The organism is Mucilaginibacter sp. McL0603 (genome assembly GCF_049992945.1).
Classification (GTDB): Bacteria; Bacteroidota; Bacteroidia; order Sphingobacteriales; family Sphingobacteriaceae; genus Mucilaginibacter.
Window position 1 is genome coordinate 4,319,754 of the sequence record NZ_CP188251.1, and the last position, 57,671, is coordinate 4,377,424.

Below are 57,671 nucleotides of genomic sequence, written 5' to 3' on the forward strand. Positions count from 1 at the left end.
ATCCAAAAGCGGCAATCTTGGTTACCGTGGATAAAAAAGCCGCAACCGGTGAAGGTGCTCCCTGGTAAATATCCGGCACCCAAAAATGCATAGGTACAAACGATAATTTAAACCCTATTCCGGCTAATACCAATGTCAACGCTAAAGTAACGGCCAGCGGGTTAACATGCATCAAACCGGGTATCAGGTTGCCACCAATCAAATCAAGCGTGCCTCCGAAACCATATAACAAGGATATACCATACAGCATAATTGCTGATGACGCAGCGCCGAAAAGCACATATTTTAATCCGGCTTCGCTGCTCAGTCCATTTCCTGCGCGATAAGCAACCATCAGGTAAGATGCAATGGAAAGCATTTCGACAGAAAGATAGATGGATAGAAGATTGACCGACATCACCATTAAATGCATACCAAAAACTGCTGCAATGGATATGGAATACAAATCGGATAATCCCTTTTTATGAGATTTAAGATCATCGTCCCATCCAAAATACAATAATAGTGGGATCCCTAAAACATCAATCATCAGTTTAAATAACCATGACGTTTTATGCAGCAACAGCATGTGGCTGAAAAACAAATGTGGGTCAGTTTGTATTAACTTGAACTGGTCAAGGTCTTTAAATACTACCAGCAATAGACCAACACAGGCAACTGTTTTGCATAACCATCCTGAAGTTTTACCGAACAAAAGATCTGTTACCAGTATCAACAGAAACAAAGCGGATAAGTAAATTTCGGGCATAAAGTATTTGATGCCGTCAAAAACTTGATTCAATTGTTCGGGTAAAAATGGTAACAGATCGTTCATTATTTGCTATAATACTACTAGTGATTGGTTTTTAGGATATTTTACCAAATATTTTAATTCTATTTTCTTGTCGTTTTGTGGTTTGAGAGAGAAGCTCCACTCAATCTTTCCTGTCTCTTTATCTAGTTGGCCGCCTGATAATTCTTGTGTTTCCACATCAATTGAAGAATTTTTAGAAACAGGTACCTGATCTTCTACCAATAAATTAACAAGCTGATTTTTGCGATTCTTTATTTCTATCTTCCAGTCACGGGTCTCTTTCTTGTCAGATCCTAGACCCCGTCTTTCAGTAAACTCTTTTGCGGGTTTACGGGTCACAACAATACTTTTATCAACGCCTAATGATAGCCCAAGTGTATCAGCCATGGAGCTTGTATTGATAAAAGATTTTCCGATGTAAGTACCTTCAAAATAAATATTAGCCTGGCCAGACAAGAAATTATACTTATTCCAATCAATAATCCTGGCGGTTAGAAACACATCTATTGATATTTTAGGCACAACAGCATATTGATAGGTGGCATCGATATCAAAACTCTTAATTTCTACCAGGTACTGTTTTCCATCTGTCGGGATAGAATATGGGTTATCGATATTGAATTCTACGTTGGTTTGATTTTCTTTTTGGTTTACCGATAACGGAATTGTTGATGCTGTTATGGCCGGTTCATTAAGCTGTTTATCGGAATTTTCATCGTCAACATCCTTTTTGCGCTCAATTCCATACCCCACAACTACTACTTCGTTTAATGAAGCACTTGGAGCATATGTTGGAGCAAAAGTTAAATAATATGGATTTAATTCGGGCTTGATACTATTGACAGCCGGGTTACCTGTTGACAAGGTAAGTTTGACATTTTTCCAATCTTCGCCACTCTGTTGGATTACATTAGCTTTATAGGATATAGTGATGGGGCTATTTACATTTTTAGCACGGATGTCATAAATAGGAGCCCATCTTGCGTTGCGAACAAGATAACTTAGAGAAAACTCTGATTGTAAATTAGTTTTTGAAGAAACGGTTACCAAAATATTACTTGTAGCAATACCGCTGTTTCTGTTTATTTCATTTAATTGCTGGTTGTATTTTTGCAACTCGGCATTTAATACCGCCACCTCATTATTAATGTCTTGTTCCTTTTTCCTGATCTCAGTCAGTTTGCCGGTTTGAAAATCCAAAGCTTGCTTCAGCTTAATGACATCCAGATTCACATTTTGAGGGCTTAATGTCAGGTTTTTTCGCAATGTACTGATTTCCTCCTCGTAGATGGAAATGTAACCATTTTTTAAGTCGATCTGGTCTTTTATGATTTTTTGTTGTGATATCAGATCTTCTACCTGTTTCTGTTTACCGGGAGCATTGAAATAATTCATCTCGTGTTCTACAGAAAGTATGGTAAACTCCCCGTCGGCATGCACCTGTATACTTTGCGCATCAATACCCGGAGAGATATTCTCAAAAACTAATGTTGATGTACCTGAACTCACATTTACCATTGCTGTGCGCGTTACCTGTGCCCCGTTCAAAAACACTATAACTTTTTGAACTTTTGATGCGATCTTTTGATCTTCTGCCTTTGCTGCTATTGTTATAAAAAAAACAACTGCTGCCATTAATAATTTTCTAAACATGATTTTTTAGTTAAGTAATACAATCTTTGGTACGATGCATCCTGTTAACAGGAGCATTTAAACTAAGGATGCATTACTGTATGGGTTTTCCATAAACCTCAACTAAAAAATATTTATCTAATTCCTAAAGAATGAACTAATGCCAACACTGAATCATTGATCTTATCAAAAACCAGTGAAGGCATTACTCCTAAAACCAGTGTTAAAAACGCCAATGGCAATAAGGTAACCGTTTCCCTCATATTTAGGTCTACTAGCGCCGTCTTCCAGACATCGCCCCCCTTTAAGGATAATGATCCGAAGAACATTCGCTGTAATGTCCATAAAAAATAGGCGGCACTGAGTAAGATACCTATTGATCCACAAATGGCCATCCAGTAAGGCAAAGCACCGTTTATCGAAGGAGATTCAAATGCTCCCACTAATGCGAAAGCCTCCCCAATAAATGCTGAAAAACCCGGCAATCCCAATGAGGCAAAAAATGCGATCATGATAAAGGTGGTATACCGAGGCATCAATGTTCCCAAGCCTCTGAAATTATAAATATCCCTGTCGTGCACCCGATTATAAACCACCCCGGCTAAGAAGAACAACATGGTAGCTAAAAATCCATGACTTACCATTTGCATTACCGAACCGCTGATGCCTTCGGCAGTTAATGATGCTACCCCCAATAATACAAAGCCCATATGTGATACGGATGAATAGGCAATCATTCGTTTCAAATCGCGTTGAGCAAGCGCATTTAATGCACCATACAGTATGGAAATTACACCCAACAATCCGAGCCAGAAAGCGCCGGATACAGCTATATCAGGGAATATACCCAGGCATATCCGGATAATACCGTACCCTCCTATTTTCAATAATATTCCGGCAAGAATAATAGAAACCGGCGTTGGTGCTTCAACGTGTGCGTCCGGCAGCCAGGTATGTAAGGGCACCACCGGCACCTTTATCGCGAAAGCAATGAACAGCACCACAAAGCCAACTGTACGTGCAGGCATACCTAACAATGTTTTATGCCCAAGCACTGCAAATACCGAATTCGCATCATAGTTGGCAGGGTTCATCATTTGGATGATATTAAAAGTATGATTGCCTGTAGCAGGATCTTTTACCGATAAATAAAGACCGATCATCACGAGCAGCATAAACACTGAACCGAATAGCGTATACAAGAAGAATTTGATAGCAGCGTATTCCCGTCTTGCTCCGCCCCACATACCGATAAGGAAATATAACGGCAATAACATCAGCTCGTAAAAAATATAGAACAGGAAGAAATCCAGTGCACAGAAAACTCCTATTACTGCAGTGTTGAGCAATAAGAAAAGGCTAAAAAAGCCCTTAAGATTACTTTTTATTTCCCATGAAGCCAGGGCAGCAATCACCATTACAAAAGAGCTCATAACCACTAAAGCAATGGATATACCGTCGATCCCAACAAAGTAATCGATCTGCATTTTGCCTAAAGTACCGAGGTCGAGATTTATCCAGGGGAGCTTTTGCATAAACTGAAACCCGCCTTCATTATTGATCCCGGCATATTCAGCACCTGTTTTAAAGTGGAGATACATCCATATGCTGATACATAATTGTATCAGGGTAGCTAATAGTGTGATATACTTAAAGCTTGCGCGCCATGCCGATGGCAGTAGTATGATCAGTAAACCAAACAGCAGAGGTGTAAATATCAGGAGTGATAATATATTCATTATTTGAGATGTGAGATATGAGATGTGAATCCTGAGATATGAGATGTGAGATATGAGATATGAGATATTTGTATATCACCACACTTTATACTTAAAAAGAACAATGCACAATCCTTTTTGAATCTCACATCTAAAATCTCATATCTCATATCTATAATCATATCTAACTAAACAAGTATTTTAAATAAAAATATAGCCAGTAAAATTGCCAGCATACTAAACAGGTAATATTGTACTTTTCCGCCTTGAAAATTACGGGCAAAATTACCGATCCCCAATACAATCGATGCTATTGCATGCAATATACCATCAACGATATGCCTGTCGGTCCAGTCTGCAATTTTTGAACAAAATATACCGGTTCGTTGCAGCAAATGTATAAAACCATCAATGATATTTTTATCAAACCATTGGGCAGCTTTGCTTAAAGCCATAACCGGGGCAATAATAAAGCGGTTATAAAATTGGTCAATATACCATTCGTGATAGGAGAATTTGAACAGCCAGCCGCTTTCGGGTAATGGTAATGCCTTTTGATTTACATAAATCGAGTATGCCCAGTATATAACCAATATGCTAAAAATATTTAATCCTGCCGGGATAATGGTATGGTACATATTTACCCTATCGAGTCCAGTAATTGTTTGAAAGCCGTTGAGCAGCCACGCATGTTCATATAAAACCGGATTAAGCGAAAATATCGGAAACAAACAACAGATTGCCAAAAAAACAAGAGATATACGGTATTGCCAACTACCATCACCGATGTGCAATTTGATATGAGGATTGATCTCGGCCAGCTTAAATTCACCAAAAAATACTTTAACTATCAGTCTGGCTACATAAAACGCGGTTAACCAACTGGTGATCAAAGCTCCTATCGGTATCAATTTATAAATCCAGCTTTTACCTTCAGACCATTCAAAGGCTTGTATCAGGATACCATCTTTTGATAAATACCCGGAAGTCAGCGGCAAGCCAACTAATGCGATGCCTCCTATTAAACAAGCAATAAAGGTAAGCGGCATTTTCTTCCTCAAACCACCCATATACAGGATATTTTGCGGATCGATATGCAGTTTATATTCGTCTTTAATATGTTGCACCTCGTGGATAACGATGCCTGCTACCAAAAACAACAGACATTTAAAGAAAGCATGAGTAGCTAAATGGAACAGTGACGATGCATACGCACCAATCCCCATTGCCATCACCATAAAACCCAATTGAGATATGGTAGAATAAGCCAGGATACGTTTAAGGTCATTTTGAGTGAGGGCAATAGTTGCCGCCATAAAGGCTGTGAAGGCACCAATAACGGCAAGTACATTCAATTCGCTTTCTGTAAATATTGGATAAACTCTACCCAATAAAAATACGCCGGCAGCCACCATAGTAGCTGCATGGATCAGGGCTGATACAGATGTCGGTCCCTCCATAGCATCAGGCAACCAGGTGTGTAAAGGAAATTGTGCCGATTTAGCTGCGACTGCCAAAAATATACCACCACATGCCACATATTGCCAGCCACCGGGTAATTGAAACGGAATTGATCTGACCAGCGCATTTTCGCCAAAAAGCTGATCAATATCAAAAGTCCGGAATACGACATAGATAATAATAATGGCCGTCAACAAACCGATATCACCTATCCGATTCATGATAAAGGCCTTTTTGTTGGCTATTATGGCTTTAGGTCGGGTAAACCAGAAACCAATGAGCAGGTAAGAAGAAAAGCCTACTAACTCCCAGAACACATAAAATAAAATGAGGTTATCCACCACTACCAGCGCCAGCATACTGAAACAGAAAAAGCTGAGATAAGTAAAGTAGCGCTTATAGTTCTCATCCTCTTTCATGTAAGCTGTCGAGTAAATATGTACCGGCAAAGCGATAAGCGATACCAGTAACAGCATTAGTACCGAAAGATTATTCAGTAAAATGCCGCCGTATAATTTTGTGCTGCCTATGGTAAACCAAAGTTGTTGTTGATGCACCTGGTGCTGGTTCCATACTTTTGAAAACACGAATACTGAAAGTACACAACTCCCCAAAATGGCATTGGTAGATACCCAACCAGCCACCTTATTATTTTTACCCGGAATAAAAAAATTAAAGACAAAGGCAAGCAAAGGCAACACCACTGCAGCAAGTGCGAAGCGTGCGGTTAGGGCATCTATTGCTTGTAAAAAGTCTTCCAATGCTATTGTTTAGTATTTATAATTACCAGTGTCGCGCTTCCGTCTGTGGATTGTTTTTTGTTAAATCCTACTTCTTTAATCTTTTTAGATGGGATTTCATAAAGTGTTTTGATTATATCATTTCGCTTTCCTTTTAGCTGAACACCATCAAGTACATAAATAAAATCCTCATCATTATTTTGATGGGTATCCAAATAGGATTTATATTTCTTTGAAAAGGTGCCGAATTTTTTTTGGTATTGAGTAATAGCGGAGGATTTAGTTATAATCAAAATTACACTGTCTATCTCTTTTTCAGAATGCAATGCAGCAATTGACGGCCCTTTTATAACATCCTTTGTTAATATATCTTCGTTGTTTATTTTATCTTTTGACACGGGGATTCCGTTCACTATATAAACGACCTTATCATTTAAAGTATCATTTTTAGTTTGGGCCAGCGTGTTTTCTGACAGAAACAAGAAAAATAAAACAGTGAGCATGCATAAAATAACCTTGTCACCTGGAGCCTGTCGATGGATTTGCCCGTAAAAGCCATGCACACTATACTTCGACAAGCTCAGCACGACATTCTTTATATTTTTATTGTGTTTGAACGTGCTCATTTCAATCCCTTAATTCATCAATCTTTCCGGGATCGATCGTTTTATATTTCTTGTAAACATTTAATATGATTGCCAAAGCTACGGCTGTTGTCGCTGCTGCAAGTACGATGGCAAATAAGGCAAAAAGTTGTCCACCGTTATTGAAGCGGTCGTATTTGCCAAATGCTACCAGGTTTAATATGGCTGCATTCAGCATTAATTCAATACCGATTAATATTTGTATGGCATTTCTTTTTGTAAGGATGATGTATATGCCTGTGCAAAATAATCCGGCGCTTACCAGGAGGAAATCAGATAAAGATATCATGTTTTATTCTCCTTTCGTGATAAATGGGCAGCGCCTACTAATGCCATCATCAATAAAATAGATATCGCCTCAAATGGCAGCAAATAAGTGGTCATCAGGTTGATGCCAATATTATTCACGGTATTGTCGGTTGGGGTAAATGTGTTTTTCCCGGCAACGGCTTCTTTTACCCATTGTAAATTATTGATGTCACTTTTAAACAGGATATTGATCAGCACGATAAAAAACAATACTGCAAGCAATAGTGCAGGCAGTTTGCTTATACTGATAAAATTGCTGCTCTGTTGCTGCAAGTTGGCCAATGTCTCTTTGCCGGACAGCATAAAGGCAAACAGGATCAGTACTAAAATCCCCCCTACGTAAATTACGATCTGGGTAATGGCAATGAAATCAGCCAAAGCCAGTACATACAAACCGGCCAAAGTTAACAGCGTCACAAAAAACATAAAAACACTGCGCACCAGGTTTTTGCTGGCTGCCACAAATACTGCCGAAGCAAGCGTCATAAATCCCATCAGGTAAAACAATGCCTTTAAGGTCATGCTCCGCCCTCCTTTTTTTGCATAGCGGCTAACTTGGCAGCCTGGCGCTCGGCTAATTGTTTATCGAGCAAAGCGCGTTTTTCCGCAGCATCTTCAGGTGTCATATCCGAGAATTCATAGGTAAGGTCTTTTATCTCGAATACACTTTTATCATATTGGTTGGTCATGATGATGCACTCCGTTGGGCATACAATGGTACACAAACCACAGTACATACACTTGGCCATATCAATATCAAACTTAGCGGCATAAAGCCGTTTAGTTGTCCCATCAGACGTTTGACCGATGGCTTCCGTCGCTTTTATAGCCTCAATATCAATACAATCAACCGGGCATATTTTGGCGCAAAGATCACAAACTATGCAGTCATCAATCTCTACCTCTAACTGGTAACGGCCTACTTCCGGAATAGGCAACTCCTGCTTAGGATATTGTATGGTGTTTGTCCCTTCCAGGTTTTTAAAGTAGTTATCGTTACTTACCGGCGTTATTTTCCTTTTAGAATTCGACGCAAAAAGGTGCCCGATGGTAAGGGTTAAACCTTTCCATGCAGTAGTAAGTCCGTTTATTGCGTTTTTTATCACTGATTATATAAATTCTAAACTCTAAATCCTAAACACTAATCTCTGTCTGAACTACTGATCTTTTATACTATTATTTTAAATCCGAAATCGAACATCCGAAATCCGAAATAAAACCTCACATCCCCCACAACCGCCACACTCCTGATATCAGCATACATAAAAATGCTAACGGGGTTAATACTTTCCAACATAGGTTCATTAATTGATCTACCCTTAATCTTGGTAAAGTCCAGCGTATCCACATTTGAACGCCTACCAATGCTAACACTTTAACCACCGTCCATATTATACCCCAGGCTGTGCCTGTTGTCCAGTCGGCTAACCGGACTGAACCTATATTGGGCAATGGTGTGTTCCATGCACCCAAAAACAATATCACCCCAACCATTGATACCAGGAACATCATGGAATACTCAGCCAAGAAAACGAAGGCAAACCGCATGCCGGTAAATTCGGTATGAAAGCCTGCAACCAGTTCTGATTCAGCCTCGGGTATATCAAAAGGTGCCCGGTTACTTTCTGCTAATGACGCGATAAAATAGATCACAAAAGCAATAATTAAATGCGGTGCCCTGAAAATATTCCAGGCCAGTATACCTCCATTATGCGATACATCCCATATACCTAAAAAGCTTGCCTTTTCTGTTGATAGTATCCCCTGCTGAGCCGAAATAGTTTGCAAATTTAACGATTGCGCGATCATCACTACTGAAATAATAGCAAAACCGGCAGGTATCTCGTAAGATATGATCTGCGCAGCAGACCGCATTGCACCTAATATAGAGAACTTATTATTTGATCCCCAACCCGCCATTAGAATACCCAGAGTTTCTATTGAAAGGATCGCAAAAATATAATACAAACCCAAATTAAGATTGGATGGTGCTATGCCCGGTGCCCAGGGTATTGCTGCAAAACCCATATACACCGCAATAAAAATAATTGCCGGGGCAAGCATAAAAAGCAACTTATCTGCAGCCGCAGGTATGATCAGCTCCTTAATCAGCAGTTTTAGCATATCGGCAAAAGTCTGAAGCAAGCCAAACTTTCCGGTCTCAGTTGGGCCAAGCCGATCCTGTATAAATGCCGACACTTTACGCTCAGCATACACACCAAATAGTGCAAAGAAGCCTGAAAAAGCAAACAGGCCAACAGCGATGATGAAATATTTAATGTAAAAGTTCAAGGATCAGTTTGCTTTAACTGCAAACTTAACAAATGCCCGGAAATATTTAATTAATACTGTCTAATAAATCAGATTAAGTTTATAGACAATGTATAATAATATTACTCCGAATTACTTTAGAGGGATATATTTTGACCTCACCTGTTCGCCAAAAAAGATCGAAGCATGATGATCAAAATCTGCAGTATCATCTGATGTAGTGAAGAATTGTTGGGTACCGCCCCTGGTAAATTTATGTTCCATTTCAGGATGGCGTTCCAGGTAATCTTTCAAACTTTTTGCAACGATATCGCCTTGCGGTACAACTTTAATATGAGCAGGAAGATAAGCACTGATCTTTTCCTGTAATAAAGGATAATGTGTACAGGCCAACAATATCGTATCGATCTGATCGGACTGGGCTAACACCTGGTCAAGATATTTTTTCACAAAATAATCTGCTCCGGGCTGGTTAGACTCGCCATTCTCAATAAGCGGTACCCAAAGCGGACAAGCCTGTTGATGAACTTTTACATCCGGGAAAAAGTTATTGATCTCGATAAGGTATGACTCTGATTGAACGGTACCTTTTGTTCCCAGCACGCCTATCTGTTTTGTTTGGGTATAATTTCCTATCACTTCTGCTGTAGGGCGGATAACTCCAAGTACCCTTTTTGAAGGATCTTCATTTTTAAGATCCTGTTGCTGAATTGTCCTGAGGGCTTTTGACGATGCTGTATTACAGGCCAGGATTACCAAGGGACATCCCATTTCAAAAAGCAGCTGTACACACTCCCATGTATACTCATGAATAGTTTTAAATGACCGGTTGCCATAAGGCGCCCTTGCATTATCACCTAAATAAATATAATCATAACCGGGAAGCTGATCGGCAATTGACCTGAAAACGGTTAACCCGCCATAGCCCGAATCGAAAATACCTATAGGTTGTTTATTTAACACTTTGTAAAAATAAAAAAAGCGCCCGTAATCAGGACGCTTTTAAATATGAATCTATTATCGATTTCTTATTTTAATCCCAGTTTGACTTTAGCTTCAGCCATCAGGTCATCACCTGTAGGTGATACAACCAGGTCAGTTTGTGATGAATTGATCACATAAGTATAACCTTTTTCTTTAGCTACCTGTGCTACTGCAGCACGTGCTTTCTCGATAATAGGTTTACCTAATTCATTTCTTTTGGCTTCAACTTGCTGCTGAGCAGTAGTCTGATAATCCTGGAAACGTTTTTGAAGATCCGCTAATTCACCTTCTTTGGATGTACGAATAGCATCTGTCATAGTTGAACGTTGTGCCTGGTAAGCCTGGCCTTTTGACTGCAATTCGTTATTCATTGTAGTTAACTGATCAATGAATTGTTTGTTATATGCCGTAATACTGGCTATAGCAGTTTTAGTCTCTGGCATCTGATCAACCAATTGGTCTAATGCGATGTAACCAATTTTGGTTTGAGCTTTAGCCATATTTCCCGCAAATACGATACATGCCACAACTAAAGCAACTTTAAATACTTTTTTCATTTTTTCTTTTTGTGTTTAATAATAGTTCAATTTTATTTTTAAGCTTTTCAAATATATTATTTGTTTTCAATGATTATGAGACTATTATGAGCGCTCTTTCATTTTTGCTAATCAGCGTAGGCTCACAATAGCTTTACCTGGCAAATACCCCGGGTTTAAGGCCAAGTTTTGTTATTACATCCGCACTTTTATCATATCGCGGGTTAGCATATAGCATAATCACCTCACTGTTTTTGTCAAATATCATGTCAAGATCATCGCTTTCGGCAACTGATTGTATTGCCTTGGTAAGCCGTTCCTGTATGGGTTTTATCAAAGACGTGCTCTTTTTTGAAAGTTCGCCATCCGGACCAAATTTCTGACGTTGAAAGTCCTTAACACCTTTTTCCTTATCGGAAATTTCAACTTCCCTGCGTTTCTTCATATCCGCTGTCATTAAAACCTGGTCAGCCTCATATGATTTATACAATCGTTCAAGCTCCTGAGACTTACCGTCCACTTCTTTCTGCCATTGATCTGATAACGCTGCCAACTGTTTTTGAGCAGCCGCATATTCAGGCATATGTTTTAATATATAGTCTGAATCGACAAATGCGAAACGCTGAGCAAATGTACTTGTAAACGCTGTAAACGTAAGAAACAATAATAAAATTATTTTCTTCATTCAAATTAATTAAATCCGCCGTTCAAGCTCTGTGAAATTGAAAACGAGAATTGTCCTTTATTTGCACCTGGATTGCCAGGTATCTTATCAAAGCCATAACCATAATCCAATCCGAGCAATCCAAAAATAGGTAAAAATACTCGTGCTCCAATACCTGCCGAACGCCTGATATTAAAAGGATTAAATTGATCGAAGCTATTCCAAACATTACCTCCCTCAGCAAAAGCCAACACAAATATTGTTGCCGATTGACTGGCAATAACGGGGTGACGAACCTCAAGCGTAAACTTGTCGTATATCGGACTACCCGGATTGTTATTTGCATTGTAATTTGATCCTTCCGGAACAATAGAGAAGTTTTGATAACCTCTTAAACCAATGATATCACTACCCTGTAAAAACTGGTAACTCTGCATACCATCACCGCCTAATTTAAACCTTTCAAACGGAGATGGAGGAACGATGGAATTATATTCACCCAGGTAACCAAACCTAACCTGCGACATCAAAACCAGCTTACCAACAATTTTCTGAAACCATTGTGCATCGAATTTAAACTTGTAGTATTCTACAAAATGATACTTTTCTTCCGGAGTTGCTATTTTGTAGTTGATATTATTAAATAATGAGTACGGCGGTGTTCCTTGTAACGTAAGTTTGATGTTTGACCCCTGTGTAGGGAATATCGGTGCATCAAGAGAGTTACGGGTTATTTCCTGCGTTAATTTAATATTATACGACGTTCCGTTCTGGAATATGTAACCAGGATAATTATCCAGATTATAGTGGTCAAAGTTTAATGAATAGTTTAACTGGAAATAGTTATCAGGCCAGTTTAAACGTTTACCTAATGTAACACCAATACCATTTATGCGCAAATTATTATAATTCGGATCGGTTTTAGCATAATACTGACCGGTAGAGCTTAGCTGTGTATATGCCGATAATGCAAAGAAGATAGGCTTTTTACCACCTAGCCATGGTTCTGAGAATGTAAAGGAATAGTTTTGATAGGTACGACCGCTTGATTGGCCTCTCAAACTCAATTTCTGCCCGTCGCCTTTTGGCAATGGTTTATAAGCTTTAAAGTTGAAAATATTCTTTAACGAGAAGTTATTGAATGTTAAGCCCAGCGTACCAACTATTTGTCCGCCACCAAAACCACCTGAAAGTTCGATCTGGTCTGATGGTTTTTCAACCACATTATAGATAATATCAACAGTACCATCAGCAGGATTGATATTGGTTGGCTTTGGCTCGGTTTTTTGCTCGTCAAAGTTACCTAACTGTGCTATGTCACGTGTGCTGCGAATCAGCAATTCCTTATTAAATTTCTGTCCCGGTTTTGTTCTGATCTCACGCATTACCACTTTATCGTTGGTAACATCATTACCTTTAAGAAGCACACGGTTAATGGTATACTGAGGCCCTTCATATATCCTTATATCCAGATCAACGGTGTCATTATAAATTTTTGTCTGAACGGGGTCAGCATTGTATGTCAGGTAACCACCATCCAGGTAAAGGGTAGAAACGTCGTCGTTATTAGGCGTAGGACCAGATAATCTTTTACTTAGTTCCTCTTCGCTGAAAACATCGCCCTTTTTAACACGCAGCAACTTGCTTAAAAGCGCTGTAGGGTAACGTGCATTGCCAGACCATGTGATATTTCCGAAATAGTACTTATGGCCTTCATACACCTTTATTTTAACATTTACAGTTTTCTCATCATTTTTCCAGACAGAATCACTTACTATCTGGGCATCACGATAACCTTTATCCTGCATTTGGGTAACCAGGTTTGTTTTATCCTCTTCGTACTTATCGTTCTTGAATTTTTTCGATCCGAATAGATTATACCATTTTCGCTCGCGGGTTTTTTTCAGGTATTTTTTAAGTTTCTTACTTGAGAATGCTGTGTTACCTTCAAATATGACCTTATTGATCATTACTTTCTGCTTCTTGTCAACTGCAACATCCAATATGACACTATTGGCATCTCCCGGATCTTTCCTTTGTTTAATGGTAACCGTCGTATTCAAAAAGCCTTTTTCATTAAAGTGTTTTTTTATGATAGCGGTTGTAGTACTTAGTAAGTTTTCATTTACAATTTTTGAGTTTTTATCACTCAATTTCTTTTGCAGATCTTCTATCTCACCTTTTCTTATACCTGTTATATGCATCCTCGATAAGCGCGGCCGTTCCACTACGGCAATTTCAAGGTAAATTGTATCCAGGTTGATCTTAGTGATATTTAACTGTACATCATCAAAAAGTCCCTGATCATACATTCTTTTGATCACTGCAGCGTTTTGTTCGCCGGGCAGATTGATCTTGTCGCCCTTACTAAGTTTTGATATCTGTACCAATACATCTTTATCCAGGTATTTTGTGCCGGAAACGGAAATACCGCCAATAATATAATCCTTAGGGTTTAAATAACTCAGACTATCTGCAGGTATCGATTTAGATAACGAGGGTCTGGGATTAGAAACCTGGGCAATGGCGGCAGTACTTATTACCGAGAAAAGAATAGCAAAAAGAAATTTATTCATTCGAATATTTTGTGGGCTAAAAATAATTTATACAGTTGTTAAAAAGTGTTAAAAGTAAAAATTTAGTTGAGCTGCTCGCTGATCATACCAAAACGCCGCTCACGTTTTTGATAATCAATAATGGCTTCGTAAAGGTCTTCCCTTCTGAAATCGGGCCATAGTTTAGGCGTAAAATACAATTCAGCATATGCAATTTGCCATAATAAATAATTACTTATCCGGTATTCGCCACTCGTCCTGATCAATAGTTCCGGATTAGGCATCCCACTGGTATATAAATTATTCTCAAAAGTTTCCTCATCAATATTTGCGATATCCAACTCCCCTTTCTGCACCTTGCTGGCAATATTCTTTGCGGCTTGTACAATTTCGCGCCTGGAGCTATAGCTCAAAGCTAGTGTAAGTACAATACCTGTATTGTTAGCAGTTTTATCAATCGCACCCGCAAGCTCCTTGTAACATTTTTCGGGTAGCATTTTCAGATCGCCGATAGCGTTCAAACGTACATTATTTTTCATAAAGTTGTTGATCTCTTTATGAATAGTACTGATCATAAGCTCCATTATTGCTGAAACCTCCAGTTTAGGACGGCTCCAATTTTCGGACGAAAATGTGTATAAGGTGATATATTTTACTCCTATCTCGCCGGCACCTTCAACAACATCCCTTACAGAAAGCACTCCATTGCGATGGCCAAATACTCTTAATTTGCCTTTACCTTTAGCCCAACGACCATTACCATCCATAATGATCGCAATATGCTGTGGTAATTTTAATAAATCAATCTGGTCCTTAAATCCCATTTAACCGTACTTTCAACAACTTATGCCATTTTTTTCAGGGTACAAAGGTAAAACTTACTTTGTACTTTTTTAGTATGCAGGATAAAAAGAAAATGCCCACAAAATTTCTATTTAAATATGGCTCAAAAGCTTATAAAAACACAAAATCGCCAATGTTGCTGATGAACACCGGCGATTAAACACGAGATAAGGTTGGTTTAAAAGGCCTTTTGCTGTTTAAGCATATCGATATCTTTTGGTGATATCTGTGCAACGGCATAGGATTGTATATTGGTGATATTCAATTCATCCAAAGCTGATACGAAGTTGGAATAAACAGAATGTGCACTCGGTTTCAGTACGACGATCATCGGCTTTCCAGTTTTCTCAAACACACTTTTGCTTGTATTTATAAGCGCAGTACGCAAACCTGTTTTGCTGAAGTTAACCAGTTGCGGAGATGTCAGGGGCCTTTCGGGCATGCCCATATACCAGAGTGCCTGGTTATCCTTGCCAAGACAAATAGTCATTGTGCGTGTTTCGGGGACGGGTTCATTTTCCCCCACCGGCATAGCCAGGTCCATTGCTTTGGGCTTTGCCAATGAAGTTGCCATTATAAAAAAGGTGATCAGCAAAAAAGCGAGATCGACCATGGCAGTAAGATCAATACGTGGGGCTTGTGTCCTGCGTGAATTTCTTTTGCCTGATTTTTCGGATGCATTTAACTCAGCCATGACTTTAGGATTTTAGGTTAAACAATTTATTGTTTCGTAATATACAAATAAAACGAATATAATTTGTTAATTATTGTATAAAAGAAATATTATTTGTTAAAATAGACGAAGTGACGATAATAGTATCGTACAAGGCGATTAAACTGTCCTGTTATGTCTTGTTGTACAGTTACAAGACAGCAGGACAATATAGGACACTAATGGATTTTACTTTATTTGATCAGGGAAAGGGAAATGCTAATAATAGCACTTAGAAGTTAAAAAGGTGAAGGATATACTGAAGCCCACAAACATATAGGTATCCTTTGGCCTCAGGTCTCCGCGTTGAGTGCCGGGAACACCAATATAATTACCGGTTGTTTCACCGGAACGATCGGCTAAAGCTCTTGAAAGATCACTTTTTAGATTGGCAGGATTAGCATATTTTCCTGATACATCGTCCAGATAATCTGTTGATGGATTGCGGTATCCTATATCGGCAGATAAATTCCATGCACCTGCTATATTATATTTAACCCCCACGCCATATGGAAAAGTAGCTGCGATATTAGAGTATGGCTTAGATTCGCCTTCAGTCTCCAAAGGGCGCAGATCATATTTCTGTCCCTGGTAAGTGGCTTGCGGATTATACCCTACTGCACCTATACCAAGATAGATATAAGGTGTCCACCTGTTCTCACCGACTTTGGGGATATATTTAAAGAAATTAAATTCGCCTATCAGGGCTAACTCATTCAGCTGAGTTGTAAAGCTGAGGTTACGTTCCCTTAGCTGTGGATTGGATGATGTATTATCAGCCCCGCTTATCTGCCCATAGGTATAATTAATTTTAGCTGATAAATAGCCATTAAAATTGCGCTGTACAAAAGCACCCAACGCAATACCGCTAACCTTTACAGGATTATACTGATTAAGATCGCCCATATAGGCCGAGCCACCTGCAAAGCCGCCCACTTCCCAGGTTTGAGCGTGTAAAGTAGTGGATATGAAAATGAGGAGTAAAAAACTTACAAATCTGGGCATCAATATAAATTAATAATTGCGGGCATCAAGGCCCCACAATAATTTGTTCCTTAAAGTGGATAAATAGCTTTCATTATTTAACCTGATGAGATTTAACTGAAACCCGGCTTTTTTGATATCGAACTTCATTGTCTTATCAATAATTGCCGTTCTTGAGTCGCATGATACCAGGTAATTGGCACTGCGGCACTCTACCTCAAATGAGAGTACGCTGTTGTCCGGTAATACGATAGGACGTACATTAAGGTTATGGGGAGATATTGGTGTAACGGCGATACTGTTAGATTGTGGAAACAAAATAGGTCCTCCGCAGCTTAACGAGTAGGCTGTTGAACCTGTTGAAGTAGAGATAATAATACCATCGCCCCAATAAGAGTTTAGAAACCCGTCATTCAGAAAGGCATGCATGGTGATCATGGCTGCATCATCACGTTTATGAATGGTAATATCATTCAATGCAAAGTTGTCATTGCCAAATATCTTTTCTTCGGAGTCTATTTCTAATAATTCCCTGCTATCTAAAGTAAACTCTTTGTGTACTACTGCATATATCGCTGCGGATATATCATTCTTATTGACACTTGCCAGGAAACCCAAACGACCAAAGTTGATACCAATAACCGGTGTGCCTGAGTCGCATATCAGGGTTACTATATCCAGCATGGTACCATCACCACCAAGTGTGATCAGCACATCAACAGACTTGCGCAGGAAATTGTTATCCTTTAAAATTTCATATTTTACACCTTTGATCTTGCCGTCCAGGTGATCATGAAGCTGTTTATGCACGTAGATGTCAACCTTATGCTGGGCCAGTACGTCAAATACCTCCTGTATATAAGGTATTACACCCGGATCATTAAATGGCCTGCCGTAGATTGCTATTTTCATACTTTTTTATGAAGTCCATAGCTGATAGCCCATGGTCCATAGTTTAGATTTTTATATTTTCCCATGGTCTATGGACTATTGACCATGGACCTGTATTAATTTACAAATTAAGGTAATTCATCAATGAGTCGTAGCGATCTTTTGAGTTATCATTATCATCGCTGTGATTGAAAGTAGCTTTTATATCGTATTCGTAACGCAAAAATGTAGCGGTAATAGCCGAAATATCCAGTTTGTTTACTTTAAGAGTAACTTCCATCCGGGTTGAATCGGGAAAAGTGCGAACGTATGAACTCAATATTTGTGCATTGTCTGATTCTACAATTTGCGCCATGTGGGCCAGAGAATTATTTTTATTGGTGATCTCAAGTACAATGATACCTCCAGGCTCTGTTACAGATGTGAGCTTGGCAAAGTATTCATTCATGTTATTGATAGAGATGAGGCCCAGGTAATTCTGTTTGGTATCCAGCACAGGTACAACGGTTAGCTGTTGCTCATAAAACAGGCGGATCACATCATAAATATGCTGGTCTTCGCGTACGTACGGATTTACAAGGGATAATGCCAGCGAACCTATAGGTACCTGGTAATCGGTTTCTCCTACAAGGTCGGTATCGGCTATAAGGCCCAGAAACTGCTCTTCATTTACAATCGGCAGGTGCTTCAACCTGAATTCCGCAAGGCGGTCCATTACCTTCTGTATGGTATCAGAAGTGTGAACCGGTGGAATCGTGTCGGCAATCAGCTCAACTGCAAGCATATGGTTATACCTTTACTTTTACTTTATGTTTCTCTATAAACGCTCTCAAAAGCCTGTTAAACTCTTCCGGATGTTCCATCATAGGCGCGTGCCCGCAATGGTCTATCCAGTATAACTCCGAAATCGGCAATAGCTGATTAAACTCTATTGCTACCTCCGGAGGTGTAATTTTATCATTTCTACCCCATATTAACGCTACCGGGATATGTATCTTATGCAGATCCTTTGACATGTTATGGCGTATGGCCGATTTTGCCATTGCTAATATCCTTATTACGCGATTACGGTCGTTAATTGTTTTAAAAACATCGTCAACCAGTTCTTTTGTTGCAACATTAGGATCATAAAATGTGTATTCAACCTTTTCTTTTACAAAATCGTAACTCTCACGGCGTGGAAATGATCCACCAAAAGCATTCTCATATAATCCTGAACTGCCTGTAAGTATCAGCGATTTTACAACCTGCGGATGATTGATACAATAGATCAACCCAACATGCCCGCCCAAAGAGTTGCCTAATAGGATTACGTTAGAAAGTCCCAAATGGTTTACAAACCTGTGCACATGTTTAGCCAGTGTTTTTACACCGGTGGTAAGCAGCGGCAGATCATATATCGGCAAAATGGGTATAATAACACGGTACTCTTTACTAAATTCCTCTATAACAGCATCCCAGTTACTTAATGCCCCCATCAGGCCGTGCAATAATAAAAGTACTTCACCTTCGCCCTCATCGATGTAACTATAGCCATGTTCCTCTTTAAGCACGAAATCCATAAAAGTTGTAAAAATTAAGTATTAATCAATGTTCCCAAATCCTAATCCAGGATCAATATTAGTTTATCCGCTATAAAAATAGTTTATTGAAATTGAGTTGCAACAATTATAGCCATTATTTATCCTAATAATTGCTTTACAAGCTCAGATATTGTTTTTCCATCGGCTTTGCCTGCAAGTTCCTTATTAGCTGCACCCATTATCTTGCCCATATCTTTTACAGACGTAGCTCCTACCCTGCCGATGAGATCCTTCAAATAAGCTTCAACTTCTGCGCGTTCCATTTGTTTGGGCAAAAAGCCTTCAATTACTTCCATCTCTTCCACTTCGATCTTATAAAGGTCTTCGCGGTTTTGGGTCTTATAGATGTCTGCTGATTCTTTACGTTGTTTGATCAGTCTTTGCAACACTTTAATTTCTGTTTCCTGCGAAATATCTTCCGAAGCACCTTTTTCTGTGCGTGCAAGCAGTAATGCAGATTTTATGGCACGAAGGCCCCTCAGCCTTGCTTCCTGTTTGGCCAGCATGGCTTGTTTTATATCCTGATCTATCTGTGTTATAAGTGACATCCTGTTTAATTATTGAATTACTGAATTATTGATTAGCCTGAATACCGGATTTGAATTTAGTATTTTTTCTATCATAAAATATCTAATAACTCATTATTGAATTATTTCGAATATCGGATTTTCAAACTTGAATTTCTCCTTTTATATTTTTTTTACAAATTAATTGCACATCGTCTTATTTTCTGAAGATGTTTGTGGCCGTGGCTTGTGCGGTTGGCATTACTATTAATTCGTTAATATTTACGTGTGCCGGCCGAGATACGGCAAACCATATCGTTTCTGCAATATCTTTTGCTACCAGGGGTTCAAAGCCGTCATAAACTTTTTTAGCCCTTGTTTTATCTCCCTTAAAACGCACTTCCGAAAATTCTGTTTCTACCGCTCCGGGATGCACTGCTGTTACTTTTATACCGTAAGGCAAAAGGTCTATGCGCATACCTTTGTTTAAAGCATCAACGGCATGTTTGCTTGCACAGTATACATTACCGTTTGGATACACTTCCTTACCTGCTATAGATCCTAAGTTGACGATATGCCCAAACCCATTGCTGATCATCCAGTTGGATACTACTTTGGTTACATAAAGCAAGCCTTTTACATTGGTATCTATCATGGTTTCCCAATCATCATAGCTGCCGTTTTGGATGGGGTCAAGTCCCTGGCTAAGGCCGGCATTGTTTACCAGCACATTTACTTTTTTCCATTCGTCAGGCAGGGCTTCCAGGTTACTGATCACTTCCTCGCGGTCACGTACATCAAAGGTTAACAGCTTTGAATCAACATTATATTCTTTTTTTAATTGCGTTGATAATTTTTCGAGACGGTCTGTCCTGCGACCTGTTAGTATGAGGTCATATCGCTCTCGGGCAAATACATGTGCACAGGCTTCACCGATCCCTGCGGTGGCGCCTGTTATTAAGGCGATCTTTGACATAGGTAAATAAATCGTCATCGAAATTAGGTATTTATTTTTAGAAAGTTTGAAAATTGGTATAGCCAGAAAGTCATAAAATAAAGGTTATGCTATTTATTTTATTCATCTGCACATTTGCATATCCGCACATCTGCAGATTATTCAAAGCACAGGCTAAACGTTACCGTATGTAATGATAGCTTGCTGATAGGCGTTGCATAAGGGGTATTTTCGGGGTTAAGCAAGTTGCCGAACGAATTAGACAACTTTATTTCTGGTATCAATTTAAAATATTCGAAGTAGATATCGCAACCAAGACCAACCTCATAAGAGCCGAAGCCTGTTTTGTTGGTCAGGATGGCATCTACAGGATCGGTATTAGGTTGATTTTTTTTTGCGCCGATGGCATCGGAATATTTTATACCTGCAAGCACGTAATATCTCAGATCATTTATCCTGTCTGATTTTAGTTTTAAGGATAACGGAAATTCAATCATGGTTGCCTGTACCGGCTTGCTTACATCCTGTGAGGCATCTGGATAGGTATAATCTACTGTCCTGTCGGCAAATATTAAACCGGGTGTGGTACGTGCTTCCAGGTGTTCGCTAATACGGTAGCGTAAAAGAAAGCTTACACCAAACCCCGGCGAGCTTGGCGAGCTGATACTGTTTAATGGCTGAGTAACTATCTTGTTCACCCCGGCATCATAGAAAGGCTCACGCCAGGTGGTTTTTTTATCGATTTTAAAATAGCTGCTTATATATTGAAAGGTAAAACCAAAGCTGATATCGTTCTGATCGGCGCCGCCACCCCATGCCGGTGCCTGGGCAAAGATCGCTTTGCTGCAAAAAAAAATAAATACGATGGTCAGGTATATGATTTTATTCATTTAACGCCCGTATAAATTGAACAGATACCAAACGCCAACGGTCTGCATTTGGTATTTTTAAAACCTACTTTATCCATCAGGCCGGTAAAGGTTTTCCCGTCAGGAAAAGCAGCTACCGACTCGGGCAGATAAGTGTAAGCCCTTGCATCTTTTGAAAACAGCTTGCCAATACCCGGCGTAATATAATTGAAATAAAAATTATACAGTTGTTTTACCGGGAATACCTTAGGTTTTGAAAACTCCAGCACCACCGCTTTACCGCCTGGTTTCAGCACACGGAAAATATCAGCCAAACCCACTTCAAGATTCTCAAAGTTACGCACGCCATAGGCCACGGTAACTGCATCAAAACCGTTATCTGTAAAAGGCAATTTTTCCGAATCACCCAGTTTTACCTCAAAACGATCATTTAGGTTGCGTTTGGTTATCTTTTGTTCAGCAATATCCAACATACCGCGTGATATATCCACCCCTACTATCTTTTCGGGTTTTAATATTTTAAGGGCTTCGAAGGCAAAATCACCTGTACCGGTAGCAACATCCAGTATTAATTTAGGCTGATCTTTTTTCAGTTCATTAATAGCCTTTTTGCGCCAGATGATATCGATACCCAGCGACATAAAATGATTCAGGAAATCGTAAGTTTTGGAGATGTTGTTGAACATATCGGCCACCTGTTCCTTCTTGGTGCCCTGCTCTTCGGTATAAGGTATTATAGTCTTGCTCATTCGGCCTCAAATATAGGGATTATGGTTGATTGGTTGGATTAAGTTGATTGGTTGATTTTGTTAATTGGTTACTGGCTCGGGTGGCTCACTTGTCCCGGGACAAGACAGTCGGGGCAAGCAAGCCAAGCCGGGGCAGCTATGATAATTCTCCACCCGTCATTGCGAGGAACGAAGCAATCTCCGTTCTGTCCGCTCTGTACAGCATTATTAGATGATTTGAAAACAGATTTGGTAATATCCAAAAATAGATCGAAATTGCTCAAGAGGTTGTGATAAAGAAATATTTAATTGATGTTAAATATTATTTATACATTGATTATCAATACAATAAATAATATTTTATTCCATTTTTATTTCACTTTCTTAATCATACAACACGTTTGAATATGAAAAAAGTAACAGGCCTTGGCGGTGTATTTTTTAAATGCGATGATCCGAAAGGAATGAACGAATGGTACATCAAAAACCTTGGATTGCCCGTCAGTGAATGGGGAACAACGTTTGAGTGGCGGCAGGCCGATGATCCGTCGAAAGAAGGATCCACATCCTGGTGCACGTTTCCGCAGGATACCAAATATTTCAATCCGTCAGCCAAGCCATTTATGATTAACTACCGGGTAGAAAATATCGTTGCGCTGGTGGATGAACTAAAAAAGGAAAACGTGACCATTGTTGATGAGATTGTGGACTATGATTATGGCAAATTTGTCCATGTGCTCGATCCAGAAGGGAACATTATTGAGCTTTGGGAACCAAAAGATTAATTTAATACTGAACTGTCCCGCTTGTCTTGTTGTCTTGTACCGGGACAGCGGGACGGTTAATATGATAATTTATCTACATCACAATAACCAACCTCTTACCTGCGGGTACATGCTCGTGCCAGGCGGTTTCTATTTCTGATAATGGTCTGATCAATGTTTCTACCTTGAGTTTGCCTTCAGCGGCCAGCTGAAGCATTTCGGGTATTATCTCCAGCGGTAATTTCGCCATTATATCAGCAGGTATGCTTCCAAATCCCGAGCCTAATATTTCAATGGCCGAACTCCTCAACATCCCCGATGATATGGTGATTTCCTCTCCTGCCATGCTACCTACGGTTACAAAGCGCACTTTTGAGGTTACGTTATGCAATCCGCTGCCTTTAAGGGCAGTCAAAATAAGTTCCGCCGGATGGCCCCAGGTATAATCAATCACAGCGCTTATAGGCCCGGTGCTATGCAGTTCCTTAATACGGGCAATGATGTGTTCGTGGTCATCTTTTAACGAGACAATCTCATCGGCCCCTAATTGCAATAACCGATTTAACAACTCAGGATTACGGCCCGTAACGATGATCTTTTTGGCGCCATAATATTTGGCTATCTGCACGGCAGCCTGCCCGGTTACACCTGTTGCTCCGTTTATTAAAATGGTATCGCCTGCTTTTACTTCGGCCCGATATTTTAAAGCAATGGCAGCACCCAAAATGGCGTTGGGCAAAGCAGCTGCACTAACATCATCAATATGATCGGGCAGCACGACATATCCTTTATTGCTTATCAGCGCCTTCTCGGCTATCATCCCTGTAATGCCTGTAGCATACACCCGCGTACCATCAGCCAAAACACCCACTCCATCAACACCTACCACCACAGGAAAATGCGTATGCCTGGCATAATGAATACCACTGGCCCTGCCTTTATCTAAATTTTTAACCGATGCCGCCTTAACAGTTATTACCACCTGGTCGGTGCTTTGCAAAACGGGAGCGGGGAATTCCTCGTATTTGGGAGCTTCACCTAATTGGTGTAAAACTGCAGCTTTCATGGGGTTTACGGATTATATACAAATGTATTAACTATTAAATGTTTATAATGTTTATTTCCTGGGTTGATGGATTACTTCAACTGTCCCGGCTGTCCCGCTTGTCTTATTGCCCCCGGGACGGGACAGTGGCATAGGCAATACATTCCGTATCTATTCACTAGAAAAGCAGCTCCTCTGGGAGCCAAATGTTGGTAGCACAATAATTAAAATGATTTTTTGCGCCATAGGTGCAATACCTGAATATGCATTTCGAATAACAATGTCGGAAATGTATTGCACCTACCGCAAGAAATTATTACCGTATCTTTTTTCTACCGACATGTTACCCCGGATGGGGTAAATCATAAAATATGCAGATAGTCCTCTGAAGAGAGAATTGTGTTATGACACTATTTTGCCAAAGCCAACAACCCATGTATATCTAATGCTTTGGTAAACATGGTCATATCTCCGTTATCATCTTTGGGCCAAAACTCACGTGGCCTATCCCAGTACAGTTCGACACCGTTATGGTCGGGGTCATCCAGGTAAATAGCTTCTGATACACCATGATCTGAGGCGCCGGTAATAGGGTATTTAGCGTCAATCAACCGTTGCAGTATAATGGCTAAATCCTTGCGTTCGGGATATAGTATGGCGGTATGGAATAAACCGGGTGCGGTTTCGGGTGCAGGCGGCTGGTCTTTGCTGTGCCAGGTATTTAATCCAATATGGTGATGGTATCCTCCGGCAGATATAAAAGCTGCCTGTGTACCATATTTCATCATCAATTCAAAACCCAGCAATCCGCAGTAAAAATCTAACGACCGTTGCAAATCGCTCACCTTTAAATGCACATGCCCTATGCGGGAGTTTGCAGGTACTGTATAATCGTTCATTTTGTTGTAAGGTTGAAAAGTTGTAATGTTTGAAAGTTATGCAAATCTGGATATAAAAGTCAAAAACAGTGTCAGGCAACATCAATAAAAATAACACAGCCAACCTTACAACTTTTCAACTTTCCAACTTTCCAACAATTCCCCGTACCTTTGTACCATGATTGTAAAATCTGCCGAATTCATTTGCAGCAACACCCAGATATCCAAACTGCCGCCGCCGTTAAAGCCTGAGTACGCTTTTATAGGCAGATCGAATGTAGGGAAATCATCCCTCATCAATATGCTGGTAGCTAAAAAGGGATTAGCCAAAACATCGCAAACACCAGGCAAAACACAGCTTATTAACCACTTTTACATTAATGAGCATTGGTATTTGGTGGATCTGCCCGGTTACGGTTATGCCCGTATATCTAAAAGCAAAAAGGAGGATTGGAATAAGTTTATCCGTACTTATTTAGATAAGCGCGAAAGCCTGCAATGCGTAATGGTGCTGATCGACAGTCGCCTTGAGCCGCAGAAGATAGATCTTGAATTTTGTAATTGGTTAGGCGAAAAAGGACTTTCTTTTGTGCTGATATTTACCAAGGCAGACAAGCAATCATCCATAAAAACAGATCAGAATGTGGCTAAGTTTAGAAAAGCATTATCAGCTGCATTTGAGGAAATACCACCTATCTTTATCACCTCTGCAGAAACACAATTGGGGCGGGACGAAGTGCTGGGATTTATAGATGGAGTGAATAAGCAGTTTGTAGTACCCGAGTGGAATCAGAAGAATTTAAATATCGAACACTGAATCTCGAATAATTAAGATTTGAAATACACTTCGATATCCTAAATTCGACATCCGATATTCATTATTATAACGTATATGAAAAAATACCTTTCATTAGTAACTTTTACACATACCATATTTGCCATGCCATTTGCCTTTATTGGCTTCTTTTTGGCAGTTACTACTACCAGCTACCATTTCGATTGGTTAAAACTGGTGCTGATGCTGTTTTGTATGGTGTTTGCCCGTAATTCGGCTATGGCATTTAACCGTTATTTGGATAGGAATATTGATGCTAAGAACCCGCGTACCAAGGTAAGAGATATCCCGGCAGGCAGGATCAGTCCGGCAGCAGCATTGACCTTTACCATTATTAATTGCGCGCTGTTTATCATTACTACCTGGTTCATCAACAGGCTTTGTTTTTTCTTATCACCGGTAGCTTTGCTGGTGGTATTGGGGTATAGTGCGACTAAAAGATTTACTGCACTTTGTCATTTGGTATTGGGTTTAGGGTTATCCCTTGCCCCTATTGGTGCTTATTTAGTTGTAACCGGGGCTTTCGCGTTGTTACCTGTATTCTTCTCGCTATCAGTACTTTGCTGGGTAAGCGGTTTCGACATTATCTATGCCTTACAGGATGAAGATTTTGACCGGAATGAGAAATTGCACTCGATCCCGGCTTATTTAGGTAAGGTAAATGCTTTAAGATTATCTACTTTCTTACACATACTATCGTCAGCATTTATAGTGATGCCTGTATTTTTCACTACTGTTGGCTGGCCATATTATATCGGGATAGGTTTCTTCTGCGCCATGCTGATCTACCAGCACCGCCTTGTAAAACCCAACGACCTGAGTCGGGTAAACTTTGCCTTTATGACAACCAATGGCATAGCCAGCGTGGTATTTGCGGCATTCTTTTTACTGGACAGGCTATGGATAAGATGATTTCGGAAGTCGGAAGTCGGATTTCGGATGTTCGATTTCGGATTTAGGGTTTAGGGTTTAGAGTTCATTCTGACTCCGGATTGCTATCTTTACGATATGGATTCATCTGTAGCACTTCAAATTTTCAGGGAACAGCTTAAAAAGTATGTCGAATTTAATGAGGCTGAATGGATATTGTTTACTCAGCACCTCAGTTTCAGCAGCCTTAAAAAGAAACGTTATTTTGCCGAGTACGGACAAACTTGCGACAAGGTGGGGTTTATCCTAACGGGTTCGGTTCGGTATTTCCATGTAAAAGATGGCGGGGAAATTACAGGTTATTTCAGCTTCGAGAACGAATATCTAAGTTCCTATAAAAGCTACCTGACAGGCTTACCGGGTTATGTTTACATACAAGCTTTAGAGGACACCAAACTCATCACCTTTACCAAAGAGGACATGGATCAGATGCTGAACAATCCCATGCTGGCCTATAAAATGGAACGCTTTGGCAGGTTATTAGCGGAACATTACTTAATTTGCTACGAGGATAGGGTTACAGCCTTCGTTACCCAAACACCTGAAGAACGTTACCTGCAACTATTAAGCACCGGCAGAGAGATACTGCAACGCATGCCGCAACATTACATCGCCAATTACCTGGGCATCACCCCTGTTTCGCTTTCGCGAATAAGGAAGAGGATATTGGAAACGGTGAGGTGATATCAGAGATCGGATGTCTGAGTTCGGACTTATTTAATCCGGATATGGCAATCCGAAATCGTACCTCCGAAATCCGACATCGGAAATCCTTTGAATTCTTATCTTTTGTTAACGTTTTGAGCAACCAGGCTCCAATACATTTGTATCAATCAAAACAGAAAAAGAATGCATACCATATTAGGAGCCGGCGGGGCAGTAGCCAATGCACTTACCCGCGAATTAACAAACAACAACGAAACTATCCGCCTGGTTAGCCGCAAGCCTATCCAGCCTGCAGGTAAAAACATCACCTGGAAAAAAGCCGACCTGCTGAATTATAATGAACTGTTGGAAGCCTCAAAGGGATCAACAGTGATCTACTTAACAGCAGGCTTGGTGTATGACAAAACTATTTGGCAGCAACAATGGCCCATCATCATGCAAAACTTTATCAATTTGGGTAAGGATACCGGGGCAAGGCTGATCTTCTTTGACAATGTGTATATGTACGGTCTTGTTAACGGCCCAATGCTCGAAACCACACCCTACAACCCATGCAGTGTAAAAGGCGAAGTACGTGCTAAAATTGCCACCCAGCTAATGGACGAAGCAAAAGCCGGAAATATAAAAGCCAGCATAGCCCGTGGTGCCGACTTTTACGGAACAGACAATATGAACAGCTTTGTAGATATGATGGTGCTGGATAAATACGCCAAAAAGCAAAGTGCACAATGGATAGGTGATCCTAACAAACTGCACAACTTCAGCTACATCCCGGATATGGGCAAGGGTATGTTCCTATTGGGACAAAATACCAGCAGCGACAACCAGATATGGCATATGCCTACCTCTGCGCCATTAACCGGCAAACAATACATGGAAATGGCTGCCAATATTTATGGGGTTCAACCTAAATATATAGCGGTTAATAAGGCTATGTTGTGGACGTTCGGTCTATTTAAGAAAGCAGTGATGGGCACTGTTGAAATGTACTATCAGTACGATCACGATTACAATTTCAATTCGGATAAATTTGAAAAGGCCTTTAATTTTAAACCAACCAGTTATAAGGATGGGATAAAATTGATGTCGGAGACATTGTATAAGAAGGTTTAGAAAGTCGGAAAATGCTTTCATAAAAACGGAGATTTTAGGCAAATGGTCTTATAAGTTTGAATAATATATTATTAAATTTATAGCCACTACCTTATCAACTAATCTTTAATGAAAAATATAATAAGAACACCATTATTCAAACTATCGATAATAAGCTCATTACTCTTGTTTTTTTCCATTATGTATGGGAAAAAGTTTTGGAGTGAATTATGGATGATATATGGGTTTATAGAAATCGGAATCATTGTGCTTTTTAGCGTTGTACTGATTGTAAGCTTGGTATTTTGGATCAGAAGAAGGCATCTGTATTCGTATATATTTATTCCTTTTTGTATCAATATACTTTTTCTTGTATTGGTAATTTTACTTCCATTAAATTGGATTAAGGATAGACTGGAATTTTCATTTTACTACAATAGATATGAAGTAGCCTCCGATTTGGCTATTAAGGCCAAACCAGATTCCGCTAGCTATTTATATATGCTTCCATCCGGATATCAGTCTTTGTCTGTTGGTGGAGGAGAAGTTTTGGTCACAAATAAAGAAAAAGCAAATGCTGTTTTGTTTTTTACATTTAGAGGAGTTCCGGATGGTATGAGTGGCTTTGTGAAAATAAAGAATAGCAAAAAAAATAATTATTTGATCCGACAAATATTTAATGAAGTATACCAGATTGAAGACCTTGGAAATAATTGGTATTATGTCAGCGGGAATTAAATATTAGTTTTTGAAGACATTTTTAAACCTATAACTATTCTCGACTTCCCTACTAATCCGCATATTTGCATATCTGCACATTTGCACATCAAATACCATGATCCATAAAAAAACAAGAACATACATTCCCCAGAATTTCGAAATAAAATGGGAAAGCATAGAACCGCTTTTAAAAGAATTAACCGAACGCCCTGTCAATTCCGTTAAGGAACTGGAACATTGGCTGCATGACCGAAGCGAACTGGAGGCTGCTTTAGAAGAAGATTTTGCCTGGCGCTATATCCGCATGACCTGCGATACTATGAGCGAAGAGCTGCTTCAAAAATTCCAGTATTTTGCTACTGAAATTGAACCGAAGATTGCCCCTTACAGCAATGAGCTAAATAAGAAACTGGTAAACAGCAAGTGGGCCGATAAACTGCATGAAGAGAAATATTTCATCTACCTGCGTGGCATAAAAAAGGCATTGGAGCTTTTCAGGGAAGAAAATATCCCGCTGCAAACCGAGATACAGGTAGAGCAGCAAAAATACCAATCTATCACAGGTGCTATGTCGGTACATATCGGTGATAAAGAGTTTACTTTAGAACAGGCTGCTGTAATATTAAAGGATACCGACCGCAGCAAAAGACAGGAAGCCTGGGAGAAAATAACAGCCCGCCGTTTGCAGGATAAAGACCAGCTTGATCAGTTATTTGATCAATTACGTGTATTAAGGCATAAAGTAGCCTTAAATGCCGGGTTCGAAAATTTCAGGGATTACATGTTCCAGGCATTGGGACGTTTTGATTATACCCCGAAGGATTGTTATTCTTTCCATGAAGCGATTGAGAAAGAGATCGTTCCGATATTGCACGAACAAGCTGAAAAACGTAAAAAAGCCCTGGCATTACCAACTCTTAAACCATGGGACCTGGATGTGGATGTATCGGGCAAACCTGCTTTAAAGCCTTTCCAGAATGGTAATGAGCTGATAGAGAAATCCATTCAGTGCTTTAGCAATATCAGTCGCTATTTAGGCGAGCGTTTGGAGATCATGAAAGAGAACCAATTGTTTGATGTAGAAAGCCGCAAGGGTAAGGCACCGGGCGGTTACAACTATCCGCTTGCAGAAACCGGCGCACCTTTCATCTTCATGAATTCGGCCAATACCTTCCGGGATCTGACTACCATGGTTCACGAAGGCGGTCATGCCGTTCATACATTCCTGACTGCAGACCTCGAGCTAAATGATTTCAAACATTGCCCGTCAGAAGTAGCAGAACTTGCTTCTATGTCGATGGAGTTAATATCCATGGATAACTGGAATGTTTATTTCGATAATGAAGAAGATCTGAAGCGTGCCAAACGTGATCAGCTTTTTGATGTATTGAAAACTTTGCCATGGGTAGCTGTGGTCGACCAGTTTCAGCATTGGATCTACACTAATCCGGATCATACGGATGACCAACGAACCGAAGCATGGTTGCAGATATACGAACGCTTTGGAGCCAGTTTTGCCGATTGGACCGACCATAAAGAAGCCGAAGCCAACCTATGGCAAAAACAGCTGCACATTTTTGAAGTACCGTTCTATTATATCGAATACGGTATGGCTCAGTTAGGTGCTATAGCTGTATGGAAAAACTACAAGGAAAATCCTGAAAAGGGTTTACAGCAATATTTAGATGCTCTTAAACTTGGCTATACCAAAACCATTAAGGAAATATATGAGACAGCGGGCATCAAGTTTGATTTCAGCGCATCATATGTAAAAGAGTTGGCTGAATTTGTGAAGTCTGAAATGGATAAGTTGTAAAGGATACTATATCTCTAGAAGATTAAGAGCAGGGCCCCTCTCGGAGAACCCTGCTCTTATTATAAATATCAAATCTTATTTAGCTTTGAATTTATGGATGGGTTTGTATGGCCAAACTAAACTTCCCATTAGTTACGGACTTTTTAGCCAGAGTAGGGCCACCATTGCCAATAACAATAATATTTTCTACCAAGTCGCCTGTAAATGTACCCTCTACAGCAGTTGAACTTGCAGAGCTTATAGTAAGGCTCACCTTATTGTTGGCGCTATCGTCATCATTGATAAATTGATCACCTGTTTTTGGTGTAAACAGAAAAAGCGGTTCGTTATCAGAACCATCAATAGCAGCGCTGTAAGTTTTTCCTACTTTAATAGCGCCAGCGATCGTTACCGAGATAGTGTCGCCGGCAGCAGACACACCTTCTATTGTTGTAAAAGTTTGACCCAAAACGGTACCTGTTCCCGCGAATGCGTGTGTGTTAAAAGTAGTTGCAGTTCCATCAACATTAGCTGTAAGTGTACCCGTCGGGGCCGGATCCTGTTTTTTGTCTTTCTTACATGAACTTAAAGTTAATGCACCAAAAGCCACGGTTAATAGAACCAGATGTTTAATTGTTTTCATTGTTAAAAATTGATAAAGTTTATAGTTTGTTATTTGTTTACAGCTTAACTGATTAATCAGTACGAATCTTAAATCATTTTTAAGATTCTTTTATTCCGATATGCAACAGGGGAAGGAGCTTTTTCGAACACGGCTTTCTACGTTCTAAAAGTGATTTAGTTGTGGGTAATTCTCAAAAATCATCCTCATAAAAAGGATGACCTTGATTACCAGGTTAATAAATTATTTCCTAATACGAAAAAGCAATACCTATAAGTAAGTGCAATAGTTTTCAATTTGATTGCAGACAGATTTTCCTGATCCTTTACATTTTCATTGTCGCCGAAGTGTAAAATGCCAATATAATTATACATATAAAATACTTATTATCAGATAATTATATACATATTCAATTTACTTATTGGAAATAGATTTAAACTTTTTGCGTTTTAAAGAGTTTATTAAACAATATGAAAAAGCTAATTATATTATTTGGTATACTATTTTCAATGAATGCAGTATTCGGCCAATCGTTAAAATCAGTCAAAGTTGACAACCTTGTAAGCATATCATTACCATCATCTTATAGCAAAAAAGACACATTAGGTCAGCAGATATTTTCAGCCAATACAGACCTTGGTTATATGATGGCCATCCGCGAACCCAACGCTAAAGGAAATCAACCGCTCAAGAAGGAACAAGATCTTAACGCAGTATTAAAAAAATACGTTAATGGTATACAGAGCCAAAGCGGCAACGGAAGTGCACAAAATGTTCGTGATACAACTATTGGTGCTTTGAAAGCAAAAGCATTTACTTTGTTAACCAAGGATCCAAATGGCGAAAACCAGTACAGAAATTTCGTACTGCTTTACACCAAGGACGCTACTTATACATTTGAGTTCGGTTATGCTGAGGTGCGCAAAGACCTGATTAAAAATGAATCAAACGCCTATTTTGCTTCCATAAAGCTTTCGCCAGAGCTGCAGCGTAATGACCAGTATACTGATACCAGTGCGTCACACTCTATCAGCACTGTTTCAATATTTGAAATTGGCGGTGGTGTGCTGGTTATATTTGTAATAGCCTGGTTTATATTCAGAAAAAGAGACAGCAACGAGTTTGCTTAAGCCTCACCTAAACGGCATAGCCTTCATGAACGCCTTTGAAAACAATAATAATGTGAATAATTCACTCCAGAGGAGAGGACTTCTAATAAGAAATTAAATCTTCATTTTAGCCCCTCTCCTTTGGAGAAGGGTTGGGATGAGGCTTAAGTAGTCCTCTTTGCCATTTGGGGCGTTGTAAAAATGCTTTGTTATCCAGCCAGTAAAGCCAGATAAAGGTAATAATTACACCAATGACAGAGCCGGAAGTAACATCTTCAAAAAAATGTTCACTCAAATACATACGCGAATAGCCTACAATAACAGCAATAAGTAAGAACACAGGTCCCCAGGCTTTATTCTTACTCCAGTAGGTAAAAATCACAGCCATAGTAAAAGCAGTTACGGTATGTCCCGAGGGGAAGCTGTGAACCCTTAACATCTCCACATCTTTAACAAAATGAATGCGGTTCAACTGATCCTTAAAATACAGCATTGGCCGGGGCGCATCAAAAATGAATTTTAATATTTGGGCCGATATGGAAGTAACAGCGTAAGCAGTGGCTAAAATAAATGCCTTCCGGTAGCTAAATAGCGCTAATATAGCCGATATTACGATGGCTGTCCACCCATTACCGAGGTCGGTAGCATAGGGGGCCAGGAAATCGGCTAGAGGGCTATTTAATCCATTTACCGTAAAATAGATCTCCTCGCGTGTGTAAACCAGTTTAATTGCCAGGCAGATACATAAGATCAGCAAATAAGGGATCAACAGCCATTTTATACTGCGTAATACCTCATTTATATTCATTTTCATGGGCGCAAGTTAATAGATATGCCATTTAATTCAATGCAAAAAAATACCTATGTTTGGGCCTAGTGTCGTGTCAATTATGAATTGACGTTTAGTCCTGAGTCGAAAGTCTGGAGTCTGGAGTCAGAAAAGTACAACATTGACTTGAGACTTACGACTAAAGACTGTTGACTTGACACTAGCCTTAATATTTAAATTGGATGTCGAAAAGTGTATTCCGTAAAAAATCTATTAATAGAATATTAGCTGACGTTGCAAGCGGTTTTAGTGATTCCGAACACTCTGGTTCTCATCTGAAAAAGGAATTAAATGTAAAAGATCTTACCCTGATGGGTATAGCAGCCGTGGTTGGCGCAGGGATATTTTCGACTATCGGCCTGGCTGCATTCAACGGAGGTCCGGGTGTTACCATCTTATTCGTAATTACAGCTGTAACCTGCGGATTTTCTGCACTTTGTTATGCTGAATTTGCCTCACGTATACCTGTTGCAGGCAGTGCTTACACTTACGCATACGCTTCTTTTGGCGAATTGATAGCCTGGATAATTGGCTGGGATCTACTAATGGAATATGCTATAGGTAATATTGCGGTAGCCATATCCTGGAGCACGTACTTTGTTAATCTGCTGGAGGGTTTTCACATCCACCTGCCGGAATACCTTACCATGGATTATTTTACGGCATTTAAAGCTCATGAACAGCTGCAGGAACTAACAGGAAGCCACAAACTTGGCGAGATAACCGATATGATTAAACAGGGCGCCCTTGCATGGGAGTCGGCACCTGGTTTAGGTGGTGTTAAATTTATAGCCAATTTGCCTGCTTTGTTGATAGTGGTCATTATTACTTACCTGGTGTACATTGGTATCCGGGAAACCAAAAAGGCCACCAATGCAATGGTAATATTAAAAATAGCCATTGTAATAGCAGTTATTGCCATCGGATTTTTTTATGTGACACCAGCCAACTGGCACCCTTTTATGCCGAATGGTTTTAGCGGGGTTATGAAAGGTGTTTCCGGTGTATTTTTCGCCTATATTGGGTTTGATGCCATATCAACCACGGCAGAAGAATGTCAGAAACCACAACGCGATTTGCCACGAGGGATGATCTATTCTCTTATTATTTGTACTGTACTTTATATACTGATTGCCCTGGTACTTACAGGCATGGTGAACTATAAAAACCTTGCAGTAGGTGATCCGTTGGCTTATGTATTCAACCAGGTACATTTAAGCAAAATAAGCGGTATCATTTCCTTTAGCGCGGTTATAGCAACTGCGAGTGTATTGCTGATATTCCAGTTGGGCCAGCCACGTATATGGATGAGCATGAGTCGTGACGGTTTATTGCCAAAAGTATTTTCGAAAATACATCCCAAATATCACACACCATCATTTGCAACTATTGTAACCGGTTTTGTAGTGGCAATACCCGCATTGTTTGTGAACCTTACTATTGTAACCGACCTAACCAGCATAGGCACCTTATTTGCATTTGTATTGGTTTGTGGTGGCGTACTATTGTTGCCGCGTGAAGCAGCACAAGCTGGTCGTTTTCGTCTTCCTTACATCAATTCAAAATGGATAATACCGGTTATTTTTATCGCCGGAATGTATTTCTTCAGGAATGACATCCTGAGATTATTCACGAGCGAAAACGCCCATGAAAATTTCCCATTCTTTATCTTTATTATACTATCAGCAGTACTAACAGTACTTGCCTTTATTAAGAATTTATCACTGATACCGGTTTTAGGTCTTTTAAGCTGTTTTTACCTGATGACCGAATTGGGTTACACTAACTGGATACGTTTCCTGGTATGGCTGATCATCGGCCTGGTGATCTACTTTACCTACAGCTACAAACACAGCGTATTAGGCAAGGATAAAGTTAAAACTATAGAGGGTTTGGAGTAAAATGTTGCACTAAGTTGCAAAAGTCATTTATTAGAGGTAATTGTTTTAAAAATCACTATAAATAAATATCTCATGAAAAACCTTGCCTACACAGATATTATTGGCTACATGGCTGCCTTTGGCACTACAGTTTCTTTTTTGCCACAAGCCATAAAAACCATACAAACAAAAGACACTTCGGGCATATCGCTCTACATGTATATGTTGTTTACAGCAGGTACGTTTTTGTGGCTGATGTACGGGTTGATGAGCCATAGCTTACCCGTTGCTGTAGCTAATGTAATCACCTTTGTATTCGCCAGTATAATTTTGGTTTATAAGCTAAAATACAAGTAAAGTAGTACTATGCCACATGTGTTTGTTTAGATTTTCTAACTAAAACTTAATTTACCCGTCCAATTTCCACTGTTTCAGGATCTGTAAGCATCAGCGGTACTTTCTCAACAGTCACAAAACTCAGATCGAGGCCGAAACCACGCTCTTCGGATAAACTGACCTTTTTCAGATATACATAAAATGCCATAATAAAGCGTTCATAAAGAGAAAGTTTATGAGAGCGCGATAATACTTTTTCAATTACAACAAACCTGAAATCACCAACAATTTTATGTTTGCTCAATGATTTATAGGTGCTGGTAATATTTACTTCACCTTTTTTCACCAGGTCTTCAACTACCTTTCTGAATAGCAGATTGATCTGTTGCTCAACCCGGAAACCCAGTTTAAAATCAATCCGGATAAGTTTGTTGGGCACTAAGAAATTAACTTCATATTCACGTCTGTAAGGCTCATCCACCACGTCCACGTGCACCAGCCAGTATACGTCGGCACGTTTTGGCTGCTTCTGTAAAATAGAATAGATAATTTTTGATTCTATTTCTGAATCGAAATTAGCACTCGTTAAATAAACCAGTTGAGAAGAATATTTAGGTACGGTTTCATCCTCGCTCAATTCTTTAAGAATACCATAGTAATCCTCGATATTGATAAACTTAACATAGCGGTTCCTGATCTTGCGCGCAATATGCCACGTCCACATTATTGAAAACAAAACCGCACCCACCGATAGCGTGAACCAGCCACCGTGAACAAATTTAACCAGGTTACCCGACAAAAATGTACCCTCAATAAATATATAAACCACCAGGAATATAACTATAACATAGTTTGGGAACTTCTTTTTTGCCAAAAATTTAGACACCAATATGGTCGTCATTAACATGGCTACAGTAATACTTAAGCCGTAGGCAGCCTCCATCCTATCCGAATGTTTAAATAATAATACCACGCCTATGCATCCGGCACAAAGCAGCCAGTTAACGCTTGGTACATATAATTGCCCTTTCTGCTCAGTGGGATAATTGATGCGAACTTTTGGCCATAAGTTAAGCCGTACTGCTTCAGCAATTAGTGTAAAAGATCCGGAAATCAGGGCCTGGCTGGCAATAATAGCCGCAATCGTAGCAATACCAATACCATAGATCAGGAACCAACCTGGCATGATCTCATAAAAAGGATTATGCAAGTTCAGATTAAGAATTTGCCCATTATGGCTAAGCAACCAAACACCCTGCCCCAGATAATTGATAACCAGACAGCTTTTTACGTATATCCAGCTAATGCGAATATTATTACGCCCGCAGTGGCCCAGATCAGAATACAGGGCTTCAGCCCCGGTTGTACACAAAAATACTGCACCCAAAATAATGAACGCATCATAATTACTGTTACTTAACAGTTCATAAGCATAATATGGATTTAGTGCTTTAATGATAGATGGCATTTGGATAATAAAAGCAAGCCCTAATACCCCCATCATACCGAACCAAAGAAACATAATGGGCCCGAAAGCCTTGCCTACAAGCGATGTACCAAATTGCTGTATAATAAACAAAGCACCAATAATGGCAATGACAATAGTAACGGTATGCAAATGCGGGAATTTGACCTCAAGCCCTTCAATCGCAGCCGATATAGTAATGGGAGGAGTAATGATACCATCTGCCAATAATGCACAACCACCTATTACAGCAGGCACAATTAACCATTTTGCCTTGCGGCGTACCAGGGAGAATAAAGAGAATATGCCGCCTTCACCTTTGTTATCCGCCTGCAGGGTAATTATTACATATTTCAAAGTGGTTTGCAAGGTCAATGTCCAAAAAATGCAGGATATGCCTCCAAGTACTAAGGTTTCTGATATTTGCTGTTTGCCAACAATTGCTTTAAATACATATAACGGCGATGTACCAATATCACCGTAAATGATACCCAAACTGATGAGCAGTCCGGCGAGTGTTAGCTTTTGAAAATCTTTATGCATTTAGTACTTATAAAAATAGTTTATTTTTAATATTTTATGTTAATTTTATAATCTTAGTGTCAATATTACATCTATCTATAAAAGTGCGCAAATATGTGATTAATAAACCTTTTTTGTTAAATTTTGTTAAAATGATTTATAAAAGGGGCGGGCTTTGAATTGATGAGCACATTATTTATATTTTTGTACAGGATATTTGAGCATGAGGCAAAGTTATACTTATACATTTTCGTGGATACTAATAATTGCGCTTGCAATGTCCATTAACTTTGCCTTTGCCGGCGGATCAAAAAAAAACGCGGATACAACAGCACTTCACGCTCAGAAAAACAAGCTTATTAATTCAAAAACACCCTACTCTAAAAATAGCCTGCATTTGGCCTTACCTCCACTAAAGCCGGCAGCAACTTCTGCCACAAAAATTAACATTATCCGCACTGACGATAAGCTGTTGACCGATGTACAGGTGTACCCCAACCCCATTACTGATCAAATTAATATCAAATATGTGCTGTCGCGAAATGCAATTGTTACTGTAAAAGTAATGGATGTACTTGGCAACGATGTCATCACCCTGCTTTCACAAAGAATTGGCTCTGGCGAGCAAACTTTCTCCTATCCGGTTAACAACAGGTTATCCCGCGGTTTCTATTTCGTTAGGGTTGTTGCCGGTACCGAATCGGTAATAAAGCGTATTTCTGTGTTATAATTGACTTAATGAGTCAAATTATCCTAATCAACTAAACCAACCGTTCTCTTAATCAACTCATTTTTTTAGCTTTGGGCATTTATATACCATTCTATGAAGATAATTGCCATTGGCCGCAACTACGCCGAGCACGCCAAAGAACTGAATAACCCGGTGCCTACCGTACCGGTGATATTTATGAAGCCGGACACAGCTTTGCTCAAAGAAAACAAACCATTTTATCACCCCAGCTTTTCTGAGGATATACATCACGAAATTGAAATCGTTTTGAAGATCAGCAAAGAAGGGAAACATATCAGTGAGAAATTCGCGGGTAGTTATTTTGATGAGATTGGACTGGGAGTTGATTTTACAGCACGGGACATACAGCAACGCCACAAGGAAAAAGGATTACCCTGGGAACTGGCCAAAGCATTTGATGGCTCCGCGCCAATTAGTGAATTTGTACCGAAATCAAAATTCAGTGATATCTATAACTTGAATTTTAAGCTTGACATCAATCAGGAAACAAAACAACAAGGCAACACCAAAGATCTTTTATTCCCTTTTGAGCATATAATAGCTTTTGTATCGAAGTACATCACACTCAAAAAAGGCGACCTTATATTTACCGGCACTCCTCAAGGTGTGGGTAAAGTAAACATTGGCGATCATCTGGAAGCCTACCTCGAAAATGTAAAAATGCTTGATTTCTACGTTAAGTAAGGATGATAAAAAGACTATTTGCTACGCTCATTATCTCTTTTGGTTTGTTTGTTAGTTGTTATGCGCAAGACATTGTTCAAACCAAACAATACCCAAAAAACTTTTTCAGATATCCCTTAGATCTTCCACCAAGTACCGCAGGTTCATTCGGCGAGTTAAGGCCCAACCATTTTCATTCGGGGCTTGATTTTAAGACTAACAGTCGGACAGGTTATCCCGTTCATGCGGCCTACGATGGCTATATTTCGCGGCTAAGAGTACAATTTGGAGGCTTTGGCAATGCTATTTATATCACCCACCCTAATGGTTATACTACCGTTTACGGGCATATTGAACGTTTTAGTCCCGAGCTGGAACAACTGGTACACAACATGCAATACCAGCAACAAAGTTTTGAAGTTGATTTTAATTTGCCACCCTTACAGGCAAGGGTTTGTAAAGATGATGTGATCGCATGGTCTGGAAATGCAGGCGCATCGGCAGGGCCGCATCTTCATTTCGAGATCAGGGACACCCAAACCGAGCAAACTATCAACCCGCAGCTTTTCGGATTAACTATACCCGACAGGGTGCCCCCTACCCTTGGCACAATTTGTATCTATCATTTAGGCGATGCACCGTTCAGCGAAAAAACACCACGTCAGTTTATGGCGGTAGCAGGTGCAGCAGGCCATTACCACCTGGCAAAACCACAGGTGATTAATGTCATCGGTGAAACAGCATTTGGCATTACTGCTACAGACATGAATAGCGCCTCATTTAATCATAATGGTATCTATTCTATCGAACTGAAACTGGACGGGACAACGGTTTATACATTTGCAGTCGAGCGATTTGCCTTTGATCAAACACATTCTATCAATGCTTATATTGATTACCCCACATTTTTAACTTCCCACCGCTTTATACAAAAGTGTTTCATACTACCCGGCAGCAAAATATCGCTTTACCCGCAATCCATTAATCGTGGTTTGATCAATTTTAATGACGATGCCGTACACGAGATTGAGTATGTGGTAAAAGATATAGCAGGCAATACATCATCATTAAAATTAAAGGTAAAATCAACCCAGCCTAAAGTTATCCAAACACTCAATCCAGCAACTACCACATTATTTCGCTATGATAAACAAAATGAGTTAAGTAATGATAAATTAAAAGTGATTGTTCCTGTTAGCAACCTGTATGATGATCTGAATTTTACCTGGTCAACGCTGCCAGAAAAGCCGGGCACCTTCTCGAATGTTTACCGTATCCATAATCGCCTTACGCCTATTAATGATACTTATGAATTATGGATAAAGCCTGACGCATCTATAAGCAAATATATCGGTAAAGCTGTGATTGTGAATACAGATGGCGTTTGCGAAGGAGGTACTTATGACGATGGTTTCATCAAGGCCAGTGTACGTACATTTGGCGATTATTATATCAGGGTAGACACAGTGCCACCAGCTATACATCCATTAAATATCAGGAACGGAAGCAATATGGCTGTTATGCAACGTATAGCCTTTAAAATTGGCGATAACCTATCAGGCATAAAAAGCTATGCCGGCAAAATAGACGGCAAATGGGTATTGATGGAATGGGATTATAAGACCAAAGTATTAAGCTATAAATTTGATAAGGATATCACTCCCGGTAAACATATATTTGACTTAACGGTTACTGATAATAGAGATAATATTTCGCAATTTACAGCTTACTTTTTCAGATAATATGGCAAAACCAAAAGAGGGCGAAAAGGCCCCTGACTTTACCGCAAAAGATCAGAACGGCAAAACCGTTTCCCTATCCGATTTTAAAGGCAAAAATGTAATACTTTATTTTTATCCAAAAGATGACACTCCCGGATGTACTGCCGAAGCATGCAGTTTCCGTGATAATTATCAATCATTACTTGGGAAAGGATTTGCAGTAATTGGTGTAAGTACGGATGACGAAAAATCACACAAAAAATTTGAGACTAAATACAGCCTGCCTTTCCCGCTGATAGCCGACGCTGACAAGAAAATTGTTGAAGAGTACGGCGTTTGGGTTGAAAAGAATATGTATGGCAAAAAGTATATGGGCACAGCACGAACCACGTTCCTGATAGATGGCAATGGCGTGATCAGCAAAGTGATCGATAAAGTGGATACACAAAACTCATCGCAACAGGTAATCGATTTGTTACAATAAATAAATTATAGCTATTTTCGCCGTCGGCACAGTAAAAATATAAACAGTAATAAATGTCGGTACAGGTTGATGATGCAGAGATATTGCGCAAATTTCAGGATGAAAAGACCCGGAATGAGGCGTTTAACTTGCTATTAAAAAAATACCAGCAAAAGCTTTATTGGCATATTCGTCGTATGGTAATTGACCATGATGATGCAGATGACCTGATACAGGATACTTTTGTTAAAATATGGAAAAACCTTCCGGGTTTCCGGAGCGATGCTCAATTATACACCTGGATGTACCGTATTGCCACAAATGAGTGCATTACATTCCTGAATAAAAAGAAGCAAAAAAATAATATCCCGTTGGATGATGTAGCTTATGAGTTGGCTGATACATTGGCTGATTCAACCTATTTTAATGGCGACCAGGCACAGCTTAAATTACAGCAGGCCATATTAACATTGCCCGAAAAGCAGCGTCTGGTGTTTAATATGAAGTATTATGATGATATGAAGTATGAAGAGATGTCCGAAGTACTGGGAACAAGTGTTGGCGCATTAAAGGCATCCTTCCACCTTGCAGTAAAAAAAATCGAAGCATTTTTATTATCAAGAGATTAAATTTTAATTTTACTTTAAACCTTTGGACATTAGTTTCATCTATATAAAGATATGAACAGCGAAAGAGGAAATAGGGAATGGCTAAATGATTATCTGTCACTTAAACAGGTTAACTCAAGTAACCCGTTTACGGTGCCTGATGGCTATTTTGATGGACTGGAGCAGCAGATCGTGTCGTTTATTAAATTGGATGAATTAAAGAACGATGCCGCGCCTTTACAAGGATTTACTGTGCCCGAAAATTATTTTGACGAACTGAGTGCTAATATTAATGCCGGTATAAGTATTGAAGAGACCCTTGATAAAGAAGCTACAGGATTTGCTGTACCGCAAGGTTATTTTGAGGAATTGAGTGATAATATTAACGCCCGCATAAATATTGAAGAGGCTCTTGATAAAGAATCCACAGGATTTGCTGTACCACAAGGTTATTTTGAGGAGCTGAGCCAGCAAATACAAAGCAGGATAACGGTGGAGGAGTCTTTAAGCGAATCTGATGAAGCATTCGCTATTCCAGATGGCTATTTCAATAAGCTTATCGAAAATATATTAGATAAGACTGTTAATCAACAGGAAAGCATTAAATCAGAAGTTGTTGTAAAACAAAAAGGCATTATAAGGCAATTGTTTACATCCTCTGCCTTTAAATATGCTACAGCGGCCTGCCTTACTTTAGCGGTGGGCGCAACTATCTTTTTAAGCCAGAATAGCACCAGTGTGGTAGACGAGCATAACAGTTCTTTTTTACATAGATCGTTGTCGACAATACCAGTTGATGAAATAAAGAACTATCTTCAACAAAATGTTGATGCCACAGATACTCGTACATTAATTGACGAAAGCAAACAAGTTAACGCAGGTAATTTAAGCAATGATCTGCAAGATGAATTAGACACCAGTCAATAACATGTACAAACTGGCCAAACATATCTTTATCATATTTCTATTACTGAGCTTTGGCTCCAAAATCTTCGGACAGGTGCCACGTCCTGTCTATCGTCGTCCACCGAATTATCAACAACGGGTGATTATAAGACAGCAAGGCGGTATTAATAAGGTAGAAGAAATAAGGGAGCAATATATAAGCAAAAGACTTAATCTTTCAGCGGATGAATCGCAAAGGTTTTGGCCTATTTTCCGTCGATACGAGGATGCGATGAAAGCCATACGGGTTAAAAAACGTTTAAATAATTCAAAATCACAGGCTAACGGTACCGAGCAGATACAGAAAGAGCTGTTTTATGAAAGTGAATTGGTTAACACCCGTAAATATTACACCGATGAGTTTTTAAAAATATTACCTCCCGAAAAAGTGAGTGAAATATTTAAAAGCGAACGTGAGTTTACTGATGAACTAATAAAGCAGCTTACAGAGCGTAGCGAGCCTGTAAAACCCAATCCATAAAATTTGCAACGATGATATTTATAAGGCTTGTATACTCAGGTATGCAAGCCTTTGTTATTTTTGTACATGCTTACCCTTCGCCAGCTTTTTTTAACCAACAATGCTCAAACCACTGATTTCCCTCTCCTGCTGGAATTTGATCGGGCAGAAGGAGTTTATATGTATGATGCGGCAGGGAAAGCCTATATCGATCTGATATCGGGCATTGGAGTAAGCAGCCTCGGTCATAGTAATCCTTACGTGATCAATGCTATAAAAGAGCAGTTGGACAAATATATGCACCTGATGGTTTATGGTGAATATGTCCAATCACCCCAGGTACGTTTTGCTGAAAAGCTGGTGTCTGTACTTCCTGCAGATTTAAATTCGGTATATTTTGTTAACTCGGGAGCAGAAGCAGTAGAAGGCGCCCTTAAACTGGCTAAGAGATATACAAACCGCACCGGAATCATATCTTGTTACAATTCCTACCATGGCAGCACACAAGGGGCATTAAGTGTAATGGGGAACGAGGAGTATAAACAAGCCTATCGTCCGCTCCTACCAGGCGTTAATTTTATTGATTTTAATAATATTGAGGACCTGGAACTGATCACCGAAGAGACCGCTTGTGTAATTATCGAGACGCTGCAAGGTGAAGCCGGTATCCGCGTACCGGATAAAACTTACATGCAGGTCTTAAGAAAACGCTGTACTCAAACCGGCGCCTTACTAATACTTGATGAGATACAGGCCGCCTTTGGGCGTACAGGCAAACTATTTGCCTTTGAGCATTTTGATATTGTGCCTGACATATTGTTACTGGCTAAAGCATTAGGTGGTGGTATGCCGGTGGGGGCATTTATTTCTTCTAAAGAAGTAATGTCAGCATTGAAAGAGAATCCTATACTTGGCCATATCACAACCTTTGGCGGGCATCCTGTATGTTGTGCTGCGGGATTAGCCGCACTTGAAGTATTGCTAAATGAAAACTTGGTAGAGCAGATAGATAGTAAAGCCGATCTATTTCTTCAATTATTGATACACCCTGCAATTAAAGAAGTCCGGGGTAAAGGCCTGATGCTTGCTATCGAACTCGAAAACTTTGAACTAAATAAAAAGATCATTGACCGATGCATTGAAAATGGTGTAGTGGTCGACTGGTTTTTGCATTGCAGCAACTCCATGCGGATTGTACCTCCGCTCATCATTAGTCATGATGAGATCAGGAAAGCTTGTGAGGTAATTATCGAAAGTATTAATTACTGTACTTCTGAAATGGGAGGTATATAAACAAATAAAGAGGGTTAAAGCCCCTCCTTATTAATTAACTCTTAACTGATCTTAAATACTGAAATAAAGAACAGCTTTGATTTGAAATCTTCAGTATCTAACTGTCCGCAAAAGTAGTATCCCGTATTTTAAGTCTATGTTATGATTAGATGATGTAATACGTTATGCCTTCTTATCAAAACTTATACATTCTTTTAGTTCCTTTTCAGTATAAGCCATGTTGTATTGTTTTAATACATCATCAGGTACGCCATTCCATTGATTAGGCACATTACCCATGTAGCCCACATCTTTTCCGCCTATTTCGGAAGTATAAAATCCGGTTGCGGTAAGGTTGCGCATCAGGTTAAAAAAGGCAACACCCTGGTGCATTTCGGGCTTTGCTTTTTTAGGCCATGCTATTTCGTCAACCATTTCCATTTGCTGGGTATGGTTGCAATCATTAAATGCTTTATCAAAACGTTTCAGACATTGCATATTCAGCCAGCGCAGGCCGCCACGCATAGGTACCTGGTGCTCGGGCATGTCCTTTACAATAAACTCTATAAAATCCGGCACTTTTGCATCAGATGCATTACCGCTTACTTCATCCTTCGGGATAATAATATCGCCTAATGTGGTAATAGTAGTCATTTCACTCGCAGTGAAAAACTTAGGCTCATCTGCAATCTTCTTATCAGCCAGCTTTTCTTCAGCCATCCTGTCTGGTTGGTCAGGAATTTTACCGGCGCCTTCTTTATTTGCAGTTTCTTCCTTAGCAGGTTGTTTACAAGCATCCAGCAATACCGAGGTTGATATACCACCAACGATCAGGGCTTTAAGGGAATCTCTTCTATCCATGATAAAGGATTAAATATTTTGTTTCTTTAATTGATCAATTATATACTCAGATGCACGCATAGAAAGCGCCAGTATTGTCCAGGTTATGTTTTTATCCGCCTGCGATACAAACTGTCCGCCATCCACGCAAAACAGGTTCTTCACATCATGTGCCTGGCTGTATTTGTTTAATGGTGATTTTTTAGGATCGTTACCCATACGCACCGTTCCGGCCTCATGAATAATGTTGCCCGGGTTATGCAATCCATAGTTATTATGCGGACCATCATCACCTCCCCATGTAACCACTGCACCCATGCTATGCAATATCTCTTTAAAAGTCTCCTTCATATGCTTAGCCTGGTTGATCTCATAGTCGCTCCATTTAGTATTAAAGCGCAACACCGGGATACCATATTTGTCCACAACATTAGGGTCTATTTCGCAATAGCTATCTTCTCTTGCAATGCCTTCTCCCCTGCCTGCCATCCCAACGTGTGCTCCAAAGAAATAACGGTAATCTTCTTTCAATGATGCTCCGTAACCTCCAGCTTCCTTTTGTTTGCCCTTAATTTTATAAGCTCCGTTAAGATTCTCAATACCCCAGTTAAAACCGTATAATGGCATTCCGAAACCACCACCGTATTCGATATGATAACCGCGTGGGAAATCCAGTTTTTTGTTATCCAACCACCATGGGGTATAAACGTGCATACCACCTACGCCGTCTTCATTATAACGTTTACGGTCGAACAATTCAGGTATAATACCCCCCATATCAGCACCGGTTGAATCATGCAGATATTTGCCTACTGCTCCGCTCGAATTACCGATACCATTAGGATACCTGGTCGATTTTGAATTAAGCATTAACCTGGCACTTTCGCAGGCACTGGCCGCCAATATCACCGTGCGCCCGAAAACCTGGTATTCCTGCATATCTTCTTTATTGACATAAGCAACACCAGTGGCAAGCCCTTCCCTGTCAGTCAGCACCTCACGCGCCATGGCATTTACGATCAAATCAACATTTCCGGTCGCAACAGCAGGTTTTACTAATACTGATGATGATGAGAAATCACCGTAAACCTTACAGCTACGACCACATTGGGCGCAAAAAAAGCAAGCCTCGCGGTCTTTATTTATCTTTTTGGTCAGGATAGATAAGCGCGATGGAATAACAGGAACATTAACATGGCTTGCTGCTTTTTTAATGAACAGCTCATGAAGTCTTGGTTTCGGTGGTGGCAAAAATATACCGTCCGGGTCATTGTATAATCCTTCATTAGTGCCAAAAACGCCAATTAATCTATCTATTTTATCATAATAAGGTTTTACATCTTCATAACCGATCGGCCAGTCGTCCCCTAACCCATCAATACTTCGTCTTTTGAAGTCTTTTGGTCCGAAGCGCAGTGATATCCTTCCCCAGTGATTGGTACGTCCACCCACCATACGCGCACGCCACCATTCCCAGTTACTGCCATCTTTTTGTGTATATGGTTCGCCATCTATTTCCCATCCCCAATAGCATCCGTCAAAATCGCCAAAGGGCCTGAACTTAGTACTTGCACCCCTGCGTGGAGAATCCCATGGATTTTTTAATTGAGAAGAATTTTCACGGGGATCATAATTCGGTCCGGCTTCGAGTAAACAAACTTTTAAGCCTGCATTGGCCAGTACATATGCAGCCATGCCGCCACCTGCTCCCGAACCAACAATAATCGCATCATATTTTTTTGATTGCTTTTTGATCTGGATGTCGTCCATTAGATGTTATTTAAAATAAAAGAGGTAATAAAAAGTAGTCATCACAAATCTACATTTTGATTTCATTTTTTAAAATCATGCAATGGCATCAATTGTATTTAGTTTGTTACTTATCCGGTTTAATTTGGTACATTCGTAAACATCCCGGATGTATTTACTTTCACTATAGCTGTTTCCGCATAAACAGCACGATCCACTTGACATTATAAAGAAGCAGGTTTCAGTCAGGATTGGCTGAAAACATTCCTATTAGTTTATAAATTATACTTATAATTAACTGGCATGGTTTATGCAAAATATACTATACTGTAATGGTTTATTGCTAAAAATGTATTGAAACTGCGATTTTATATGCACTGATGCACTTTTTTTAAGCCATTACTTAAACAATAATATACACTTACGTGTTCTTTTAGTAACACCTACAAAAACAGGATATTATCTATGAAAATTGCCTATATATCTACCTACCCTCCACGTGAATGCGGCATTGCAACCTTTAACCAAAATTTAATGCGTGCTATAAATGCTAATTATTCTCAACGCAAGAAGTTGTCGGATGGGGGCTTTGTAGTGGCACTTAACGATTCTGAAAGCCTGCAGGAATGCGAATATCCGGAGGAGGTAAAATATGTGATCCGTCAGAACCAACAAGAGGATTATATAAAAGCGGCAAATTACATTAATACAAGTGCGGCTGATGCATGTATAATGGAGCATGAATTTGGTATTTATGGCGGTGAAAGCGGCATATATATCCTCCCGCTTATACATAGGCTTGAAAAACCTTTGATATCCATATTACACACCATACTAAAGGAACCAAGTTATGTACAGCGAATCATTATTCGTGAAATTGCTGAGCAATCATCAAAGATCGTTGTGATGAGCCAACGCGCTGTTGAATTCCTGACTACTATATATGATATTCCTGCCGAAAAATTACAGATCATTGAACATGGTGTGCCCGATCTGGAAGCACCGGAAAATAATCCTGTTAAGCAGCTTAACGTCTTTAAAAACCGTCGTGTTTTATTGACCTTTGGTTTGATAAGCCGTAATAAGGGACTAGAGACTGTAATAAAGGCTTTGCCTGCTATAGTTGAAAAACATCCTGATGTAATGTATGTAATTTTGGGCAACACACATCCGGGTGTAATTAAGAGTTCGGGAGAAGAATACCGTGATCATTTAAAAACGCTGGCCGCCAAACTCAATGTATCCAATCATCTGGCGTTTATCAATAAATTTGTATCGGAAGAGGAATTGATCGACTATTTAACTGCGGCAGAAATTTATGTAACGCCTTACCATAACGAGGCGCAAATCACCAGCGGGACATTATCATATGCAGTTGGTGCAGGCGCTGCTGTAGTTTCAACACCATATTGGCATGCTACTGAATTGCTTGCTAACAACCGCGGCCGGCTATTTGACTTTAAAGATTCTGATGCATTGGCTTGTATAGTAAATGAATTACTTGAGCATGACGCAGCACTGAAAGAATTAAAAGAAAATGCTTACGAATATGGGTTGCACCTACGTTGGCCAAATACCGGCGCTGAGTTCATTAAAGTGGCGCAAACAGCATGTCTTACTCATGATTTCAGCGATAAAATATTTAAAAATAGTATTGTTGATCCTGAGGTCATGCCGAAATTCAGTCTCACCCATGTACTGCGCTTAACGGATGATACAGGTATTGTACAACACGCAAAATATGGCATACCCAATTTAAAAGAAGGTTATTGTTTGGACGATAATGCAAGGGCGCTCATTATGGCCCTGATGGCTTATCAACGGAATAAAAGCAAGGAGGCTTTTGAACTTTTACCTGTTTATTTGAGTTACATCCACTATATGCAGACCGATGATGGCAATTTTAGAAATTTCCTGAGTTTTAATCGCCAATATCTGGATGAAATTGGTTCTGAAGATTCATTCGGGCGTACGATATGGTCGTTAGGTTACTTAATAGGATGTGCTGCCAGCAACTCTTATCGTGAATTTGCTATAGAATTGTTTCAGAAATCGATACCGCATTTTAAGTCTTTGCAACATTTAAGAGGAATGGCCAATACCATCATAGGACTTAGCTTGTACTTAAAAGCATTTCCGACTGACGAGGGATTGGTAAATGAACTGGTAAGGCTTACTCAACCTTTGATTGATGCTTACGAACAAACCCAATCTGCAGATTGGCAATGGTTTGAGGATAAAATGACCTATGATAACGCCATATTGCCGCTCGCACTACTGTACTCATGCGAAATTACCGGGAATGAGAAAGCCAGGCAGATCGCACTTAAAACAATGGCCTTCCTGGACAACCTGACTCTTTCAAACGGATATTTAAGCCCGGTTGGGAATGATGGCTGGTATTACAGAGGCGGTACATTCCCTACTTTTGATCAGCAGGCCATTGAGACAATGGCTATGGTGATGATGCATTTCCAGGCTTACCAGATATTTAAAAAACCCGAGTATATCGAGAAAATGTTTTTATCCTATAAATGGTTCCTTGGAGAAAATACGTTGCGTGCTCCTTTGTACGATCATGAAACCAAAGGTTGCTGCGACGGCTTACTACCAACAGGCATTAACCGTAACCAGGGAGCAGAGAGTACGCTGGCTTACCTGATATCGCATCTTACCACATTGAACGCATTTGAACTGGAATATGAATACGATAAGCTTGATCAGCGACTCGAGGCCTGCTAAATGAAAGTAGCCATATTAGCTCCTGTTGCCTGGCGTACTCCGCCCAGGCATTACGGCCCGTGGGAACAGATCTCGTCAAATATTGCGGAAGGACTGATAAAAAAGGGGATCGATGTCACACTTTTTGCCACTGGTGATTCTATTACTACCGGTAAATTGGATGCCATTTGCGAAAAAGGCTATGAAGAGGACAGAGACCAGGATGCCAAGGTATTGGAATGCCTGCATATCAGTAACCTGATGGAAAAGGCTTCAGATTTTGATATCATCCATAATAATTTCGATTTTCTGCCGCTCACTTATTCCAGACTGATCAAAACGCCAATGATCACTACTATCCACGGCTTTTCGTCGCCTAAAATCGTCGCAGTATATAAGAAGTATAATGCTACAAATCATTATGTATCTATTAGCAATACTGATCGTAGTTCTGAATTAAATTACCTCGCAACTGTTTATAATGGTATAGATACCACTGATTTTGAGTTTGTTCCGCAATCAGAAGATTACTTGCTATATTTTGGACGTATACACCACGACAAAGGCACTGCCGAGGCAATTGATATAGCAAAAAGAAGCGGGCATAAATTGATCATTGCCGGTATTATACAGGATGAAAATTACTATAGGGAAAAAATAGGACCCCGATTGGGTGATCAAATTGCGTATGTTGGCCATGCAGGTCCTGAAAAAAGAAGGGATCTTTTAGGAAAAGCAAAGGCCTTATTGCACCCCATTAATTTTAATGAACCATTTGGTTTAAGCGTGGCTGAAGCTATGCTATGCGGCACACCTGTCATAGCTTTTAACAAAGGTGCGATGCCTGAATTAATCGTGCATAATAAGACAGGTTTTTTGGTAAATAATATTAATGAGGCAATTGAGGCAGTTGATAATATAAACCAAATCAACAGACCAGATTGTTACGAATGGGCAAACTCAAAATTCTCAGCCAAAAAAATGACCGAAGATTATCTCAAACTATACTGTCAGATCCTCGCTTAACTTGCCCAATCATCCCTTAATTTATCGATCAGCTCATCCATATCTGCCTCGGCAAAGGCTGTGGATGAATCAGAAACACCATAAGGAATGATGAGTTTATTATTATGTATTATGGCGCCACACGAGTATAAAACGTTTGGTACATATCCTTCACGCTCTTCACTGTTAGGTATCAGGAGTGGTTCTTTTAACCTTCCAATTTCAATTGTAGGATCGTCCAGCTTCAGCAAACTTGCACCCAAAGCATACTTCCGCATAGGCCCTACACCGTGCGTGATCATTAACCAGCCATGATCGGTTTCAATGGGCGATCCACAATTGCCTATCTGTATAAATTCCCATGAAAACTTGGGTTGCTGCAGTAAGACGGGTTCTTCCCAGATATTGATCTTATCAGAGTACATAATGTAATTATTACAGCCATCAATACGCGATATCATGACGTATTTGTCATTTATTTTCCGTGGAAACAATGCAAGGTTCTTGTTCTGTGCACCTGCGCCATATAAGGGCATTATCCTGAAATTATAAAAATCGTTCGTCTGTAATAGTTTGGGCATAATCAGCGAACCATCATACGCTGTGTAGGTAGCGTAATAAGTAGATGTGCCGTCTGCATTAAAAAACTTAACAAAGCGTGCGTCTTCAATTCCCTTTCGCTCATACTCAGATATTGGGAATATTACCCTGTCTGATATATCCGTGTCCATTGAAAACACGATCTCGTAGTATGAATCAGCCAGCCATAAAATTTTATCGTACTCCAACCGCAGCATATCATTCTCCTGTAATTGCTGCGAATCTTGTATAATGCGGCGGAGGTTTGAATATTCAAAGTGAACGTCGAGCTGCGATTCCACTTCTTTCAGAACGTCAATATTGATCTGGGTAGTTACTGCCTTCTCGAAAAACAGCTTTTTATTATAAACAGCATTTCGAACAATTTCGGCCTCATCAATATAATTGCCAGATGGAATAACCTGTATGTTATTAAACTTATCAATAAGAGCCCGTCTGAAAGTAATAGATGAAATATGCCCCTCGCCTACTGCCCTGAAGCTAATGATCACACGCCTCTCACCATCTTGTAGTTCGCTCTGATCCGGATCTTCTACAATGGACGGATTAAAAAACGCTGCTGATTCTATTGAATATTCATGTGTAAAATAAGAGCCAATCAACAATTTACGATAAACAGTAAGTGTATCATAATCTATGTTCAACTCGGCAAATAAAGGCTTTAGTTTGCTGCAATGACGGCTTAAGATACGGGTAATATTACGGTGACGCTTGGAATATTCCTGCAATATAGGTGAAACAATGCCGAAAGTAATTTCCTCATCTATACTCATCACTCGCTGTATCACTTCTTTTGCTCTATCATTCCCATTAAAAAAGAATCTGGCTATAACACGTTTAGGATCGGGATTAACTCTTACAGGTTTTCGTTCAACGGAAATTCTCATACAAACAATATGGTTTATTCATTAACAGCATCGCACTAAAATTGATTGATATAATTTCACAAAGCTTAAACTTTACACGAATAGCCTTTAGATCATGCTATTACGCTTAACCAGGTAGGCCTTCAGTATACTATTATAACCATCATGAATGTTTGCGTCGATCAGGTCGATATGGTATTGGGCACATTTCAATTCAAGCTGATGACGGTAATTATCAAGATTTGCCCGGTAAGCTTCGCGTATTTTGTTAGGATGCACTTTGATCTCCTCGCCGCTTTCTATATCTACAAAATGGTGTGGGCGGTTGTCAAAATCAAAGTCCAGTTCCTTTTTCCGGTCGTTTACATTAAATATAACTATCTCGTGCTTATTGTATTTTAAATGCTGTATAGCAGCAAAAAGTGCCTTTAGCTTTTCATCACTGTATCCGTTCTCCAGCATATCACTAAAAATAATGATCATTGATCGCTGGTGTATCTCTTCAGCCACATGATGCAGTACTCCTGTAATATCAGTAGTTGCGTTTGTTTTTGGTTGATTGTAGGCTTTTTCAAGCTCGGCATACAAGTAAAATAAATGCTTTGATGTAGACCTCGCTGCACTTATCCAATCTATCTTATCCGAAAAAAGACACAATCCAAAAGCATCACGTTGCTTTTTGAATAAGTAGGCTAGTGAAGCCAGTGCATAAATGGAAAATTGTAATTTATTGATTCCCCTATCCGGGTAATTCATTGATGATGAAGTATCCAGCAGCATATAACAGCGCAGGTTGGTTTCTTCCTCAAACTGCTTTACAAACAGTTTGTCTGTGCGGGCTAATAATTTCCAGTCGATATTTTTTACCGATTCGCCATTGTTATATAACCTGTGCTCGGCAAACTCAACAGAAAACCCATGGAACGGACTTTGATGCAGACCCGTTATGAAGCCCTCAACTACCTGCCGGGCCAGCAACTCAAGGTTAGCCAGCTGCCGTATTTGTTGTTCGTCACTTAGTTTGGGCATAATCGCTAATGTAAGGCAACTGATTTATGTATTCAAATAAAAACTTGCCGATCCGATATTTATTATCCAACCACTATTCTTTATGCGATCATAATAGTGCAAAACAGAACGGCCCGTCCTGAATAACATTCAAGACGGGCCGTTCTATATTTTTATTTATATTAAGCTAATTGCTTGTCTAACTTACCCGCAAGTACTGATTTTGGCACAGCACCAATTTGCTTATCCACTATTTCGCCTTTATTGAAATACAATAAAGCAGGAATATTGCGGATGCCGAACTTCATAGATATACCTGGGTTGTTATCGACATTTACTTTGCCTACAACTGCTTTGCCGCTGTATTCTTTTGCAATTTCTTCAACTGCTGGACCTACCATACGACATGGACCGCACCATTCTGCCCAAAAGTCAACTAAAACCGGTTTATCTGATTTGAGAACAAGTTCTTCAAAGTTTGCATCAGTTATTTCTAAAGCCATGATCTTTTTTAATTTTAAATTATATCTTACAAATATATACTATTCAAATAGTTTGCCACAAGTACCACTGTGACAATGTGACAATCGTATTATTTACGCATGACACTGTAACCTTGCGGTGACAATAAATGTAGCGTTTTGTCAGAACGATACTAAAATTACTTATTAACACCTGACTAACTGACTATAACTTTATTAACAGCTGTATTATTTAAGTACCGGCTCTGCATTGGTTAAACTCTGTATCTCAGCCATCAGATCGTCACTTGGGTTTACTTTAAAAGTTTTTGAAGGTAGTTCAACAAGTATTGACTCCTCTACATCCTTCACTAAAAACCGAAGGGTACAATTTTTAACGGGATATTTTTGGTTATTATTTTCTAAAATTTGCTCTATTTCATCCATTAGCTGGCTGTTAAGCGCATTCAGTTCAAGGCAAACGGTCATAGACTTCATCAGCTTATCCCGCATTTCAGACAGTAGTGACATCGAAGCTATACGCAGATCCCAGTTATCCTTTTGCCTGAATTTCTCTTCGATATTACCTTTTAGGTGTAAAAAGTAACCATCAACCAGCAAGTTTCTGAATTTGATATAATCTTCGCCAAATAAGGCAAATTCATAGGAATCATTATAGTCTTCCAACACAAATGTACCGAACGGTTTACCGGTCTTTGTCATTTTATGCTGAACATTTGCAATCAGTCCACCCACACTCAAGTCCACCCTCTTACGCAGTTCTGCAAAAGCTGCCTTTATATCATCACCGCCTTCACCTGAACGGGCTTTTTGCATCAGTTTAAGGTCGGATACTGTAGTATTGCAATAGCGTTGCAACTCCAGTTTGTAATTATCCAACGGATGCCCGGTCAAATAAATACCGATCACATCCTTTTCATATTTCAATTTCTCTATCAACGGCCACTCTTCCGCCTCTGGCATAGGTGGTTCCGGGATATAAGACGCCACCGAACCTCCAAATAGTGATGATTGCGAACTGCTTTGGGTATTCTGATAATCGTTAGCATATTTGTTCAGGCGTTCTACTCCTGTAAGTATGCCATTTTCAGTCTTCGCAAAAAATTGGGAACGGTTTAGTTTAAACTCATCAAAAGCCCCGCTATAAACTAAATTTTCGTACGATTTTTTATTTACAGAACGAATATTAGAGCGCCTGGCAAAATCATATACCGATTGGTATGGTCCGTTTGCTTCACGCTCTTCAATAATACTTTCTATCGCTTTATCACCTACCCCCTTAACACCGGTAAGTCCGAAACGAACCTCGCCTTTTTTATTCACGGCAAATGCCATATCCGACTCATTGATGTCCGGACCCAATACATGTACTCCCATCCGGCGGCATTCTTCCATAAAGAAAGATATCTTTTCAATGCTGTTCTGGTTATTCAATACTGCAGCCATGTACTCTGCCGGATAATGCGCCTTTAAATAAGCAGTCTGATAAGCCACAAAAGCATAGCAGGTGGAGTGCGATTTATTGAACGCGTATTGCGCAAAAGCCTTCCAGTCGTTCCAAATCTTGGTTAGTTTATCCTTAGGATGCCCTTTAGCGGTTGCACCGTTCATGAACTGGGCCTCCATCTTGTTCAGCACCTCTATCTGCTTCTTACCCATTGCTTTACGCAATACGTCGGCATCTCCCTTACTGAAGCCTGCCAATTTTTGCGATAAAAGCATCACCTGTTCCTGGTAAACGGTAATACCATAGGTTTCGCCCAGGTATTCTTCCATATCGGGCAGGTCGAAAGTGATCGGTTCCTGTCCGTGTTTACGTTTTATGAAGTTAGGTATATACTCGATTGGGCCCGGGCGATAAAGCGCGTTCATGGCGATCAGGTCCTCAAACTTATCGGGCTTCAGATCGCGCAGGTACATTTGCATACCGTCACTTTCAAACTGGAACGTGCCATTGGTATCGCCCCGCTGATAAAGTTCGAAAGTTTCCTCATCCTCAAGGGAGATATAGTCTATGTCGATGTCATTGCCATGATTCTGTTTGATCAGCCTTAAAGCATCCTTAATAATAGTTAAGGTTTTAAGACCCAAAAAGTCCATCTTGATTACACCGGCATCCTCAATCACTCTACCATCAAATTGAGTTACCAGCAGATCAGAGTCTTTAGCAGTAGCTACCGGAACAATATCAGTAAGGTCATAGGGTGCTATAATAATACCAGCCGCGTGTACACCAGTATTACGTACCGAGCCCTCCAGTTTTTCAGCTTCGCGGAGCACAATACCTTTCAAACCGGGATCTTTATATATCTGCTGCAGCTCTGGTACCTGGTCAATAGCGCCGCGTAGCGTAATACCCAAAGTTTCGGGCACCAGCTTCTTCATGGCACTTACTTCCGATAACGGCATATCCAGCACACGGCCTACATCCTGTATACTGGTACGTGCAGCCATTGAACCGTAGGTTATGATTTGCGCTACCTGATTTTTGCCATATTTTTCAACTACATAGTCTATCACTTTTTGCCGGCCTGCATCATCAAAGTCCGTATCAATATCGGGCATCGACTTACGATCTGGATTCAGGAAACGTTCGAATAGCAGATTATACTTTAATGGATCGATATTGGTGATCCCCGTACAATAAGCAACTACCGAACCGGCTGCCGACCCACGGCCCGGGCCAATAAAAACACCCATATTGCGCCCTTCTTTTATAAAGTCGGCTACGATCAAAAAGTACCCGGCAAAACCCATGGTACGGATAGTGAAGAGCTCAAAGTTGATGCGTTCTTCCGCTTCAGGGCTTATATCTTTATAACGCTCCTTTGCACCCATAAAGGTGAGGTGCTTTAAATACTCCCACTGGTTCAGGGTGTCAGCATCAGGCGTGTTATGTATCTTAAATTCTTCAGGGATAACGAAGTTGGGCAGTAAGATATCCCGCTTCAGCTTTAATACTTCAACCTTATCTACTATTTCGTTAGTGTTATCTAAGGATTCAGGCAGATCATGAAACAGCTTGCCCATTTCTGCCTGGGTCTTAAAGTAGAACTGATCGTTTGGAAAACCGAAACGATACCCTTTGCCACCTTCCTCATCGGTTGCTATGGGCGTACTTTGCATATCACCTGTGTTAACACAAAGCAAAATATCGTGCGCGTTTGCATCCTGCTGATCCACGTAATGCGAATCATTAGAGCAGATCACTTTTACATTATATTTTTTGGCATATTTTAAAAGTACTGCGTTAACAGTATTCTGCTCAGGAATATCGTGTCGCTGCAGTTCTATGTAATAATCCTCGCCAAAAAGATCCAGCCACCATTTAAATTCCTGTTCCGCTTCATCTTCACTTTTCTTCAGTATGGCTTGCGGTACTGATGCCCCAATGCAACAGGTAGTAGCAATTAATCCCTTATGGTATTTTAGTACGAGTTCCTTATCTATACGCGGCCATTTGCTGTAAAGCCCCTCCATATAACCTAAAGAACACAGTTTTACAAGATTTTTATAGCCTTCGGCATTTTTTGCTAAAAGCAATTGATGGCACCGTACATCCTTTTTATCCTTGGTAAATTGCTTTTTATGGCGATCATCCACCACATAAAACTCACAGCCTACAATAGGTTTTACATTATGCTTGCCTGC

Annotated in this window: 54 protein-coding genes (2 of these 54 cut by a window edge); 20 read left to right on the forward strand and 34 right to left on the reverse strand. The window is 39.9% G+C overall.

The window, feature by feature from the left end:
* From ACPPVU_RS19755 to ubiE, 23 genes are all read right to left on the reverse strand, one after another.
* Positions 1 to 814 carry the 5' portion of an NADH-quinone oxidoreductase subunit N gene (locus ACPPVU_RS19755; RefSeq protein WP_426668410.1) on the reverse strand. It extends 686 nt beyond the left edge of the window, so 814 of the gene's 1,500 nt are visible here — the first part of the coding sequence; the start codon lies at positions 812 to 814; the stop codon falls past the left edge of the window.
* Positions 815 to 820: 6 nt separating this feature from the next.
* Positions 821 to 2,446: a DUF4139 domain-containing protein gene (locus tag ACPPVU_RS19760; protein ID WP_426668411.1), complete on the reverse strand. Its 1,626-nt coding sequence runs from the start codon at positions 2,444 to 2,446 to the stop codon at positions 821 to 823.
* A gap of 113 nt (positions 2,447 to 2,559) precedes the next feature.
* On the reverse strand, positions 2,560 to 4,164 hold the full coding sequence (locus ACPPVU_RS19765; RefSeq protein ID WP_426668412.1) for a complex I subunit 4 family protein: 1,605 nt from the start codon (positions 4,162 to 4,164) through the stop codon (positions 2,560 to 2,562).
* A 167-nt stretch (positions 4,165 to 4,331) separates the two neighbouring features.
* On the reverse strand, positions 4,332 to 6,365 hold the full coding sequence (gene nuoL / locus ACPPVU_RS19770) for an NADH-quinone oxidoreductase subunit L (RefSeq protein ID WP_426668414.1): 2,034 nt from the start codon (positions 6,363 to 6,365) through the stop codon (positions 4,332 to 4,334).
* Between the two features lie 2 nt (positions 6,366 to 6,367).
* Positions 6,368 to 6,970 carry a hypothetical protein gene (locus ACPPVU_RS19775; protein ID WP_426668415.1) on the reverse strand — a complete coding sequence of 201 codons (603 nt, stop codon included), beginning with the start codon at positions 6,968 to 6,970 and terminating at the stop codon, positions 6,368 to 6,370.
* Position 6,971: 1 nt separating this feature from the next.
* Positions 6,972 to 7,277 (reverse strand): NADH-quinone oxidoreductase subunit NuoK, encoded by a 306-nt coding sequence (gene nuoK / locus ACPPVU_RS19780; protein WP_426668416.1) that lies wholly within the window; start codon positions 7,275 to 7,277, stop codon positions 6,972 to 6,974.
* Positions 7,274 to 7,819, reverse strand: a complete 546-nt coding sequence (locus ACPPVU_RS19785) for an NADH-quinone oxidoreductase subunit J family protein (RefSeq protein WP_426668417.1) — start codon at positions 7,817 to 7,819, stop codon at positions 7,274 to 7,276. The genes nuoK and ACPPVU_RS19785 overlap by 4 nt, the downstream gene beginning before the upstream one ends.
* Complete coding sequence (locus tag ACPPVU_RS19790) at positions 7,816 to 8,403, reverse strand: 4Fe-4S binding protein (RefSeq protein ID WP_426668419.1); 588 nt, start codon at positions 8,401 to 8,403, stop codon at positions 7,816 to 7,818. Before ACPPVU_RS19790 ends, ACPPVU_RS19785 begins: the two co-directional genes overlap by 4 nt.
* 115 nt (positions 8,404 to 8,518) lie before the next feature.
* Positions 8,519 to 9,589, reverse strand: coding sequence for an NADH-quinone oxidoreductase subunit NuoH (gene nuoH / locus ACPPVU_RS19795; RefSeq protein ID WP_426668420.1), 1,071 nt, complete (start codon positions 9,587 to 9,589; stop codon positions 8,519 to 8,521).
* Between the two features lie 111 nt (positions 9,590 to 9,700).
* Positions 9,701 to 10,531 carry a glutamate racemase gene (gene murI, locus ACPPVU_RS19800; protein WP_426668421.1) on the reverse strand — a complete coding sequence of 277 codons (831 nt, stop codon included), beginning with the start codon at positions 10,529 to 10,531 and terminating at the stop codon, positions 9,701 to 9,703.
* Between the two features lie 65 nt (positions 10,532 to 10,596).
* Entirely contained in the window at positions 10,597 to 11,109 is a 513-nt protein-coding gene (locus ACPPVU_RS19805; protein ID WP_426668422.1) for an OmpH family outer membrane protein, read from the reverse strand.
* A 133-nt stretch (positions 11,110 to 11,242) separates the two neighbouring features.
* Positions 11,243 to 11,773 carry an OmpH family outer membrane protein gene (locus tag ACPPVU_RS19810; protein ID WP_426668423.1) on the reverse strand — a complete coding sequence of 177 codons (531 nt, stop codon included), beginning with the start codon at positions 11,771 to 11,773 and terminating at the stop codon, positions 11,243 to 11,245.
* Between the two features lie 5 nt (positions 11,774 to 11,778).
* Entirely contained in the window at positions 11,779 to 14,328 is a 2,550-nt protein-coding gene (bamA, locus tag ACPPVU_RS19815) for an outer membrane protein assembly factor BamA (RefSeq protein ID WP_426668424.1), read from the reverse strand.
* A 62-nt stretch (positions 14,329 to 14,390) separates the two neighbouring features.
* Positions 14,391 to 15,131, reverse strand: coding sequence for an isoprenyl transferase (locus ACPPVU_RS19820; RefSeq protein ID WP_426668425.1), 741 nt, complete (start codon positions 15,129 to 15,131; stop codon positions 14,391 to 14,393).
* Positions 15,132 to 15,328: 197 nt separating this feature from the next.
* Positions 15,329 to 15,844: an ExbD/TolR family protein gene (locus ACPPVU_RS19825; RefSeq protein ID WP_426668426.1), complete on the reverse strand. Its 516-nt coding sequence runs from the start codon at positions 15,842 to 15,844 to the stop codon at positions 15,329 to 15,331.
* A gap of 237 nt (positions 15,845 to 16,081) precedes the next feature.
* Complete coding sequence (locus tag ACPPVU_RS19830; RefSeq protein ID WP_426668428.1) at positions 16,082 to 16,867, reverse strand: DUF6089 family protein; 786 nt, start codon at positions 16,865 to 16,867, stop codon at positions 16,082 to 16,084.
* A gap of 9 nt (positions 16,868 to 16,876) precedes the next feature.
* Positions 16,877 to 17,758 (reverse strand): NAD kinase, encoded by an 882-nt coding sequence (locus ACPPVU_RS19835; RefSeq protein WP_426668429.1) that lies wholly within the window; start codon positions 17,756 to 17,758, stop codon positions 16,877 to 16,879.
* Positions 17,759 to 17,858: 100 nt separating this feature from the next.
* On the reverse strand, positions 17,859 to 18,521 hold the full coding sequence (locus ACPPVU_RS19840) for a CBS domain-containing protein (RefSeq protein ID WP_426668430.1): 663 nt from the start codon (positions 18,519 to 18,521) through the stop codon (positions 17,859 to 17,861).
* A gap of 4 nt (positions 18,522 to 18,525) precedes the next feature.
* Positions 18,526 to 19,299, reverse strand: coding sequence for an alpha/beta fold hydrolase (locus ACPPVU_RS19845; protein ID WP_426668431.1), 774 nt, complete (start codon positions 19,297 to 19,299; stop codon positions 18,526 to 18,528).
* Between the two features lie 119 nt (positions 19,300 to 19,418).
* A complete protein-coding gene (locus ACPPVU_RS19850) occupies positions 19,419 to 19,868 on the reverse strand; it encodes a GatB/YqeY domain-containing protein (RefSeq protein ID WP_426668432.1) in 450 nt (149 codons plus the stop codon).
* Between the two features lie 175 nt (positions 19,869 to 20,043).
* A complete protein-coding gene (locus ACPPVU_RS19855) occupies positions 20,044 to 20,802 on the reverse strand; it encodes an SDR family oxidoreductase (RefSeq protein WP_426668433.1) in 759 nt (252 codons plus the stop codon).
* Positions 20,803 to 20,939: 137 nt separating this feature from the next.
* Complete coding sequence (locus ACPPVU_RS19860) at positions 20,940 to 21,671, reverse strand: outer membrane beta-barrel protein (protein ID WP_426668435.1); 732 nt, start codon at positions 21,669 to 21,671, stop codon at positions 20,940 to 20,942.
* On the reverse strand, positions 21,668 to 22,399 hold the full coding sequence (ubiE, locus tag ACPPVU_RS19865) for a bifunctional demethylmenaquinone methyltransferase/2-methoxy-6-polyprenyl-1,4-benzoquinol methylase UbiE (RefSeq protein ID WP_426668436.1): 732 nt from the start codon (positions 22,397 to 22,399) through the stop codon (positions 21,668 to 21,670). The genes ACPPVU_RS19860 and ubiE overlap by 4 nt, the downstream gene beginning before the upstream one ends.
* Before the next feature lie 386 nt (positions 22,400 to 22,785).
* On the opposite strand from ubiE, the gene ACPPVU_RS19870 reads away from it, so the two are divergent.
* Positions 22,786 to 23,163, forward strand: coding sequence for a VOC family protein (locus ACPPVU_RS19870; RefSeq protein ID WP_426668438.1), 378 nt, complete (start codon positions 22,786 to 22,788; stop codon positions 23,161 to 23,163).
* A 73-nt stretch (positions 23,164 to 23,236) separates the two neighbouring features.
* Here ACPPVU_RS19870 and ACPPVU_RS19875 read toward each other — a convergent pair whose 3' ends face one another.
* Positions 23,237 to 24,208, reverse strand: a complete 972-nt coding sequence (locus ACPPVU_RS19875) for a quinone oxidoreductase family protein (RefSeq protein WP_426668439.1) — start codon at positions 24,206 to 24,208, stop codon at positions 23,237 to 23,239.
* A gap of 389 nt (positions 24,209 to 24,597) precedes the next feature.
* Positions 24,598 to 25,086: a VOC family protein gene (locus tag ACPPVU_RS19880; protein ID WP_426668441.1), complete on the reverse strand. Its 489-nt coding sequence runs from the start codon at positions 25,084 to 25,086 to the stop codon at positions 24,598 to 24,600.
* Between the two features lie 157 nt (positions 25,087 to 25,243).
* Between ACPPVU_RS19880 and yihA the strand changes: the two genes are divergently transcribed.
* The 6 genes from yihA to ACPPVU_RS19910 all read left to right on the forward strand — a co-directional run bounded on the left by yihA (position 25,244) and on the right by ACPPVU_RS19910 (position 31,124).
* A complete protein-coding gene (gene yihA, locus ACPPVU_RS19885; RefSeq protein WP_426668442.1) occupies positions 25,244 to 25,882 on the forward strand; it encodes a ribosome biogenesis GTP-binding protein YihA/YsxC in 639 nt (212 codons plus the stop codon).
* Between the two features lie 75 nt (positions 25,883 to 25,957).
* Positions 25,958 to 26,812 carry a UbiA-like polyprenyltransferase gene (locus tag ACPPVU_RS19890; RefSeq protein ID WP_426668443.1) on the forward strand — a complete coding sequence of 285 codons (855 nt, stop codon included), beginning with the start codon at positions 25,958 to 25,960 and terminating at the stop codon, positions 26,810 to 26,812.
* A 96-nt stretch (positions 26,813 to 26,908) separates the two neighbouring features.
* Positions 26,909 to 27,514, forward strand: coding sequence for a Crp/Fnr family transcriptional regulator (locus ACPPVU_RS19895; RefSeq protein WP_426668444.1), 606 nt, complete (start codon positions 26,909 to 26,911; stop codon positions 27,512 to 27,514).
* Positions 27,515 to 27,679: 165 nt separating this feature from the next.
* Entirely contained in the window at positions 27,680 to 28,609 is a 930-nt protein-coding gene (locus ACPPVU_RS19900) for an NAD-dependent epimerase/dehydratase family protein (RefSeq protein WP_426668445.1), read from the forward strand.
* 108 nt (positions 28,610 to 28,717) lie between these two features.
* Positions 28,718 to 29,326 (forward strand): hypothetical protein, encoded by a 609-nt coding sequence (locus ACPPVU_RS19905; RefSeq protein WP_426668446.1) that lies wholly within the window; start codon positions 28,718 to 28,720, stop codon positions 29,324 to 29,326.
* A gap of 97 nt (positions 29,327 to 29,423) precedes the next feature.
* The gene (locus ACPPVU_RS19910; protein WP_426668447.1) at positions 29,424 to 31,124 is read left to right on the forward strand and encodes a M3 family oligoendopeptidase; all 1,701 of its coding nucleotides are present in this window, start codon (positions 29,424 to 29,426) and stop codon (positions 31,122 to 31,124) included.
* Positions 31,125 to 31,215: 91 nt separating this feature from the next.
* On the opposite strand, the gene ACPPVU_RS19915 is transcribed toward ACPPVU_RS19910, so the two are convergent.
* Positions 31,216 to 31,746, reverse strand: coding sequence for a hypothetical protein (locus ACPPVU_RS19915; protein ID WP_426668448.1), 531 nt, complete (start codon positions 31,744 to 31,746; stop codon positions 31,216 to 31,218).
* Between the two features lie 449 nt (positions 31,747 to 32,195).
* Between ACPPVU_RS19915 and ACPPVU_RS19920 the strand changes: the two genes are divergently transcribed.
* Positions 32,196 to 32,855 carry a hypothetical protein gene (locus ACPPVU_RS19920; protein WP_426668450.1) on the forward strand — a complete coding sequence of 220 codons (660 nt, stop codon included), beginning with the start codon at positions 32,196 to 32,198 and terminating at the stop codon, positions 32,853 to 32,855.
* Positions 32,856 to 32,961: 106 nt separating this feature from the next.
* Here the strand turns inward: ACPPVU_RS19920 and ACPPVU_RS19925 are convergent, their stop codons facing one another.
* Complete coding sequence (locus tag ACPPVU_RS19925; RefSeq protein WP_426668452.1) at positions 32,962 to 33,648, reverse strand: phosphatase PAP2 family protein; 687 nt, start codon at positions 33,646 to 33,648, stop codon at positions 32,962 to 32,964.
* A 197-nt stretch (positions 33,649 to 33,845) separates the two neighbouring features.
* Here ACPPVU_RS19925 and ACPPVU_RS19930 point away from each other — a divergent pair, with 197 nt between their 5' ends.
* On the forward strand, positions 33,846 to 35,564 hold the full coding sequence (locus tag ACPPVU_RS19930; RefSeq protein ID WP_426668454.1) for an amino acid permease: 1,719 nt from the start codon (positions 33,846 to 33,848) through the stop codon (positions 35,562 to 35,564).
* A 72-nt stretch (positions 35,565 to 35,636) separates the two neighbouring features.
* Positions 35,637 to 35,900, forward strand: a complete 264-nt coding sequence (locus tag ACPPVU_RS19935; protein ID WP_426668455.1) for a SemiSWEET transporter — start codon at positions 35,637 to 35,639, stop codon at positions 35,898 to 35,900.
* A gap of 46 nt (positions 35,901 to 35,946) precedes the next feature.
* On the opposite strand, the gene ACPPVU_RS19940 is transcribed toward ACPPVU_RS19935, so the two are convergent.
* Positions 35,947 to 37,887 carry a KUP/HAK/KT family potassium transporter gene (locus ACPPVU_RS19940; protein WP_426668457.1) on the reverse strand — a complete coding sequence of 647 codons (1,941 nt, stop codon included), beginning with the start codon at positions 37,885 to 37,887 and terminating at the stop codon, positions 35,947 to 35,949.
* A gap of 256 nt (positions 37,888 to 38,143) precedes the next feature.
* Here ACPPVU_RS19940 and ACPPVU_RS19945 point away from each other — a divergent pair, with 256 nt between their 5' ends.
* The 8 genes from ACPPVU_RS19945 (at position 38,144) to ACPPVU_RS19980 (ending at position 44,770) form a co-directional block, all read left to right on the forward strand.
* On the forward strand, positions 38,144 to 38,596 hold the full coding sequence (locus ACPPVU_RS19945; protein ID WP_426668459.1) for a T9SS type A sorting domain-containing protein: 453 nt from the start codon (positions 38,144 to 38,146) through the stop codon (positions 38,594 to 38,596).
* A 93-nt stretch (positions 38,597 to 38,689) separates the two neighbouring features.
* On the forward strand, positions 38,690 to 39,301 hold the full coding sequence (locus ACPPVU_RS19950; RefSeq protein WP_426668460.1) for a fumarylacetoacetate hydrolase family protein: 612 nt from the start codon (positions 38,690 to 38,692) through the stop codon (positions 39,299 to 39,301).
* A gap of 2 nt (positions 39,302 to 39,303) precedes the next feature.
* Positions 39,304 to 41,022, forward strand: a complete 1,719-nt coding sequence (locus ACPPVU_RS19955; RefSeq protein WP_426668461.1) for a M23 family metallopeptidase — start codon at positions 39,304 to 39,306, stop codon at positions 41,020 to 41,022.
* A gap of 1 nt (position 41,023) precedes the next feature.
* Positions 41,024 to 41,485, forward strand: coding sequence for a thioredoxin-dependent thiol peroxidase (gene bcp / locus ACPPVU_RS19960; protein ID WP_426668463.1), 462 nt, complete (start codon positions 41,024 to 41,026; stop codon positions 41,483 to 41,485).
* Positions 41,486 to 41,538: 53 nt separating this feature from the next.
* Positions 41,539 to 42,093 (forward strand): RNA polymerase sigma factor, encoded by a 555-nt coding sequence (locus ACPPVU_RS19965; RefSeq protein ID WP_426668465.1) that lies wholly within the window; start codon positions 41,539 to 41,541, stop codon positions 42,091 to 42,093.
* 51 nt (positions 42,094 to 42,144) lie between these two features.
* Entirely contained in the window at positions 42,145 to 42,999 is an 855-nt protein-coding gene (locus ACPPVU_RS19970; protein WP_426668467.1) for a hypothetical protein, read from the forward strand.
* Between the two features lies 1 nt (position 43,000).
* Positions 43,001 to 43,498, forward strand: a complete 498-nt coding sequence (locus tag ACPPVU_RS19975) for a hypothetical protein (RefSeq protein ID WP_426668468.1) — start codon at positions 43,001 to 43,003, stop codon at positions 43,496 to 43,498.
* Between the two features lie 66 nt (positions 43,499 to 43,564).
* Positions 43,565 to 44,770 (forward strand): aspartate aminotransferase family protein, encoded by a 1,206-nt coding sequence (locus tag ACPPVU_RS19980; RefSeq protein ID WP_426668470.1) that lies wholly within the window; start codon positions 43,565 to 43,567, stop codon positions 44,768 to 44,770.
* 162 nt (positions 44,771 to 44,932) lie between these two features.
* Here ACPPVU_RS19980 and ACPPVU_RS19985 read toward each other — a convergent pair whose 3' ends face one another.
* Together ACPPVU_RS19985 and ACPPVU_RS19990 are read right to left on the reverse strand one after the other, a co-directional pair.
* A complete protein-coding gene (locus ACPPVU_RS19985) occupies positions 44,933 to 45,610 on the reverse strand; it encodes a gluconate 2-dehydrogenase subunit 3 family protein (protein WP_426668471.1) in 678 nt (225 codons plus the stop codon).
* Positions 45,611 to 45,619: 9 nt separating this feature from the next.
* Positions 45,620 to 47,359 (reverse strand): GMC family oxidoreductase, encoded by a 1,740-nt coding sequence (locus ACPPVU_RS19990; RefSeq protein ID WP_426668473.1) that lies wholly within the window; start codon positions 47,357 to 47,359, stop codon positions 45,620 to 45,622.
* Between the two features lie 444 nt (positions 47,360 to 47,803).
* Here ACPPVU_RS19990 and ACPPVU_RS19995 point away from each other — a divergent pair, with 444 nt between their 5' ends.
* Both ACPPVU_RS19995 and ACPPVU_RS20000 read left to right on the forward strand, forming a co-directional pair.
* Positions 47,804 to 50,080 carry a glycosyltransferase gene (locus ACPPVU_RS19995; RefSeq protein ID WP_426668474.1) on the forward strand — a complete coding sequence of 759 codons (2,277 nt, stop codon included), beginning with the start codon at positions 47,804 to 47,806 and terminating at the stop codon, positions 50,078 to 50,080.
* On the forward strand, positions 50,081 to 51,085 hold the full coding sequence (locus ACPPVU_RS20000; protein ID WP_426668475.1) for a glycosyltransferase family 4 protein: 1,005 nt from the start codon (positions 50,081 to 50,083) through the stop codon (positions 51,083 to 51,085).
* Here the strand turns inward: ACPPVU_RS20000 and ACPPVU_RS20005 are convergent.
* The 4 genes from ACPPVU_RS20005 to dnaE form a co-directional block, all read right to left on the reverse strand.
* Positions 51,082 to 52,551 (reverse strand): glycoside hydrolase family 130 protein, encoded by a 1,470-nt coding sequence (locus ACPPVU_RS20005; RefSeq protein ID WP_426668476.1) that lies wholly within the window; start codon positions 52,549 to 52,551, stop codon positions 51,082 to 51,084. The genes ACPPVU_RS20000 and ACPPVU_RS20005 overlap by 4 nt on opposite strands.
* Before the next feature lie 87 nt (positions 52,552 to 52,638).
* Positions 52,639 to 53,559 (reverse strand): DUF58 domain-containing protein, encoded by a 921-nt coding sequence (locus ACPPVU_RS20010; protein ID WP_426668477.1) that lies wholly within the window; start codon positions 53,557 to 53,559, stop codon positions 52,639 to 52,641.
* Between the two features lie 161 nt (positions 53,560 to 53,720).
* Positions 53,721 to 54,041, reverse strand: coding sequence for a thioredoxin (gene trxA / locus ACPPVU_RS20015; RefSeq protein ID WP_426668478.1), 321 nt, complete (start codon positions 54,039 to 54,041; stop codon positions 53,721 to 53,723).
* 207 nt (positions 54,042 to 54,248) lie between these two features.
* Positions 54,249 to 57,671, reverse strand: partial view of a DNA polymerase III subunit alpha gene (gene dnaE / locus ACPPVU_RS20020; protein WP_426668480.1) — the 3' portion only. It continues 162 nt past the right edge of the window; the window shows 3,423 of its 3,585 coding nt (coding positions 163–3,585); its start codon lies off the right edge, out of view; the stop codon is at positions 54,249 to 54,251.

What these genes read in the sequence shown, in the direction of transcription:
- ACPPVU_RS19920 (WP_426668450.1), top strand. Translation starts at nt 32,196, where the DNA reads ATGAAAAAGCTAATTATATTATTTGGTATACTATTTTCAATGAATGCA.
- ACPPVU_RS19950 (WP_426668460.1), top strand. Translation starts at nt 38,690, where the DNA reads ATGAAGATAATTGCCATTGGCCGCAACTACGCCGAGCACGCCAAAGAA.
- bamA (WP_426668424.1), bottom strand. Translation starts at nt 14,328, where the DNA reads ATGAATAAATTTCTTTTTGCTATTCTTTTCTCGGTAATAAGTACTGCC.
- ACPPVU_RS19935 (WP_426668455.1), top strand. Translation starts at nt 35,637, where the DNA reads ATGAAAAACCTTGCCTACACAGATATTATTGGCTACATGGCTGCCTTT.
- ACPPVU_RS19940 (WP_426668457.1), bottom strand. Translation starts at nt 37,887, where the DNA reads ATGCATAAAGATTTTCAAAAGCTAACACTCGCCGGACTGCTCATCAGT.
- ACPPVU_RS19895 (WP_426668444.1), top strand. Translation starts at nt 26,909, where the DNA reads ATGGATTCATCTGTAGCACTTCAAATTTTCAGGGAACAGCTTAAAAAG.
- ACPPVU_RS19990 (WP_426668473.1), bottom strand. Translation starts at nt 47,359, where the DNA reads ATGGACGACATCCAGATCAAAAAGCAATCAAAAAAATATGATGCGATT.
- ACPPVU_RS19915 (WP_426668448.1), bottom strand. Translation starts at nt 31,746, where the DNA reads ATGAAAACAATTAAACATCTGGTTCTATTAACCGTGGCTTTTGGTGCA.
- ACPPVU_RS19810 (WP_426668423.1), bottom strand. Translation starts at nt 11,773, where the DNA reads ATGAAGAAAATAATTTTATTATTGTTTCTTACGTTTACAGCGTTTACA.
- ACPPVU_RS19860 (WP_426668435.1), bottom strand. Translation starts at nt 21,671, where the DNA reads ATGAATAAAATCATATACCTGACCATCGTATTTATTTTTTTTTGCAGC.
- ACPPVU_RS19870 (WP_426668438.1), top strand. Translation starts at nt 22,786, where the DNA reads ATGAAAAAAGTAACAGGCCTTGGCGGTGTATTTTTTAAATGCGATGAT.
- ACPPVU_RS19910 (WP_426668447.1), top strand. Translation starts at nt 29,424, where the DNA reads ATGATCCATAAAAAAACAAGAACATACATTCCCCAGAATTTCGAAATA.
- ACPPVU_RS20005 (WP_426668476.1), bottom strand. Translation starts at nt 52,551, where the DNA reads ATGAGAATTTCCGTTGAACGAAAACCTGTAAGAGTTAATCCCGATCCT.
- ACPPVU_RS19765 (WP_426668412.1), bottom strand. Translation starts at nt 4,164, where the DNA reads ATGAATATATTATCACTCCTGATATTTACACCTCTGCTGTTTGGTTTA.
- ACPPVU_RS19855 (WP_426668433.1), bottom strand. Translation starts at nt 20,802, where the DNA reads ATGTCAAAGATCGCCTTAATAACAGGCGCCACCGCAGGGATCGGTGAA.
- ACPPVU_RS19965 (WP_426668465.1), top strand. Translation starts at nt 41,539, where the DNA reads ATGTCGGTACAGGTTGATGATGCAGAGATATTGCGCAAATTTCAGGAT.
- ACPPVU_RS19820 (WP_426668425.1), bottom strand. Translation starts at nt 15,131, where the DNA reads ATGGGATTTAAGGACCAGATTGATTTATTAAAATTACCACAGCATATT.
- ACPPVU_RS19835 (WP_426668429.1), bottom strand. Translation starts at nt 17,758, where the DNA reads ATGAAAATAGCAATCTACGGCAGGCCATTTAATGATCCGGGTGTAATA.
- ACPPVU_RS19760 (WP_426668411.1), bottom strand. Translation starts at nt 2,446, where the DNA reads ATGTTTAGAAAATTATTAATGGCAGCAGTTGTTTTTTTTATAACAATA.
- ACPPVU_RS19840 (WP_426668430.1), bottom strand. Translation starts at nt 18,521, where the DNA reads ATGCTTGCAGTTGAGCTGATTGCCGACACGATTCCACCGGTTCACACT.
- ACPPVU_RS19775 (WP_426668415.1), bottom strand. Translation starts at nt 6,970, where the DNA reads ATGAGCACGTTCAAACACAATAAAAATATAAAGAATGTCGTGCTGAGC.
- ACPPVU_RS19785 (WP_426668417.1), bottom strand. Translation starts at nt 7,819, where the DNA reads ATGACCTTAAAGGCATTGTTTTACCTGATGGGATTTATGACGCTTGCT.
- bcp (WP_426668463.1), top strand. Translation starts at nt 41,024, where the DNA reads ATGGCAAAACCAAAAGAGGGCGAAAAGGCCCCTGACTTTACCGCAAAA.
- ACPPVU_RS19875 (WP_426668439.1), bottom strand. Translation starts at nt 24,208, where the DNA reads ATGAAAGCTGCAGTTTTACACCAATTAGGTGAAGCTCCCAAATACGAG.
- ACPPVU_RS19890 (WP_426668443.1), top strand. Translation starts at nt 25,958, where the DNA reads ATGAAAAAATACCTTTCATTAGTAACTTTTACACATACCATATTTGCC.
- trxA (WP_426668478.1), bottom strand. Translation starts at nt 54,041, where the DNA reads ATGGCTTTAGAAATAACTGATGCAAACTTTGAAGAACTTGTTCTCAAA.
- ACPPVU_RS19970 (WP_426668467.1), top strand. Translation starts at nt 42,145, where the DNA reads ATGAACAGCGAAAGAGGAAATAGGGAATGGCTAAATGATTATCTGTCA.
- ACPPVU_RS19825 (WP_426668426.1), bottom strand. Translation starts at nt 15,844, where the DNA reads ATGGCTGAGTTAAATGCATCCGAAAAATCAGGCAAAAGAAATTCACGC.
- ACPPVU_RS19955 (WP_426668461.1), top strand. Translation starts at nt 39,304, where the DNA reads ATGATAAAAAGACTATTTGCTACGCTCATTATCTCTTTTGGTTTGTTT.
- ACPPVU_RS20000 (WP_426668475.1), top strand. Translation starts at nt 50,081, where the DNA reads ATGAAAGTAGCCATATTAGCTCCTGTTGCCTGGCGTACTCCGCCCAGG.
- ACPPVU_RS19925 (WP_426668452.1), bottom strand. Translation starts at nt 33,648, where the DNA reads ATGAAAATGAATATAAATGAGGTATTACGCAGTATAAAATGGCTGTTG.
- ACPPVU_RS19980 (WP_426668470.1), top strand. Translation starts at nt 43,565, where the DNA reads ATGCTTACCCTTCGCCAGCTTTTTTTAACCAACAATGCTCAAACCACT.
- yihA (WP_426668442.1), top strand. Translation starts at nt 25,244, where the DNA reads ATGATTGTAAAATCTGCCGAATTCATTTGCAGCAACACCCAGATATCC.
- ACPPVU_RS19905 (WP_426668446.1), top strand. Translation starts at nt 28,718, where the DNA reads ATGAAAAATATAATAAGAACACCATTATTCAAACTATCGATAATAAGC.
- ACPPVU_RS19850 (WP_426668432.1), bottom strand. Translation starts at nt 19,868, where the DNA reads ATGTCACTTATAACACAGATAGATCAGGATATAAAACAAGCCATGCTG.
- ACPPVU_RS20010 (WP_426668477.1), bottom strand. Translation starts at nt 53,559, where the DNA reads ATGCCCAAACTAAGTGACGAACAACAAATACGGCAGCTGGCTAACCTT.
- ACPPVU_RS19975 (WP_426668468.1), top strand. Translation starts at nt 43,001, where the DNA reads ATGTACAAACTGGCCAAACATATCTTTATCATATTTCTATTACTGAGC.
- ubiE (WP_426668436.1), bottom strand. Translation starts at nt 22,399, where the DNA reads ATGAGCAAGACTATAATACCTTATACCGAAGAGCAGGGCACCAAGAAG.
- ACPPVU_RS19805 (WP_426668422.1), bottom strand. Translation starts at nt 11,109, where the DNA reads ATGAAAAAAGTATTTAAAGTTGCTTTAGTTGTGGCATGTATCGTATTT.
- ACPPVU_RS19995 (WP_426668474.1), top strand. Translation starts at nt 47,804, where the DNA reads ATGAAAATTGCCTATATATCTACCTACCCTCCACGTGAATGCGGCATT.
- nuoK (WP_426668416.1), bottom strand. Translation starts at nt 7,277, where the DNA reads ATGATATCTTTATCTGATTTCCTCCTGGTAAGCGCCGGATTATTTTGC.
- ACPPVU_RS19985 (WP_426668471.1), bottom strand. Translation starts at nt 45,610, where the DNA reads ATGGATAGAAGAGATTCCCTTAAAGCCCTGATCGTTGGTGGTATATCA.
- ACPPVU_RS19880 (WP_426668441.1), bottom strand. Translation starts at nt 25,086, where the DNA reads ATGAACGATTATACAGTACCTGCAAACTCCCGCATAGGGCATGTGCAT.
- ACPPVU_RS19945 (WP_426668459.1), top strand. Translation starts at nt 38,144, where the DNA reads ATGTCCATTAACTTTGCCTTTGCCGGCGGATCAAAAAAAAACGCGGAT.
- ACPPVU_RS19845 (WP_426668431.1), bottom strand. Translation starts at nt 19,299, where the DNA reads ATGGATTTCGTGCTTAAAGAGGAACATGGCTATAGTTACATCGATGAG.
- ACPPVU_RS19830 (WP_426668428.1), bottom strand. Translation starts at nt 16,867, where the DNA reads ATGCCCAGATTTGTAAGTTTTTTACTCCTCATTTTCATATCCACTACT.
- ACPPVU_RS19930 (WP_426668454.1), top strand. Translation starts at nt 33,846, where the DNA reads ATGTCGAAAAGTGTATTCCGTAAAAAATCTATTAATAGAATATTAGCT.
- ACPPVU_RS19900 (WP_426668445.1), top strand. Translation starts at nt 27,680, where the DNA reads ATGCATACCATATTAGGAGCCGGCGGGGCAGTAGCCAATGCACTTACC.